This is a genomic window from Pseudomonas sp. P5_B3, assembly GCF_056400405.1.
Map to the genome: position 1 here is coordinate 1 of NZ_JBFULI010000002.1, position 56,242 is coordinate 56,242.

Below are 56,242 nucleotides of genomic sequence, written 5' to 3' on the forward strand. Positions count from 1 at the left end.
GCTTAACATGCTTAACATTCAACATCACTGTTGATTGACAGTCCGCCATCGCGAGCAAGCTCGCTCCCACAGGTATTGCCGTTAATCCGACAACCGGATCAACAGCACTTCGGCCCACCCTTGCCACCGTAACGGGCTTCCTGACGCTCCCGAAAGAACATCTCATAGCTCATCACCGGTTTGTCCGGGTGCTTGGTCTGCATATGCTCGACGTAGTTGTCGTAGTCGGGCATGCCGACCATCAGGCGCGCGGCCTGACCGAGGTATTTGCCGAGGCGACTCAGGTCATTGAACATGGTGCAAATCCTCGATCACACTTCCGGCAGCGCCTGGAATGGCGATTCTTTATCCGTACGCCCCTTGCTGCCCCAGGCGGAAATACCGACCTTGAGCGCATAGAACAGGATGCTGAACACCACGAACAGGAACAGCGCGGTCAGCGTTGCGTTGGTGTAGGCGTTGAAGATCACGTGCTGCATCTGGGTGATGTCCTTGGCCGGGGCGAGGATCTGACCGTTGGCCAGCGCATCGCTGTATTTTTTGGCCAGCGACAGGAAGCCGATCGCCGGGTTGGCGTCGAACAGCTTGATGAAGCCCGCTGTCGTGGTGCAGATCAACAGCCACACCGCCGGCAACATGGTGACCCACACATAACGCTGGCGTTTCATCTTGATCAGCACCACGGTGCCGAGCATCAGCGCGATACCGGCCAGCATCTGGTTGGAGATGCCGAACAGCGGCCACAGGGTGTTGATGCCACCCAGTGGATCGATCACGCCCTGGTACAACAACCAGCCCCACATGGCCACACAACCGGCGGTGGCGATCAGGTTGGCAGTCCAGGATTCGGTGCGACGCAGGGCCGGCACGAACGAACCGAGCAGGTCCTGGAGCATGAAGCGCCCGGCACGGGTACCGGCGTCGACCGCGGTCAGGATGAACAATGCTTCAAACAGGATCGCGAAGTGGTACCAGAACGCCATGGTGTTCTCGCCCGGCAGAACACTGTGCAGGATCTGCGCGATACCGACCGCCAGGGTCGGTGCACCGCCGGCACGTGCCAGGATGGTGGTTTCACCGATATCGTGGGCCACCGCTTGCAGGGCTTCCGGGGTAATCGCAAAGCCCCAGTTGCTGACGGCTGTCGCAACGGCCACCACATCACCGCCGACCACGGCCACCGGGCTGTTCATGGCGAAATACACGCCCGGTTCGATGACCGACGCAGCGACCATGGCCATGATCGCCACGAACGATTCCATCAGCATGCCTCCGTAACCGATATAGCGGGCGTTGGTTTCGTTATCCAGCAGTTTCGGCGTGGTGCCGGAGGCGATCAGCGCATGGAAACCCGAGACCGCGCCACAGGCGATGGTGATGAACAGGAACGGGAACAGCCCGCCCTTCCACACCGGGCCGGTGCCGTCGATGAACTGGGTCAGGGCCGGCATCTTCAGCTCGGGCATGGTGATCAGAATGCCGATGGCCAGGGCGACGATGGTGCCGATTTTCAGGAAGGTCGACAGGTAGTCACGGGGTGCCAGGATCAACCACACCGGCAACACCGCCGCGACAAAACCGTAACCGATCAGCATCCAGGTGATTTGCACACCGGTGAAGCTGAACGCCTTGGCCCACACCGGATCCGCGGCAATCTGCCCGCCGAGCCAGATCGAGCCGAGCAGCAACAGCACGCCGATCACCGAGATCTCGCCGATGCGACCCGGGCGGATGTAGCGCATGTAGATGCCCATGAACATCGCGATCGGGATGGTCGCCATCACCGTGAAAATACCCCACGGGCTCTCGGCCAGGGCTTTCACCACGATCAACGCCAGCACCGCGAGGATGATGATCATGATCAGGAAGCAGCCGAACAACGCGATGGTGCCGGGGATGCGGCCCATTTCCTCGCGGACCATGTCGCCCAGGGAGCGACCGTTGCGGCGGGTGGACATGAACAGGACCATGAAGTCCTGCACGGCACCGGCCAGCACCACGCCGGCGATCAGCCACAGCGTGCCGGGCAGGTAGCCCATTTGCGCCGCCAGTACCGGGCCGACCAAAGGCCCCGCGCCGGCGATGGCGGCGAAGTGGTGACCGAAGAGAATGTGTTTGTTGGTAGGAACGTAGTCCAGACCGTCATTGTTGAGCACGGCAGGCGTGGCCCGTCGCGCATCGAGTTGCATGACATTGTTAGCGATGAACAGACTGTAGTAGCGATAGGCGACCAGATAGATGGCCACGGCAGCGACCACAATCCACAAGGCGTTGATTGCCTCGCCCCGGCGCAATGCCACGACACCCAGGGCGCACGCACCTGTGATTGCCAGCACCAGCCAAGGCAAATGGCGTAGCGGGCTATTGTTATTTTTCATTTTGATATTCCAGCCAGAGTGGACAAGAAAGACAACCACTCCGAGTTTAGCTCTCCTGACGGCAAAGACCATACCCCGACATTGGTCTGGACACCTGCACGCGCTGGCCGCCTTGAAGTATGCAGGTCTATAGTCAGCGTACATCTACGAGGATCGCGCCATGAGCGAGCACCCCGCCGAACGTCGCCGCTTCAAACGTATTGCGTTCGATGCCCGAACCGAGCTGAGTCAGGGTGAGTTCACCTGGCCGGTGACGTTGATTGATCTGTCGCTCAAGGGGTTGCTGATCGAGCGACCCGATCCGTGGCTGGGCAATCCGCAGCAGGATTTTCTGGTCGACATTCATCTGGGCGAAGACGCCGGCATCACCATGGATGTGCAACTGGCCCACGACGACCATGGCCAACTCGGGTTTGTTTGCCGGCACATCAGCCTGGAGTCCATCGAGCGCCTGCGGCGATTGATCGAGCTCAACCTCGCTGATCCAGAAGAGTTGGAACGCGAACTGGGTGCCCTGATCGAAATCTAGCCATTATCGAATTCCCCCTGTAGGAGCGAGCCTGCTCGCGATTTTGGTGTGTCAGCCAGCAGCAATGTGACTGTCAGATTGCAATCGCGAGCAGGCTCGCTCCTACAGGGTTTGTGTTTCGTCTGTCAGTTACTCGAACAGCGCGTCGAGTGCCTGTTCCAGCCGGGTCACAGCAATAATCTGCAATCCAGCCGGCGCCTCTTTCGGCGCATTACCCTTGGGCACGATGGCCCGCTTGAAGCCGTGCTTGGCAGCTTCTTTCAAACGCTCCTGACCGCTCGGCACCGGACGCACTTCACCGGAAAGCCCGACTTCACCGAATACCAGCAGATCGTGGGGCAACGGCCGGTTGCGCAAACTGGACATCACCGCTGCCATCAGCGCGAGGTCGGACGCCGTTTCCAGCACCTTGACCCCGCCGACCACGTTGAGAAACACGTCCTGATCGTGGGTCGGAATGCCACCGTGACGGTGCAGCACAGCCAGCAACATCGCCAGCCGGTTTTGATCCAGCCCCAGCGTGACCCGACGCGGGTTGGCCAGGTGACTGTCGTCCACCAGCGCCTGAACCTCCACCAGCATCGGCCGTGTGCCTTCCCATGTTGCCATCACCACACTGCCCGGGACTTCTTCCTGGGCACGGGTCAGAAAAATCGCCGACGGGTTGGAGACTTCTTTCAGACCTTTGTCGGTCATGCCGAAAACGCCCAGTTCATTGACTGCACCGAAGCGGTTCTTCACCGCCCGCAGCAGACGCAGGCGCCCGTCAGACTCACCTTCGAAATACAGCACGGTGTCGACCATGTGCTCCAGCACCCGAGGGCCAGCCAGCGCGCCTTCCTTGGTGACGTGGCCCACCAGAAAAATCGCCGTGCCGCTCTGTTTGGCATAACGCACCAGCAACGCCGCGCTTTCGCGCACCTGGGATACACCGCCCGGTGCCGATTGCAATTGCTCGGTAAAGATCGTCTGGATCGAGTCGATCACCATCACCCTGGGCTTTTCCTGACGGGCCGTGGCAATGATGGTTTCGATGCAGGTTTCGGTCATGACCCGCAATTGATCCTGAGGCAACCCCAGGCGCCGCGCACGCATGGCCACTTGCTGCTGGGATTCCTCACCGGTGACGTACAGTGCCGACATGCTCTTGGCGAGGTTGCACAAGGTTTGCAACAGAATGGTCGACTTGCCGATGCCAGGGTCGCCACCGATCAGCACCACCGAGCCATCCACCAGACCACCACCCAGAACCCGGTCCAGCTCGCTGGAAGCGGTGGAGAAGCGCGGAATTTCTTCGACACTGACTTCGGCCAGAGTCTTGATCTGCGCCTGCTGGCCGGTCCAGCCGGTACGACCGCTGGGGGCGGCTGCCCCGCCGCTTTCCACCATGGTTTCGGTAAGCGTGTTCCAGGCCCCGCACTCACCGCACTGGCCGGCCCATTTGGGGAAGGTTGAGCCGCACTCGGTGCAGCCGTACATGCGCTTGGCCTTGGCCATCGGAACTCCCGGAAAAAAACGCGATGATAGCTCAGCCAGGGCGCGCGAGTGCGGCCAGATATTTCGCGCCCCTATTGACGACTTCAAATAACCTTATTAAACACAGGTATATTCAGATGCACCCAACCTACAAACCTTGTATAAGTTTTTTACTCAACTCGGCCAATAAATTCTAGGGACATGCCATACCGCACGTTTTGAAAACCTATACAGACTTTGTTCACTTACATACTTTTTGCACAACTTCTAAAACATTCACACAACACGCAGCAGTGATTCAGAGAAACGCGCAACTTGTCAGACGCCCCGAACTAACGGAACAGTTAATATCACTGCAGCTGCATTTAATTTTCAATGCGACCTCTCGGCCACTAACTGCCCGATCATCTTGAACGTCCCGATTCAGGAATGGTCGCTCAACCTTGGCTCGCCCACACAAATGACGCTATTTCGCTGAAAAAAACGTCGCATGCGAACTCCGCAGAAGGCCTGCCCGACCTCAGATGAGATCAATCGGTGAATTTTTCAACGCCACCCGGGTCAATGGCTGGCAAGCACAGCAGGCAGTTGATTCGAGCAGGATGCGATTGGCTGATTTACACTGCGCACATCTACCTCATCTGTAACAAGGAATAACCTATGGGCGTGCTAAACGAGTTCAAGGCCTTCGCGGTCAAAGGCAACGTGGTCGACATGGCCGTCGGCATCATCATCGGTGCGGCCTTCGGCAAGATCGTTACGTCGTTTGTCGGTGACCTGATCATGCCGCCAATCGGGATGCTGATCGGTGGCGTGGACTTCAGTGATCTGGCCATAACGCTCAAGGCAGCAGACGGCGCCATTCCTGCGGTGGTGCTGGCCTATGGCAAGTTCATCCAGACCATCATCGACTTCGTCATCGTCGCCTTTGCGATCTTCATGGGCGTCAAGGCCATCAACCGCCTGAAGCGTGAGGAGTCCGTGGCCCCTAGCCTGCCGCCGGTTCCCACCAAGGAAGAAGAGTTGCTGGGCGAGATCCGCGACTTGCTCAAGGCCCAAAACAACCGGCCTTGACTGCATTGGCATAAAACGGCGCCTTTGAGGCGCCGTTTTGCTTACCAGAAGTTTTCCACCGCCACTTGGCCGGGGCGCCGGCTGAGGCTCAAGTGCATGTCCCGCTGTTTAAGCAACTTGCGCGTATCATCGATCATCTGCGGGTTGCCGCACAGCATGACCCGTGAATGCTCAGGCGTCAGCGCAACTCCCGCGCTGCGCTCCAACTCGCCGCTTTCAATCAGTGTGGTGATCCGTCCGTTCAATGCGCCAGGATGCTGCTCACGAGTGACTGTGGCGATGAATTGCAATTTGTGTGCGTATTCAGCCAGATACTCAAGTTGCGCCAACCCCGCGATCAACTCCTGATAAGCCAGTTCCCGGGCTTCGCGAACGCTGTAGACCAGGATGATCCGCTCGAATCTCTCCCAGACTTCGAAATCCTGGAGTATCGACAGGAACGGCGCGATGCCCGTGCCTGTGGATAACAACCACAGATCGCGGCCATCGACAAAACGGTCCAGCGTCAAGTAGCCGAAGGCCTGGCGGTCGACCAGCAATGTGTCGTCAACGCCCAGGCGGCTCAGCTCACTGGTGAACTCACCGCCCGGTACGACAATGGAAAAGAACTCGAGGAACTCGTCAAAGGGCGAGGACACCATGGAGTAGGCGCGCCATACCGTGCTGCCGTCAGCCTTGGTGACGCCCAACCGGGCAAACTGCCCCGCCCGAAAACGAAACCCTGCATCCCGCGTGGCGCGCAGGGTAAACAGGTTCGGAGTCAACGGATGAACCTCGAGCAAGGTCTGGCGCGTAAATTTTTCTTCACTGACGGACATGGAAGGCTCCAATCAACAGATACCCCAGTGTCCCGCAAAGAAAGCAGCGTAACCACCGACAATTTGTAGTGGCATTAATGCGCACTAGTAGTCGATTACAGAATACGAATACAACCCTACATATAAAATTATATGTGGCATTTCATAACCATTTATTTCCTAAGAACCTTGAGCACACTTTTCCAACAGTCAAAATAACAAAATTGTCGAACCACTTCCGTAGGAAATGTCCTACACTTCGTGGCGTGCCGGATCTTGGATCCAATTCTGCACCCAGAAGACACACTAATGGAGATCACTGTATGGAGATCTGGAAGGAGTCGCAGCTCAAACAATTGGCGCGCACACAAGAGATCAATACTGCCTATCGAATCGCGCTCAGTTTCGCTAGAAACCTTGGATATAAATTTTGTGGCTTTTCAATTACTTCGAACTCATTCGGGGTCGACACCAGTACGGTGAACCTGAACAACTTCCCCCATGAGTGGAATACTCAATATGAAAAAAACAACGCCACGCAAATAGACCCGATAGTGGCGCATTGCAATCATTCAATGTTGCCTGTTCTCTGGAGTGAAGAGCTTTTTTCCAGGACGCCATGGTTATGGCAGTTGCTGCGACAACAAGGCTTGCAGCATGGCTGGTCCCAGGCGATCTTTGATGAGGAAACCGGTCTGCGCAGCATTTTCAGCCTGGCCAGAAGCCATTGCCCGATTTCAGCCTATGAGCTGTACGAGCATCTTGGGTTCTCGGTGTTCATCAGCCGCCATTTGCACGCTCTGGCGATCGCAATGCAACCGAAAAAACCGGCTCCCCCCCAGGCTCCCCCCTTGTCACGGCGGGAACTCGAAGTATTGAAACTGTCGGCCGATGGCAAGACTGCCTATGAAATTGCCAGGATCCTCAATTTGAGTGAACGCACCATCAACTTTCATGTGCACAGGGCTATCGAGAAGTTCGGCGTCAACAACAAGATTGCGGCAGTCATCGCCGCGGCTCGGTCGGGAGCCATCTGAAAGCGCCCGACTACGGGAAAACCTGCGGGTAATCCAGGCAAAAAAAACGTACCATTTGCGGTCCCTCCTGAGTGATGGCGTGTAGACCTTCACGACGCAGTACACTCGGTCGGCTCCGCCCGCTCCAACGCCTTAGGCAGCGGGACATCCGTTGATTACCCAGAGCCCCGCCCCATGCCTTTGCTCGAAACACCCTTCGCCAGCCTCGACCTGATCCGCCAGCCCGAACAGCAGAACGAACCGCTGCAAGCTTTCGATGCAGCCGATGAATACCTGCTCAATCATCTGGCCGAACAGCAGCCGGCGTCGGACACCCGGGTATTGGTGCTCAATGACAGTTTCGGCGCGTTGGCGGCCAGCCTGGCGGGCAAGGTGCAAGTGGTCAGCAGCGGTGATTCGTTCCTGGCCTTGCAGGGGCTGGAAAAGAATCTGGTGCGCAACGGCCTGGTGTTTGATGCGGTGCCGAGCGTACCCGCCAGCGAAACCCTTGCCGGGCCGTTCGACTGCGTGCTGATCCGTGTACCGAAAACCCTGGCGCTGCTGGAAGAACAACTGATTCGCCTGCAAGGCCAACTGGCACCCGGTACCCAAGTGGTTGCCGCAGCCATGATCAAGCATCTGCCCCGGGCAGCGGGCGACTTGCTGGAGCGTTACATCGGCCCCGTGCAAGCCTCGTTGGCGGTGAAGAAGGCGCGGCTATTGATTGCCACGGCTCAGGACAAAACGCCAGCGGTGTCGCCTTACCCTACGCGATACAGACTCGACGAACCGGCCATCGAACTGCTCAACCATGCCAATGTGTTTTGCCGCGAAGGCCTGGACATCGGCACCCGGGCATTTTTGCCACACCTGCCGAAAAACCTCGGTTCGGCGCGGGTCGCCGATCTCGGTTGCGGCAACGGCGTCCTGGCCATCGCCAGCGCCCTGCAAAACCCCGAGGCCCACTACACGCTGGTGGACGAGTCGTTCATGGCGGTGCAATCGGCGTCCGAGAACTGGCGCGCAGCCTTGGGTGAACGGGAGGTGATCGTGCGCGCCGGTGATGGCCTGGCCGGCCAGGAACCGCAATCGCTCGATGTCGTGCTGTGCAATCCACCGTTTCACCAGCAACAGGTGGTGGGCGACTTCCTGGCCTGGCGGATGTTCCAGCAAGCCCGTGAAGCGCTGGTCGTGGGCGGTGCGCTCTACATCGTCGRCAATCGTCACCTGGGCTACCACAGCAAACTGGCGCGATTGTTCCGTGGCGTCGAGCAAGTGGCGGCCAATCCGAAATTCGTGATCCTCAAGGCACGCAAGTAACAGATCGAAAAAAAACCCTCCGGTCGGAGGGTCGTAAATCCGTGCCCTGAGGCCACGGGAGAGATGTCAGTGCGTGGTCAGACCGGCCGCGTTCATGAACAGACGCATCAGGCTGGCGACGATGAACAAGGCGCCCACGCTGCCGACCCAGATCAGGGCCAACCAGCTGAGCCGCTGCCACAGCGGCTTTTTTTCGGCTTCTTCAATTTCGCGCAGGGAATGTTTGCCAGACATGGCTCATTACTCCGTTTAAGGTGGATGGCGTCTGTGAGGACGCCATCGTCGGAGCGCCGCCCGGAACAAGCTCGCTCCTACAAAGGTTCGTGGTGCACAGGGCTAGTGATAGCCGTCTTCATGGGTGACCTTGCCGCGGAACACGTAGTAGCTCCAGAAGGTGTAGCCCAGGATGAACGGAATGATGAACAGCGTGCCCACCAGCATGAAGCCCTGGCTCTGCGGCGGCGCGGCGGCATCCCAGATCGAGACCGATGGCGGGATGATGTTCGGCCACAGGCTGATACCCAACCCGCTGTAACCGAGGAAGATCAGCACCAGGGTCAGCAGGAACGGCGTGTAGTGCGCGTTGCGGGCCACGGCGCGGATCAGGCTGTACATCGTCACCAGCACCAGAATCGGCACCGGCATGAACCAGAACAGATTCGGCATGGTGAACCAGCGTGCGGCGATTTCTGCGTGGGCCAACGGGGTCCAGATGCTGACGATGCCGATCACTGCCAGCAGCACGAAGGCCAATGGCCGGGCCAGGTCATGCATCTGTTCCTGCAACTTGCCTTCGGTCTTCATGATCAGCCAGGTGCAACCGAGCAGCGCATACGCCACCACCAGCGCCGCACCACAGAACATCGTGAACGGTGTCAGCCAGTCCAGTGAACCACCGGCGAACTGCCGATTGACCACCGGCAGCCCATCGATGAACGCGCCAAGCGCAACGCCCTGGAAGAACGTCGCAGTGACCGAGCCACCGATGAACGCCTTGTCCCACAGATGGCGCTTGTCGTCCCTGGCCTTGAAGCGGAACTCGAAGGCCACACCGCGGAAGATCAACCCGACCAACATCAGGATCAGCGGCAGGTACAACGCCGAGAGCACCACGGAATAGGCCAGCGGAAACGCGCCGAACAACGCCGCGCCACCCAATACCAGCCAGGTCTCGTTGCCGTCCCACACTGGGGCGACGGTGTTCATCATCACATCGCGATCGGTCTTGCCCGGAATGAACGGGAAGAGAATGCCGATACCCAGGTCGAAACCGTCCATGACCACGTACATCATGATGCCGAAGATGATGATCACGGCCCAGATCAGCGGAAGATCAATACCCATGATTCAAATCTCCTTGGTCAGGCTGTGGCCGGCATCGGCATGATCGTCGTCGGCTGCGGACAACGGACGGGCCGGTGTGCGTTTCTGGCCGGGGCCACCGTCGTTGGTTTCCCTGCCTTCGTCGGTCTTCGGCCCCTTGCGCACCAGGCGCATCATGTAGCCAAGACCGGCGCCAAACAGCGCGAAATAAACCACGACAAACAGGATCAGGGTGATGCTCATCTGCATGAAGCTGTGGTTGGACGACGCATCCGCCGTGCGCATCAGGCCGTAGACCACCCACGGCTGACGGCCGATTTCGGTGGTGAACCAGCCAGCGAGGATCGCGACCAGGCCGGACGGCCCCATCCACAGCGCCAGGTACAGGAACGGCCGCGAGGTGTAGAGGGTGTCGCGCTTGCGCAGCCACAGGCTCCACAAACCGGTGAAGATCATCAGCATGCCCAGGCCCACCATGATCCGGAACGACCAGAACACGATGGTCGAATTCGGCCGGTCTTCAGGCGGGAACTCCTTGAGTGCCGGGACCTGTTTGTCCAGGGAGTGAGTGAGAATCAGGCTGCCCAGGTACGGGACTTCGACGGCGAACCTGGTTTTCTCCTCCTTCATGTCCGGCCAGCCGAACAGGATCAGCGGGGTCGCCTCGTCGCCCTTGTTTTCCCAGTGGCCTTCGATCGCGGCGATTTTTGCCGGCTGATGCTCAAGCGTATTGAGGCCGTGGAAATCACCGATGACTGCCTGGATCGGCGCGACGATCAATGCCATCCACATGGCCATCGAGAGCATTTTGCGGATCGCCGGATTGTCCCTGCCGCGCAGCAAATGCCAGGCCGCGGAGGAACCGACGAAGAAGGCCGTGGCGACGAACGCCGCCGTGGCCATGTGCATCAGGCGATACGGGAACGACGGGTTGAAGATAACCGCCAGCCAGTCGGTGGGTATGACCTGACCGTTGACGATCTCGAAGCCCTGCGGGGTCTGCATCCAGCTATTGGAAGCGAGAATCCAGAACGTGGAGATCAACGTACCGATGGCCACCATCACGGTGGCGAAGAAGTGCAGGCCACGTCCGACCTTGTTCCAGCCAAACAGCATGACGCCGAGGAACCCGGCCTCGAGGAAGAACGCCGTGAGCACTTCATAGGTCAGCAACGGCCCGGTAACCGAGCCGGCGAAGTCCGAGAAGCGGCTCCAGTTGGTGCCGAACTGATAGGCCATGACCAGGCCGGAAACCACCCCCATGCCGAAGTTGACGGCAAAGATTTTCGACCAGAAATGGTAGAGGTCACGGTAGGTGTCGTTATGGGTTTTCAACCACAGGCCTTCGAGTACCGCCAGGTAACTCGCCAGGCCGATGGTGATGGCCGGAAACAGGATGTGGAACGAGATGGTGAACGCGAACTGAATTCGGGCGAGATCAAGTGCCTCTAAACCGAACATAAGTCTTCCTCTGTCAGGTAGTACGGCTGCTGGCTGGAAGCCTGCACCCACGGCCCCCACGGATATGGAGTGTGGCGAATCTCTGTTTGTTCTTTTTTTGCACGCATCACAACGCAGGAAATCTGGCCTTGCGGCCGCCGGATCAATTCCTTTTGTGGGTTTTGATCTGGATCAATCAACGTTGAAAGAGTAGTCCCAATTTCGGGGATGAACCGCGTGGTCTTTTGCCGCGTGACAAGTTGCCTCACGGCCTTGGTCACGAGCTGAAATACTTTTCCTGTGGGAACCTGGAGAAAATCGATGTCTGGCTAACTAAAGTTTTTGTTATGGCAACTTTCTGTTACAGGTTGGTGATAATCTCGTCGTTCCCCTCTCCCCAGATTTTCCCGCAGATGCCCAGCCAAGAGCCCTTGCTGTTACGTCACCATCGCCCTTTTCTCGCGTTCTGGCTGGCACGGGTCTTCACCGCCAGCGGCTTTCAGATGCTCACCGTGGCCATCGGCTGGAACCTGTATCAATTGACCGGCAACGTGCTCGACCTGGGTCTGGTCGGCCTGGTCGAGTTCGCCCCGCGCGTGCTGTTCATGCTGCACACAGGGCACGTCGCCGACCGCTATGACCGACGCAAGGTCGCGGCGATCTGCCAGTCCTTGCAGGCACTGATTGCCCTGTCGCTGGCCATTGGCAGTGCCACCGATCATGTCACCCGGGAAATGATCTTTATCCTGGCCTTCCTGCTCGGCGCCGCGCGCTCCTTTGAAATGCCGACCACCCAGGCCCTGCTGCCAGGCATCGTGCCCAGCACGCTGTTTCCCCGTGCGGTGGCCGCCGCGCAATCGGCCCAGCAATCAGCCACCATCGTCGCCCCGGCCCTCGGCGGTTTGCTCTACGCCTTCGGCAGCGTCTGGGTGTATGGCCCGACGGTGTTTTTGTATGTCATCGCCTGTTCGCTAATGCTCAACCTGCCAGCCCGGCAAACCCCGCTGAACAAGGGCAAGGCCACCCTGGATTCACTGCTCGCAGGCATTCGCTTTATCCGCAGTCGTCCGGACATTCTCGGGGCGATCTCCCTCGATCTGTTCGCGGTGCTATTGGGTGGTGCGACGGCGTTGCTGCCGGTGTTCGCCAAGGACATTCTGCTGACCGGCCCCTGGGGATTGGGACTGTTGCGTTCGGCACCGGCAGTGGGCGCGCTGCTGATGTCGCTGTTCCTGGCGCGGTTTGCCGTGGAACGCAACGTCGGGCGGGTGATGTTCACCGCCGTGGGCGTCTTCGGCGTGGCAACCATCGCCTTCGGCCTATCGACCTCGTTCTGGTTTTCCCTGGCGGTATTGGTGGTGTTGGGCGCGGCGGACATGATCAGCATGGTGATCCGTGCCTCGTTCGTGCAACTGGAAACCCCGGACGAAATGCGCGGTCGGGTCAGTGCCGTGAACGGCTTGTTCATCGGTGCCTCGAACCAGTTGGGCGAATTCGAATCTGGTCTGACCGCCCACTGGTTCGGCACTGTGCCAGCGGTGGTCATGGGCGGGATCGGCACGCTGGTGGTGACCGGGGTGTGGGTCAAACTGTTCCCGACACTGGCCAGCCGCGATCGCATGCACGTGGCTAAAGATGAAGAGAAGGAAGAGGCGAAAGTCTGATGCTCTCTAAACGAGCAACTCCCCCGCCACTGCCATGCGAGTGGCTTTACCGCAGAGTTGCTCCACCAGCGCCAGGGCAAACGCCAAAGCGCCGCCTGAACCCTGGGCCGTGATGCAATTGCCATCGACCACCACCGGTTGATCGACGAAGTTACAGCCCAACAGTTGATGGCTGGCCGAAGGCAAACAGGTCATACGCCTTTGACGCAATACGCCAAAGGCCTGCAGCGCCACGGCGGGCGCCTCGGCGATGCCGGCGAACAGGCGACCGGCTGCCGCCTGATCCTTGATCAATTGTTGCAGGGGTTGGTGTGCTGCCAAGTGCTGCGAACCCACCGCACCACCCGGCAAGGCGATCAGGTCGAAGGGCTGCGCCAGTAAATCCACCAGCATGGCATCGGACGTCAGGCGCGTGCCGCGGGCGCAGGTGAGCATGCGCCGCCCTTCGATACTGGCCACCACCACTTCTATTTTCGCGCGGCGCAGTACGTCGATCAGGGTCACGGTTTGCAGGTCATCGGTACCCTCGGCGAGGGCAATCAAGGCTCTAAAGGTCATCAGGTATTGTCCGCAGAATGATCTTTTAAGCGTAGTCAGCTTTCCTGCCCCTTGTTCGGGACCTGTGGTTACTTGATGTAAAGCTGCGTCGACATCGTATTGCCGGGCGCGTTGATCGAAGTGTTGCTGAAGGTCAGCGTGCCTTCCTGCTTGCCCGCCAGATCGAGTGCATACAAATAGCCGACGGTTTTTTCCCCGGGGGTGCAACTGGTCAGGTTGCCGTTCTTGAACGCGCAGACCGGGGTGCGGGTGCCATTCACTTCGAAACCGTCCAGGGCGACATGGGCCTCGCGTCCATAACCGACTTCCAGCACGTACACCGTGATGTTCGGGCCATTGTGATCGCAGCGAGTCCGGGTTTGCCCTTCGTCGATGTTTTCAACGCCACAGGACGGCGACGCGACCTTGAGCACCTTCAATTGCGTCAGTGGCGCAGCCGAGGCCGCCACGGCCGTTTGAGCCCCGAGAAACAACGCCATCCATACGCTGAACACGCTAACCAGACGCCTTTTCATGCAGGACCCATCCCCCCCAAAAAACCAGCGCGCAGTATGGCGTACTTGGTGTTGTCGCAAAACATCGACGACGATCACCGCCATAAGCAGCCATATCCCCAAGCTACTGGTATGATGCGCGGCTTTTTCCGGCCCACAGTAATTTCCAGGCGCGTTCTGCTGCCTGTGCTTTGCTGTTGAGGTCGATACATTCACGGCGCCCGACGCGCCACGGGGAGCAGACATGCTGGAAAGGCTGTTTCAACTCAAGGCACACAACACCAACGTGCGGACCGAGATTCTGGCGGGCGTCACGACCTTTTTGGCCATGGCCTACATTCTGTTCGTCAACCCGAGCATCCTCGGTGAGACCGGCATGGACAAGGGCGCGGTGTTCGTCGCCACCTGCCTGGCAGCCGCCATCGGCTCGACGACCATGGGCCTGATCGCCAATTACCCGATCGCCCTCGCACCAGGCATGGGACTGAACGCCTTCTTCACCTACACCGTGGTCCTGCACATGGGCCACACCTGGCAAGTAGCACTGGGCGCGGTGTTCATCTCGGCGGTGTGTTTCTTTCTGCTGTCGATCTTCCGCATCCGTGAATGGATCATCAACAGTATCCCGCTACCGCTGCGCTCGGCGATTGCTGCCGGCATCGGCCTGTTCCTGGCGCTGATCGCCCTGCACAACGCCGGTATCGTGGTCAGCAACCCGGCGACCATGGTCGGCCTCGGTGACCTGAAACAACCGGCTCCGATCCTCGCCACCCTCGGTTTTGCCCTGATCGTCGCCCTCGAAGCCCTTGCCGTGCGCGGTGCGGTGCTGATCGGCATTCTGGTGGTGACCATCGTTTCGATCGTGATGGGCTTCACCCCGTTCGGCGGCGTGATGTCGATGCCGCCGTCCCTGGCCCCGACCTTCTTGCAACTGGACATCAAGGGCGCACTGGACATTGGTCTGGTCAGCGTGATCTTCGCCTTCCTGTTCGTCGACCTGTTCGATAACTCCGGCACTCTGATCGGCGTCGCCAAGCGTGCCGGATTGATGAGCAAGGACGGTCACATGCCGAAAATGGGTCGCGCGCTGATCGCCGACAGCACTGCAGCCATGGCCGGTTCCCTGCTGGGCACCTCGACCACCACCAGCTACATCGAATCCGCCGCTGGCGTGAGTGCCGGTGGCCGCACCGGCCTGACCGCCGTCGTGGTCGCGATCCTGTTCCTGCTGGCGCTGTTCTTCTCGCCACTGGCCGCCAGCGTTCCAGCCTTCGCCACTGCACCGGCCCTGCTGTTCGTCGCCGTGCTGATGACATCCGGCCTGGCCGAAATAGACTGGGATGACATCACTGTCGCCGCGCCGGTGGTGATCACCGCGCTGGCCATGCCGTTCACTTATTCCATCGCCAATGGCATCGCCTTCGGTTTCATTTCCTGGACCGCCATCAAGCTGATGTCCGGTCGTGGCCGTGAGCTGAACCCGGCGCTGGTGATCCTGTCGATTCTGTTCGTGATCAAGCTGGGTTGGTTCAACGCATGACTTTTGATTCCCAGGCCTACGCCGTTCAACTCGAAGAAAAGGTCACTCGTTTGCGTGACCTGCTGGCCCCGTTCGATGCACCGGAGCCAGCCGTTTTCGATTCGCCGCTGAAAAACTTCCGCCTGCGTGCCGAGTTCCGCCTGTGGCGCGAGGCCGGCGAGCGTCACTACGCGATGTTTTCCCAAGAAGACAAACGCACGCCAATCCTGATCGAAGAGTTCCCGATCGCAAGCAGGCGCATCAACCAGTTGATGCCGCTGCTGAAGGCAGCATGGCAAGCGAGTGCGCCCCTGAGCCACAAGCTGTTCCAGGTGGAGTTCCTGACCACCCTGGCCGGCGACGCGATGATCACCCTGTGCTATCACCGCCCGCTGGACGAGCACTGGCATGCGGCGGCGTCGAAACTGGCGGCCGAGCTGAACGTCAGCATCATCGGCCGCTCCAAGGGCAAACGCGAAGTTATCGGTCACGATTACGTGGTCGAGAAGCTGGAAGTCGGCGGCCGCACCTTCAGCTACCGCCAGCCGGAAGGCGCGTTCACCCAGCCCAACGGCACAGTGAACCAGAAGATGCTCAACTGGGCATACGACGCGCTTGACGATCGCACCGACGATTTGCTGGAGCTGTATTGCGGCAACGGCAACTTCACCCTGCCGCTCGCCACCCGCGTGCGCAAAGTGCTGGCCACCGAAATCAGCAAGACTTCGGTCAACGCGGCGCTGAGCAACCTCAGCGAAAACGCTGTGGATAACGTCACCCTGGTGCGTCTATCCGCCGAAGAACTGACCGAAGCCCTGAACGAAGTGCGTCCGTTCCGCCGCCTGCACGGCATCGACCTCAAGAGCTACGAGTTCGGTAGCGTGTTCGTCGACCCGCCCCGTGCCGGCATGGACCCGGACACCTGCGAGCTGACCCGGCGCTTCGACAACATCCTGTACATCTCCTGCAACCCGGAGACCCTGGCGGCCAACATCGCCCAACTGCACGACACCCACCGCGTCACCCGGTGCGCGATGTTCGACCAGTTCCCGTGGACCCATCACATGGAATCCGGGGTGTTGTTGACCCGGCGTTGATGGCGCCTGCCAGGCACAAAAAAGCCGTCTTCACGACGGCTTTTTTGTGGGAGCTTACAAGACAACATCGACCTTGCGCGGGCGCCCGCCTTTCCTGCCGTTGGCCCGCGCAGCTTCAGACTTTGCGGCGCTGCTCTGGCGACCATTGCGCGAAGCGACGACCGAGGCCGCCATGGCCATCAGCGGCTTGCTGGCAGAAATCATCCCGGCGATAGATACATGCAGGTCCTTGCCTTCATGGCACAGGGCAGTACCCGCGTAGCCGACAGTCAGACTGGCGTAGTCCTCGACCTCGAAATCATCGAACTCCGGATAGTTGGCCACGGGCAACAATACGCCGCTGCCATCTTCGAAGCCGACGGCCAGACAGGGGGCCAGATAGGTAACCGCTGTCGCTTGCAGGCTATTTTTTCTACGTAACTCGCCACGTTCGATGGCTTTGTCCAGGCGACTTTCCGTTACGGGATTATCAGCCTGAACCTTGGCTTTTATCGTTTTCATAACTCGATCTCCACACTTTCCTGTGCGCCTATCAGGGACAGCAACGTCTTGTTCGATTCAGGTTCGTACCAAGCCGATCCAATCATATTGGTAGTACTGACAACCCTTTTCACCACAACGACTTCGTTGCTTTGCCAGTCCCACAATTGATTATCAAGACAGGCCGTTTGCAATTTTCGCCACCAGATGCCCCGGGCGCGCCGCAAATGGGCAGGTTGCTGGAGCGATTGGCGCAATCCCTCAAGCACCGCCAACGGTGGCCGACGCGAAAGCGGAACTACATCCCAGAGCTCGACACCGTTGTGCCAAAAGCTGAACCTGAATCTCGCACTCCACGTACCCGCCTCCACATGCGCATGAGGCGGACAATGCTCGTCTCGCAACATGATCACTACCGACAGTCCTTTGTAATTGCATACCTTCATGCTAACCCATCCGTTAGGTTAATGGATCCGAGAATCCGATACTCCCTGGAAAATTCTGACCATCGGTATTGACCGGTGAAATCATTTCTTCCGCCCTCAGGCTAGCGTCCTGGCGATTCCCGAACCTGCGCAACACCACGCGAATTGGTAAGAAATCCTTTCTTTAAGGCACTGGCACCTGATAAATACTGGTCCAGCTTCTTCATTTGATCCTTGGTGTAATCAATCATGCAGCGACAATTCGACGATCTTCAGTTGGGCAGCATCGAGCTGTTTTGCCTGGCCGCCGAGGCCGGCAGTTTTACTGCCGCGGCGCTGGTGGCAGGCGTCACGCCCGCTGCCGTGAGCCGTTCGGTGTCGCGTATGGAAGAGCGCCTGGGTGTGCGCCTGTTTGCGCGCACCACCCGCAGCGTGAAGCTGACCGACAGTGGTCGCCGCTATTACGAGGAATGCCGCCAGGCCCTGGCGCAACTGGTCGAGGCCCAGCGTGAGGTGATGGGCCAGCAGCAAGTGCCGTCCGGTACTTTGCGCATCAGTATTCCGACCACCTACGCGCATCATCGAATCCTGCCGCTGTTGCCCGAATTTCGGGCGCGTTATCCGGCGGTGAAGGTCGAGTCGCACATCAGTAATCGCAACATCGATTTCGTCGGCGAAGGCTACGACATGGCGATTCGTGTGCGAGCCATCCCGGACTCCGGCCTGATCGCCCGACAGCTGGAAGACGCCGCCCTGGTGTTGATCGCCAGCCCTGATTACCTGAAACGGGCCGGCACCCCGCAAACCCTCGACGACCTCGAAAACCACGAATGCATTCAGTACGAATTGCCCAGCAGCGGCCGACGCATTGCCTGGTTGTTCAACGATGAAGGCGTGCCCCGGGAGATTCTGGCCGAGGGCAACCTCAGTTGTTCCGACGATGTACTGGGCGGTGTGACCCTGGCCAAACACGGGGCGGGGTTGTTTCAGACCTACCGTTTTATCGTGGAAAAGGAACTGGCCGACGGCTCGCTGGTGGAAGTACTCAAGCCCTATGGCGGGCGCTCGCGGCCATTCACGCTGCTTTACCCGCAAAGTCGTCATGTGCCGCTGCGCCTGAGGGCGTTCATTGATTTTCTGGTGGAGCATTTGCCGCGCTGAACACCGAAAGTGTCCGATCACCGCCCACAACCAGCCAGCGTGCCTTCACTTCAATTGACCAAATTAACTAGTTAGTACAATTTATCTCCACAGGCCGAAAACCTCGGCCGATTCCAAAAATAATAAGTGGAGAGATTCCGATGTCCCCTATCGTTCTGGTGCTCAACGGCCCGAACCTGAACCTGCTCGGCACCCGTGAACCGGCGACCTACGGCCACGAAACCCTGGCGGACATTTCGGCCCTGTGCGCACGCGCCGCTGAAGAGTTCGGTCTGGCAGTGGAGTTTCGCCAGACCAACCATGAAGGCGAATTGCTCGACTGGATTCACGCCGCCCGTGGTCGCTGCGCCGGGATCGTCATCAATCCTGCCGCGTGGACCCACACCTCGGTCGCCATCCGCGACGCCCTCGTCGCCAGCGAACTGCCGGTGATCGAAGTCCACCTGTCCAACGTCCACGCCCGCGAGCCGTTTCGCCACCACTCGTTCGTATCCGCCATTGCCACCGCCGTGCTGGCCGGTTTTGGCGGCCACGGCTATCGCCTGGCGCTGGAACACTTCAGCCATCGTTTGAAGGGGTGATCGCCGTGACTCAGAACAACGTGATACTGGCCGGGCTGATCGGCGCCGGCATCCAGGCTTCCCGCACACCAGCCTTACACGAGCATGAAGGCGATTCCCAGGGAATGCGTTACCTCTATCGCTTGATTGACCTCGATTCGTTGAAACTCGACAGCAACGCTCTACCCGACCTGCTGATGGCTGCCGAGCGCATGAACTTCACCGGATTGAACATCACCTTTCCCTGCAAGCAGGCAATCATCCCGTTGCTCGACGAACTTTCGCCGGAAGCCCGCGGTATCGGTGCGGTCAACACGGTGGTGTTCAAGGATGGCAAACGCATCGGCCACAACACCGACTGCCTGGGCTTTGCCGAGGGTTTTCGCCGGGGATTGAAGGGCGTTGCCGTTGAACGTGTCGTACAGATGGGCGCTGGCGGCGCAGGTGCTGCGGTGGCCCACGCGTTATTGAATGAAGGCGTACAACAGCTGAGCATTTTCGATGTGGACATCCGTCGCGCCCAGGATCTGGCTGACAACCTCAATCAGCATTTCGGCGTCGGGCGGGCGGTGGCTGGGTATGACCTGCCGAGCGCCATGACCCGGGCTGACGGCCTGGTGAACACCACGCCGATGGGCATGAAAAAACTGCCGGGCATGCCGGTGTCGGTCGCGTTGCTGCGGGCCGAATTGTGGGTGGCGGAGATCGTTTACTTCCCGCTGGAAACCGAACTGCTGCGCAACGCCCGCGCCATCGGTTGCCGGACGCTGGACGGCGGCAACATGGCGGTGTTTCAGGCGGTGAAGGCGTTCGAGTTGTTCAGCGGCGTGGTGCCTGATGCCCAGCGGATGCTTGAGCATTTCCAGAGCATGAATGGCTGAATGAGTGAAGTGAGGGGGCAATCCCCTCACCCCGCATCAGGCTTGCAGGTAGCGCAACACCGACTCGCAAATCATCTCCCGATGACGCTGCTTGACGCGTTCGTCCGGCAAGTCGATCTGGAAAATCTCACCCACGGTATGGCGGTTCGAAACGCGATAGAAGCAGAACGAACTGATCAGCAGATGCACGTCCAGCGGGACGAGTCCGGCGCGGAAGACACCCTCTTCAACGCCACGACGCAGAATCACATCGAGGGAATCGAGTACGGTGTTGTTCATCGCCCTGATCGCCTCGGAACGCTTCACATACTCGGCGTTGTGGATGTTTTCGATACTGACGATGCGCACGAAATCGACGTTGCGATCATGGTGATCGAAGGTGAATTCAACCATCCGCCGAATCGCTTCCACCGGAGCCAGTTCGGTCAGGTGCAGGCGGCTTTCGGTGTTGCGGATATCGCCGTAAAGCTTCTCCAGCACTTCGACGTAGAGCTGTTCCTTACTGCCGAAGTAGTAATAGATCATGCGCTTTGAGGTGTGGATGCGCTCGGCGATCGCATCGACGCGAGCACCGGAAAGCCCCTGCTGGACGAATTCGACAATCGCCTCCTGCAGGATGTTTTCGCGGGTCTTTTCCGGGTTGTTCTTGCGACTCTTGCGCGGCTCTGCACCCGGCTCTACGGAGGCTGCGGGGAGTTCTGAGGTCATTGTCATTGCGGGCTCACGGCCATCACTGCACAGGCTGGCGATTATGGGCCGCGCAACACAGTGAAGGAAGCCGCGCGGCCCACGTTTAATCCCGCGTTTACGAATTTCCTACAACTTCGCCTGGCGCAATGCGCCGCTACGGGATTTGGCCATGGCCGCCAGCCGCACCGCGACGTTGGCCGCGCCGTAGCCGGCATAACCGTTTTTACGCTGGATGATCTCAAAGAAGAATCGCCCCTCGAACGGCTCGGTGTACACATGAAACAGTTCACCGCCCTGGGCATCGCGGTCGTACAACACGTTGTAGTAGGCCAGTTCGCTGAGGAACTCGTCGTCGAAATCGAATCGCGCCGCCAGGTCATCGTAGTAGTTGAGCGGGATATCCAGCAGCGGCACACCCGCCTCTTTTGCACGGCTGACCTGGGCAAAGATGTCATCACAATCAAACGCGATGTGATGCACACCGGAGCCGCGATAACTCGACAGCGCGTGTGAGATCGCGGTGTTGCGGTTTTCGGAAATGTTCAGTGGCAGGCGGATCGAACTGTCGCGGCTGCGCAGGGCACGGCTCTTCACCAGACCATAAGGATCGGGCAACACGACTTCATCGTCCGCCTCGAAATCCAGCAGGCTCTTATAGAACAGTACCCAGCTGTCGAGGCTGTCTGCCGGCAGCGCCATGGCCATGTGGTCGATGCGTTTGAGGCCACCGCTGACCAGCGCTTGCGGGTACAGATTGAAGTCGGTGCCATAAACATCGGCGTGCTGATCCACCAGATAGATCAGGCTACCATCCGGCGCACGCACGGCCGCTAGTTCCAATTCGTTGGGGCCGACCAACCCGCGATAGGGCTGGCCCTTGTAGGCCACGGCTCGGGCCAATGCGCTGGCGCTGTCCTTGACCCGCACGGCGGTGGCACACAATGACGGGCCGTGGGCTTCGAAAAAGCTGTGGCCGAAGGAGTAAGGCTCCGAGTTCAGGATCAGGTTGATATCGCCCTGGCGCAGCAGGCTGACGCTCTTGGAACGATGCTGACCGGCCTTGACGAAACCTAGTCGCTCCAGCCAAAGGGAAAGCTTGGCGCCGAGGCTTTCGTCCACGGCAAACTCCAGAAACTCGATGCCGTTGTACTCGCTGGCCTTGGGCGTTTCGAACAGAATCCCGGGGTTGGCCGCAGGCTTGGCTTCCTGCGCCAGACGCGCGCGTGTTTTCTCTTCCAGGTACAACAACGAGCGCAAGCCGTCGGCGGCATTGGCCCGTGGCGGCGCGGCGCGGAAACCATCGTTGAAGATTTCCAGCGACAATGGCCCGGTGTACCCGCTCTTGATGATCGGTGCGAGGAACCCCGGCAGGTCGAATTCACCCTGGCCCGGGAAGCAGCGAAAATGCCGGCTCCACTCCAGCACGTCCATGGCCAGGATCGGCGCGTCAGCCATTTGCACGAAGAAGATCTTGTCGCCGGGAATCTCGGCGATAGCACTTGGATCGCCCTTGAGCGACAAGGTGTGAAAGCTGTCCAGCAACACGCCAAGGCTGGGGTGATCGGCCTGCCGCACGATGTTCCACACCTGTTGATATGTGTTCACATGCCGGCCCCAGGCCAGCGCTTCATAACCGATGCGCAGGCCGCGTGCCCCGGCGTGTTCAGCCAGCAGCCGCAAATCGTCGACCAGAATTTGTTCATCACCGATGGACTCGGCCGAGGCGTTGCTGCACACCAGCACCAGATCAGTGCCCAGTTCCTGCATCAGGTCGAACTTGCGCTCGGCGCGTTCCAGATTGCGCGACAATCGATCACGCCGACAGCCTTCGAAATCACGGAACGGTTGAAACAGGGTGATGGCGATCCCGAGATCGGCGCACATCTGTTTAATTTCCCGTGGGCTACCGTCGTAGTAGAGAAGATCGTTCTCGAAAATCTCGACGCCGTCGAACCCGGCGGCGGCAACGGCTTCGAGTTTTTCCGGCAGGGTACCGCTCAAGGATACGGTGGCAATGGAACGCTGCATATTTCGGCTCCCGGTGGAGGCTTCGGCTACAGGGAATTTGCGCCGCTTTTAAAAGAGTGAGCGGATTATTGAGCCGGGTTGTCCATTGGGCAATTTAAAGTGTACTACCCAGTTAGTTTTGTGTTCGATTATCGAACACAATGGTGGTTGGCGAATTGACGATTTTTTGTCCACTGCCCAACATCGCCCTCACATTAAGTCCGGACACGCAGCACCGGCCGCGATGTCCAAAACACCAAATAACAAATTCAAAAAACGGGTGGCACACATGATTCCTTCCCAAAGCTCTCGCATGGCTGCGGCCATGAACACCACTGCCGGTGGCATCGGCGACAAAATCCGCGGCGCCATGGCGGTCGGCAAAACCCGTTGGGGCATGCTGGCGCTGGTGTTTTTCGCCACCACCCTGAACTACATCGACCGCGCCGCCCTGGGCGTGATGCAGCCCATCCTGGCCAAGGAAATGAGCTGGACGGCGATGGATTACGCCAACATCAACTTCTGGTTCCAGGTGGGTTACGCCATCGGGTTCGTTCTGCAGGGCCGGTTGATCGACCGGGTCGGTGTCAAGCGCGTGTTCTTCTGCGCCGTTCTGCTCTGGAGCCTGGCGACCGGCGCCCACGGTCTGGCCACTTCGGCGGTCGGCTTCATGGTTTGTCGCTTCATCCTCGGCCTGACTGAAGCTGCGAACTACCCGGCTTGCGTGAAAACCACGCGCCTGTGGTTCCCGGCCGGCGAGCGCGCCGTGGCCACCGGTATCTTTAACGCTGGCACCAACGTCGGCGCGATGTTCACGCCGATGCTGCTGCCACTGATCCTGCACGTCTGGGGCTGGCAAGCCGCGTTCCTGTGCATGTCGGCACTGGGCGGGATCTGGCTGCTGTTCTGGGGCCTGAAGTACTTCAACCCGGAAGATCACCCGAGCGTCAAACAGTCGGAGCTGGACTACATCCAGAACGAAGTCGAGCCGGAACAAACCCGCGTACCCTTCTCGAAAATCCTGCGCATGCGTGGCACCTGGGCCTTCGCCCTCGCCTATTCGATGACCGCGCCGGTGTTCTGGTTCTACCTGTACTGGCTGCCGCCGTTCCTCAATCAGCAATACAACCTGGGCATCAACGTCACCCAGATGGGCATTCCGCTGATCATCATCTACCTCACTGCCGACTTCGGTAGCGTTGGCGGCGGCATCCTCTCCTCATTCCTGATCGGTCGCGGAGTCAACCCGATCAAGGCGCGACTGATGTCCATGTTCCTGTTCGCCTGCTGCATCATCGGCGTGATCATGGCGGCCGGCTCCAGCAACCTGTGGGTCGCGGTGTTCGCCATCTCCCTGGCCATCGGCGCACACCAGGCCTGGACTGCAAACATCTGGAGCCTGGTGATGGACTACACGCCCAAGCACATGATGAGTACGGTGTTCGGCTTCGGCGGCATGTGTGCGGCGATTGGCGGGATGTTCATGACCCAGTTGGTCGGCCATATCCTGACCGTCACCAACAACAACTACACCGTGCTGTTCACCATGATTCCGGCGATGTACTTCATTGCGCTGACCTGGATGTACTTCATGGCACCGCGCAAGATTCCGACCGTTACCGACTAACGTTCGGCGCCATGCCCCTGTGGGAGCGAGCCTGCTCGCTCCCACAGTTTTTTTAGCGGCGGCTTTGCTGCCACGCTGCTGCCAACCCGCTGCAGCAGATAACGGCAATGCCGAGCACGGTGGTCAGTGTCGGCGTATGGGAAAACAGCAGCCAGCCCAGCAGGCCGGCGAAGATGATCTGGCAATAGCTGAACGGTGCCAGCAGTGCCGGTGCCGCGAGGCGGAAAGCCTGGGTCAGGAACAGGTGTGCCGTCATCCCGCAGGCCCCCAGCGCCAGCATCATCGCGCCATGCATCAGGTTCGGCGTCTGCCAGAAGAACGGCACCAGCGCACTCATCACCAGCGTGTTGCACAAGCCTGCAAAGAAGTTGCTGGTGGTCGGGCTGTCGATCTCGCTGAGCTTGCGTGTCAGCAATTGATAGAAGCAGAAAAACAGTGCCGAGCAGAACGGCAGCAACACCGCCGGGGTAAACAGATCACCGCCGGGGTGAACGATGATCAGCACCCCGCTAAAACCGAATATCACCGCCAGCCATTGCCCTCGTGTCACTCGTTCCTTAAGCAGCGGCACCGACAACGCGGTGACCAGCACCGGAGCGAGGAAGTTGACCGATGTAGCCTCGGCCAGCGGGATGTACATCAAGCCTGTGGTGAACAACAGACTGGTACCCAGCAGGCACAGCGCCCGGATCAGCTGAAGCAATGGCCGTTTGGTACGCAGCACTCGCAGCCCGGATTGCGGCAGGAAAATCCCGGCCATCAGCAAGGTGTGAACCACGTAACGCGCCCAGACCACCATGACAATGGGATAAAAACCCGAGAGATATTTGGAGAAGGCGTCGTGGCTGGAAAACAGGAAGGTCGCGACAACGATCAGCAGGATCCCTTTGAAGGGCTGATTGACGCCGGAAAGCGGGGTGCTACTGGGCGACGTCAAGACGAAGTCCTTTTATGAGTGGAGGCGAGACCGGAATAATTTAGAACCTGGTTCCACTTTACGACATCAATGACTCAAGAAAGTGTGCGAATACCGCACGCTCTATTCAAGCAGACATCACGCTCAATAGAACAACTCTGACGCCTGGCTCGCCAGCGAAAGCTCTTCGGCATACTTCAACAAGGTCGACGCCAACTCATGCAAGCGCGCACCGGGCATTCGCGCGCTTGGCCCGGCAATACTGAGCACGCCGATAACCCGCCCATCCAGTGGATGACGGACCACGGCGGCAATCGCCGAGGTGCCCACCGCCGAACTTTCCTCGACCCAGGCGTAGCCTTGCTCCCGCGCCAGACGCAAGCGCTCCAGCAGTTCAATATTCGAACGCGGTGCATTAGGCCCGATGTCCCGAGGCAATTCGGCCMCTTGCCGCTCGACCAGCGACAGCGCCTCGGCATCGCTCATGCACGCCAGCCACGCATGCCCGGAAGCCGTGTAGAACAAAGGTGCATCGCGGCCCATGTCCGGGTCGTAGCGCAGACCCGAGCGGGCGCCTTGGGACTTGGCGATCCAGACGGGTCGCTCACCCTGGATCACCCCCAGACGCACCAATTCACCGGTTTCCCCGGCCAGTCGATCGAGCACCGGCTGAACGATATCCGCACCGCTGCCGGACAGGTATCGAAAGCCCATGGCCACCAGTTTGGTCGACAGGTGATAGCGCAAGTTGTCCGGATTCTGCCGCACGTAACCCAGGCGAATCAGTTCGGCGAGCAACCGATGAGTCGCGCTTTTAGGGATTTCCAGTTGCTCGGCCAACGTCTGCATCGGCAAACCCTGCGGTTCACCGGTCAGGCTTTCCAGCACGCTGAAGACACGTTCGATCTGACTGCCAGCCATGGTAGGCCCCAAACAAAATTTGGCTGATTCTAGAAGAGAAGCCCCACGAAGCAAAATTCGGAACCAGTCGCCCAACCGGCAGTCAGACAACCGGACTGGCGCTGCTCCCACTTGGCAGCAACACTCATCGCACGGAGCTTTACCCGGAACAGAAGAGGATTCCCACATGCTATGGAAAAAAGGCCGACGCAGCGACAACGTAGTCGACGCCCGTGACGATGATGTTGCCAGCGGTGGCAGTAGCGTGCGTTTTGGCGGTGGCAAAGGCCTGAGCCTGACGGCGATCCTCCTGATCGTCGGCATTGGCTGGATTACCGGCCAGGACCCGCTGCAAATCCTCGGCCAACTGACCGGGCAAATGGAGCAGCAATCGGCGCCCGCCACCCACCAGACTCGCAAGGCGCCACCGGCCAATGATGAAGGCGCGGAATTTGTGCGTTCAATCCTCGGCGACACCGAGGACACCTGGGGTGCGATATTCCAGCAGGCCGGCCGCCAATATAAGGACCCGACCCTGGTGCTGTTCAGCAACCGCGTGAATTCGGCCTGCGGCCTGGCCACCTCGGCGACCGGCCCGTTCTATTGCCCGGCCGACCAGAAAGTCTACCTGGACATGGCGTTCTTCCAGGAAATGTCCCAACGCTTTTCCGCCGCGGGCGACTTCGCCCAGGCCTACGTGATCGCTCACGAAGTCGGACACCATGTGCAAACATTGCTCGGGGTTTCCGCGAAAATTCAGGCCGCACGCCAACAAGGCCGGCAGATGGAAGGCGACGGCGGGTTGCTGGTTCGTCAGGAACTGCAAGCCGACTGCCTGGCCGGCGTCTGGGCCAACAATGCGCAGAAGCGCCTGAACTGGCTGGAGCCGGGCGACATTGAAGAAGCATTGAACGCAGCGAATGCCATCGGCGACGATCGTTTGCAGCAACAGGGTCAGGGCCGCGTGGTCCCGGACTCGTTCACCCACGGTACGTCGGCGCAACGGGTGCGCTGGTTCAAAACCGGTTTCGCCCAAGGCCAGGTAAGCCAGTGCGATACCTTTGCGACGAAAAATCTGTAAATGAAGAATTGGTTGCTGGCTGTACTGATCGTTAGCGCAAGTGCCCAGGCTGCGGAACATGGCGTCAAGGAACTCAGCCCCGGGCGCCTGCTGTTGAAATCAGGTGAAATAGCGGTGGGCATCAGCCCCGCCCCGGCAAAGATCGAACGGGTGCTGATCCTCATCCACGGGCGCTCGCGCAATGCGCAAACCTATCTGCAAAGCGGCGAACACGCCGCCGAACTCGCCGGACAGAGCGCGATGACACTGGTGATCGCCCCGCAGTTTCTCAATGAAACCGACGTTGCGGTCCATCCGGTGGCCGACACGGTTTTGCGTTGGCAAGACAATGAGTGGATGGCCGGCGGAGAGTCCACGGCGCCGTTTCGGCTGAGTTCCTACGCCGCGCTCGACGAAATCATCGCCCGCCTGGGTGACCGCCAGCAGTTTCCGGAGGTGAAGCAAATCGTCATCGCCGGGCACTCCGGCGGCGCGCAGGTGGTTCAGCGCTATGCATTGCTCGGTCACGCGCAGTCCGGCCTCGATGCGGCTGGCGTGCAGGTGCGCTACGTGATCGCCAATCCGTCCTCCTACGCTTATTTCGATGAGCGCCGGCCCGTGGCGTTCAGCCACGCGGGGTGCCCGCAGTTCAATCGCTGGAAATATGGGTTGACGGATTTGCCCGCTTACGCCGAAGGACAAACTCCCGCACAACTGCAGGAAAAGTACCTCAAGCGTGACATCGTTTATCTACTGGGCCAGCAGGACACCGACCCGAATCATCCGGCGCTGGACAAGAGCTGTGAGGCCAGGGCGCAAGGGCCGTATCGATTGGCGCGCGGGCGTTTTTACTTTGATTATCTGAAGCGGCTGCAACCGCAAGGGTTGAAGCAGCAACTGGTTGAAGTGCCAGGAGTCGGGCATGACGGGGATGGGATGTTTATCTCGCCGCAGGGGCAGAAGGCTTTGTTTGGTCAGTAGGTTATGTACTGCCTGATCTGACGCCATCGCGAGCAAGCTCGCTCCCACAAGGATTTTGCGGTGAACACATCATTTGTGAACACCAGAGATCACATGTGGGAGCGAGCTTGCTCGCGATGGCGATTTAGCAGGCGACAAACTCTTCAAGCCAACAGCATCTGCCGCAACTCCACACAATCCGCCGCATGCCAGTCGGTCAATTCCGGCCATGGATTATCCGGCAGATTCACCAGCACCGTGCGTGCACCCGCCGCTCGCCCGCAATCGAGATCGAAGCGGTAATCACCGACCATCACCATCTCGCTCGCCGGCACCTTCCACGCATCGGCCAGTTTCAGCAGCCCGCCCGGATGCGGTTTGGGCGGAGCATCATCGCGGCCCAACACATCCTCCAGTGCAAAGCAGTCGGCCAGGCCAATGGCCTCCAGCGTGACATGCGCCAACTCCCGGGCATTGCGCGTGAGAATGCCCAGGCGATAACCGCGCCCGGCCAGCTCGCGCACCAACTCCACTGCGCCCGGTGCCGGTTGCGAACCGAGGGCCAGGTCCCGCTCATGCTCCAGCAGCCACGCATGTTTGGCTGCGGCTTCATCGGCCGGCAGCGCGGCGAGGTGGGTCAGGATGTCGTGTTCGGCAGGGATCGCCAACGCCACGCGAATGGCCGCGAAGTCGTGCACGGCGACCGTCAGGGTGCCGTCCATGTCGAACACCCAGTGACGCAAGTCGGCCAGGCTCATGCCCAGTCCTTGCGATGACGGATCAAGCCTTCCTGAGTGACCGAGGCCACCAGTTGCCCGGCGCGGTTGTATACGCTGCCACGGGAGAACCCACGCGAGTTGCCGGCCCACGGGCTGTCCATCGCGTAGAGCAACCAGTCATCGGCACGCAGATCCTGATGGAACCATAGTGCGTGATCGAGGCTGGCGACCTGCATGTCCTTGTGCCACACCGACTTGCCGTGGGGCTGCATCGAGGTGGTCAACAAGCCAAAGTCCGATGCGTAGGCGAGCAAATACTTATGCAGCGCCGGCGAATCGGCCAAAGCCCCGTCGGCGCGAAACCAGACGTACTTGACCGGGTCGGACGGCAGCGGGTTATAGGGATCTTTCTCGGTCACCGGGCGGAATTCGATCGGCTTGGGGCACAACAGCTTTTCGCGCATTTTCTCGGGGATCAGATGCGCGCGTTGCTGGGTGATCTCCAGCTCCGATGGCAGATTTTCCGGACCGACCACGACCGGCATTTCGCTCTGGTGCTGAAAGCCTTCCTCGTCGTACTGGAACGACGCACTGCACGTGAAGATCGGGTGGCCTTTCTGGATCGCCGTCACCCGGCGCGTGCTGAAACTGCCACCGTCACGCACCCGGTCAACCTGATACACCACCGGCAGCCCGGCATCGCCCGGACGCAGGAAATAGCCGTGCATCGAATGCACATGGCGCGCCTCTTCAACCGTCTGACTGGCCGCCGACAGCGACTGGCCGAGCACCTGACCACCGAACAACTGACGAAAACCCAGGTCCTGGCTGCGGCCGCGGAACAGGTTTTCTTCGATCGGTTCCAGGGTCAGCAGGTCGACCAGATCATCCAACACTTGGCTCATTCAGATGCTCCTCACGCAAAACATTGCCGCGCAGCCTTGGCTGCAACGGTCGGTTCAGTTTCTGGACCGGGCCCATGAGGGCCATTGTAAACGTCCGTGTCAGGTTATCCATGCAAGGTTTGCAGCCATTGTTCGCGGCTGATGCGATACAGCACATGCCGACGCAACGGATGATCGGCCTCGAGTCGCGGGTGATCGAAGTCATACGCCGGATCATGGTGCATGCCGATGGCCTGCATGACTTTCTCTGACGGCAGATTGGTTTGCGTCGTGAAGGCCACAACCTCTTTCAGCGGCAAGCGGTCGAACCCGCAGCGCAGAGCGGTCCAGGCCGCTTCACTGGCATAACCGAGGCCCCAGTGCTCGCGGGCCAGGCGCCAACCGATTTCCGTGGCGGGGGTGAAAGGCGCGTCGAATCCGACCACGCTCAGCCCGGTAAACCCGATGAACTGGCCAGAGTCCTTTCGCTGCAAGGCCCAAAGACCATAACCGTGCTCGGCGAAATGACCACGGATTCGCCCGATCAATGATGCGCTTTCCAGCCGGCTCAAGGTTGCCGGGAAATAGCGCATCACCTGCGGATCGGCACACATCGCCGCAAAGTCCGCTAAATCTTCATCGCGCCACTGGCGCAACAGCAGTCGAGCGCTTTCAAGCTCCAGTATTGGCTCCATCGTGCCCCGCCCCCCCATTTCAATGTCGCAAGTCTACAACGCTGGTAGGATCCGTCTCTCATTCCTGAATGAAATCATCATGCCGCTCCCGCTGATTTATCACGAAGACTACAGCCCCGAGTTTCCGGCGGATCACCGCTTTCCCATGGACAAGTTCCGCCTGTTGCGCGATCACCTGGTGGACAGCGGCCTGACAAGTGACGCTGATTTGCTGCGCCCGGATCTGTGCCCCGCAGAGATTCTCGCCCTCGCCCATGACCCTTCGTATATCGAACGCTACATGAGTGGCGAGTTGTCCCGCGAAGACCAGCGCCGCCTCGGCCTGCCCTGGAGCGAAGCCCTGGCCCGGCGCACGGTGCGGGCGGTTGGTGGCTCGTTGCTGGCGGCCGAGCAGGCGCTGGAGCATGGCCTGGCCTGTCACCTGGCCGGCGGCACCCACCATGCGCACTACGACTACCCGGCTGGATTCTGCATCTTCAATGACCTGGCGGTGATCAGCCATTACCTGCTGGAAAGTGGCCGGGTGAATCGGGTGCTGATCTTCGATTGCGACGTGCATCAGGGCGACGGGACTGCACGGATCCTGCACAACACCCCGGAAGCGGTGACCGTTTCCCTGCACTGCGAAAAGAATTTTCCTGCGCGCAAGGCTGAAAGTGATTGGGACATTGCGCTGCCCAAGGGCATGGGCGATGCCGATTACCTGAAGGTCGTGGACGATGCACTCAACTACCTGCTGCCGCTCTACCAGCCGGATCTGGTGCTGTATGACGCCGGAGTCGATGTGCATAAGGACGACGCCCTGGGTTATCTGAAGCTGACAGACGAAGGCGTCGGCGCCCGCGATGAAAGCGTGATGCGCCATTGCCTGGGCCGCGACATTCCGCTGGTCGGGGTAATCGGCGGCGGCTACAGCAAGGACCGCCAGGCCCTGGCCCGCCGTCACGGCATCCTCCATCACAGCGCGCAGCGCGTCTGGCAGTCATCAGGTTGTCACTGAGTTGTGGATGCTTTACCCACAATGCCTGTGGAGCTGCCTGTGGATAACCTGAGTGAAAGGGACTACAGGCCACACGGCTTATAGGCTACAGAGAGATGGTCGTTTTTTAACCACCCTTTCAAAGACACCTCTAAACCCTGTAGGAGTGAGCCTGCTCGCGATAGCGGCCTGTCAGGCCCACAGATGCTGAATGTACCGCCGCCATCGCGAGCAAGCTCGCTCCCACAGGGGACGGGGCTGGTAGAATGCCCGGCTTATCCCGCCAGACCGCAGCGCACCCCATGACCCAATCCTCGCCAGCCCTCCCCCCTCACGTCGCCATCATCGGCGGTGGCCCCGCCGGTCTGATGGCGGCCGAAGTGTTGAGCCAGGCCGGGATCAAGGTCGACCTGTACGACGGCATGCCTTCGGTGGGACGAAAATTCCTCCTGGCCGGCGTCGGCGGCATGAACATCACCCACTCCGAAGCCTACCCGGCGTTTCTCTCGCGCTACGCCGAACGCGCCCCGCAGATCGCCCCGCTGCTGCGCGGCTTCGGTGCCGATGCGCTGTGTCAGTGGATTCATGACCTGGGCATCGAAACTTTCGTCGGCAGTTCCGGCCGGGTATTTCCCACCGACATGAAGGCCGCGCCGCTGCTGCGCGCCTGGCTCAAGCGCCTGCGCGACAGCGGCGTAGTTATCCACACCCGCCACCGCTGGCTCGGCTGGGACGAGCGTGGCGGATTGCGCATCGACAGCCCGGAAGGCGAAAAAACCGTGCAAGCCGATGCCACCCTGCTCGCCCTCGGTGGCGGCAGTTGGTCGCGGCTGGGCTCGGACGGCGCGTGGATGCTGCCACTGGAGCAACAGGGCGTAGGACTGGCGCCGTTGCAGCCAAGTAATTGCGGCTTCGAGGTGCAGGCCTGGAGCGACTTGATGGTCAGCAAATTCGCCGGCGCGCCGCTGAAAAACATCGCCATCGGCCTTAACGACGACGTGCCACGGCTCGGCGAATGTGTGATTACCGCCACCGGGATCGAGGGCAGTTTGATCTACGCCCTGTCGGCACCGATCCGCGAGGCGATCAACCAGCACGGCTCGGCAACCCTTCATCTGGACCTGTTGCCGGGCCGGCCTGTGGATAAAGTTGCGGCGGCGTTGAGCAAACCCCGGGGATCGCGCTCCATGGCCAAGCACCTGCACAGTCAGTTGGGTATCGATGGGGTAAAAGCGGCGCTATTGCGTGAACTGACCAGCGCCGACTGCTTTGCCGACATGGCCTTGCTGGCCAACGCGATCAAGGCATTGCCATTGACCCTGGTGAAAACCCGTCCACTGGACGAGGCCATCAGCAGCGCGGGCGGTGTGGTGTTCGAGGCGATGGATGAGCGATTGATGCTCAAGCAAATGCCGGGTGTGTTTTGCGCCGGGGAAATGCTCGATTGGGAGGCGCCGACGGGCGGCTATCTGCTGACCGCGTGTTTCGCCAGTGGGCGAGCGGCCGGACTTGGAATGGTTGAGTGGTTGCAACGCAAGGGCTGAAGACCGAGGCGCCTCCATCGCGAGCAGGCTCGCTCCYACAGGGGTCTGCGTTGTTCACAAATCCCCCTGTRGGAGCGAGCTTGCTCGCGATGGCGGCCTAACAGACGCAGAGTGTAATCAAGGCTTGCGCTTACGCGGCCCGGTATTGAACACCGGCACCTTGCGCACAGGTTTGATCGAAGGCTCTGCCGGCGCAACCTCTCCGCTATCAACCCACCGACCCAGATTGCGTTTACCACCGCCACCACCGGACGCCTTGGGCTTCTTCGGTTTTTTCGGCTTCTTGATCACCTGACCACTGGCATCGGTATCCGGCACGCGGTGTTCAGGTTCGAAGTCCGGCTCGTTCTGCCGCTTCAAGGTCTGGCGAGTCAACATCTCAATGGCCGACAGCAGATTCACTTCATCGGCACACACCAGGGAAATCGCCTCGCCGGTCGAACCCGCGCGGCCGGTACGACCGATGCGGTGGATGTAGTCTTCGGCGACGATCGGCAAGTCGAAATTCACTACCAACGGCAAGTCTTCGATATCCAGACCACGGGCGGCTACGTCGGTGGCGACCAGAATCTGCACTTCACTCGCCTTGAACCGGTCCAGTGCGCGCTGACGGGTCGCCTGGGGTTTGTCGCCGTGGATGCCGTCGGCATTGATGCCCAGGCCCTGAAGTTTCTCCACCAGCGCGTCCACGCCGTTGCGGGTCTTGGCGAACACCAGCACCTGCTTCCACTTGCCCTTGCGCATCAGGTGCACCAACAGCTCCGGCTTGCGCTTCTTGTCCACCGTCACGATCCATTGCTTGACCGTATTGGCCGCAACGTTGCGCGGGCTGACCTCGATGCTCAGCGGGTCGTTGAGCATTTGCCCGGCGAGCAGGCGGATGTCATCGGAGAAGGTCGCGGAGAACAGCAGCGTCTGACGTTTCTTCGGCAGCGCGCGGTAAATGTTCGCCAGCTCTTCGGAAAAGCCCAGGTCGAGCATGCGATCGGCTTCGTCCAGCACCAGGGTTTGCAGCTGGTTGAACTTCAGCGCGTTCTGGCGGAACAGGTCGAGCAAGCGGCCCGGGGTCGCCACCAACAGGTCGACGCCGCTGCGCAGCTTCATCATTTGCGGGTTGATGCTGACGCCGCCGTACACCGCGTAAGTACGCAGCGGCAGGTTTTCGGCGTACTGGCGCACGGCTTCGTGAACCTGTTCAGCCAGCTCGCGGGTCGGTACCAGGATCAGCGCGCGCACCGAGTTGGCGGTGACTTTCGGCCCTTCCATGGCCAGCAGTTGCAACAGCGGCAAGGCGAAACCGGCGGTCTTGCCGGTGCCGGTCTGGGCCGCGGCCATCAGGTCGCGACCGGCCAGCACCGCCGGAATGGCTTGCGCCTGAACCGGCGTCGGAGTCTGGTAGCCGAGCTTCTCGAGGGAGCGCAGCAAGGGTTCGATCAGGCCAAGGGTGGCGAAAGTCATGGGAGTACCGTAGGAAAATTCAGCGCGGGTTGTTCAAAACAAGTGTGCAAAACAAGATGCAATGGCGCGCAGTTTACCCTAATTCACACGGGATTCTGTCGGTACTGCCGTCGCCACCACTGGCCGCGCTGGCGTGCGACGCCACTGCGGCAGGCCAATCAATACTACGGCGCTGATGATTACCGCCATCGCCAGGGCTTCTTCGATACCGATGGTTTCGCCGACAAACACGATCCCCAGCAACACCGCCACCGCCGGGTTGACGTAGGCATAACTGGTGGCCGCAGCCGGACGCACGTGCTTCAACAGGTACATGTAGGCGTTGAAAGCGATGATCGAACCGAACACGGTCAGGTAGGCCAGCGCGGCCCAGCCTTCGATCGGCGGCACCTTTTCCAGGTGTTCACCACTGACTGCGCTGGCAATCAGCAGCACCACGCCGCCCACCAGCATTTCCACGGCACTGGCCATTGCGCCCTGAGGCAGCGGCAAGTGCTTGCTCCACACCGAGCCGAAGGCCCAGGTCGCCGCCGCGAAAATCAGCAGGGCCGCGCCCAGCGGGCTCGACTGCAGGTTGGAACCGAGGTTGAGCATGGCGATGCCGATCAAGCCGAGGACAATCCCGGCCCATTCGAGACGGGTATTACGTGCGCCCCAGAAATATCCACACAGCAAGGTAAACAGCGGCACCGTCGCCACTGCCAAAGCCGCCACCCCGGAAGCCACGCCCGTATGCTCGGCCACACTGACCGCACCGTTACCGCACGCCAGCAGCAAGACGCCGATCATCCCGGCGGCTTTCCATTGCACCCAAGTCGGCGCCGGTGCCCCGCGCCAGCGCAGGAAGGCGTACATCAAGGTCCCGGCAATGACAAAGCGGATCCCGGCGAGCAGCAGCGGCGGCCAATACTCCACGCCGATGCGGATCACCAGGTAGGTCGAGCCCCAAATCACGTACAACGCGAAAAAGGCAGCGATCAACGGTAAGGGAAAACGACGGAGGCCAGGCATGGGGAGCAGCTCGCAGGCAAGACAAGTGAACGGCTATTCTAGAAAGGCCAACGACGGAAAATAAGTTACAAAACCTGTTTATCGCACCGGTACACTTTTCAAAACACGGAGTTTTTTGCGATAAACCATGTTTTCGAAAGTCAGTCATTTTCAGGAGCCGCTCCATGGACAAATACGACCGCATGCTGCTCAGCGCCCTGCTGGAAAACGGTCGCGCGTCCTACGCGGAGCTGGCGCGCAAGGTCAACCTGTCCGCCCCGGCCGTGGCCGAGCGCGTGGCCAAGCTTGAAGCCAGCGGCGTGATCACCGGTTATCAGGCGAAGGTCGACATGGCCAAGCTCGGCCTGCCGATCCAGTGCGTGATCGAACTGCGCCTGAACCAGCACGGCAACCAGAAAGCCTACGACGACCTGATCAAAATCCCGCAACTGACTGAATGCCATCGGGTGACCGGCGACCCGTGCGTGATCATGCAAGCAGCGGTGGGCTCGATGCCGGAACTGGAAGAACTGATCAACCGGATTGCCACGTTCGGGTTCAGCAAGACCTCGATTGTGTTGTCCAGCGCCATCGAGAAGCGGGTGCCGTTGGGGCATATCGAAGGGAATGGCAAGTAACCCAAGGACACAGCAGCCCCCCTGTAGGAGCGAGCCTGCWCGCGATTGCGGTTTAGAGTTCACAGCCATGTTGACTGACACTCCGCCATCGCGTGCAGGCTCGCTCCTACAGGGATTTGCGGTGTATTCAGAATCCGCGATAGCGCTTGAGGTGTTCGTTCACCTTCGCCGCCGGGACCTTCTGCAACTTGCACAGCAAGTCATGGGACAGCTCGCGCAAGCCATGCTTCTGCCGCAGTTCGTCAGCCAGATGCGCCGTCAGGTTGGCCGCCATCTCGGCATCGGCCATGGCACGGTGGGCCTTGCCAGTGTGGGGCAGGTTAGCGAACGCGGTGAGGGTGCCAAGCTTGTGGTTCGGCGCGGCGGGCATCAGCCGGCGGGCCAGTAGCAGCGAGCAGGCAAAGTTCTGCAAGCGGGTGCGTTTGATCCGCCCCAGCTCGAAGTCCCAGAACTTCTGGTCAAACGCGGCGTTGTGCGCTAGCAGTGGCGTGGTACCGACGAATTCATTCACTTCGTTCATCACCTGCTCCGCCGACGGCGCGGTGCGCAGCATGGCGTTGCTGATGCCGGTGAGTTGCTCGATGAAGGCCGGGACGCGCACGCCGGCGTTCATCAGGCTTTGGTAACGCTCGACGATGCGCCCCTGTTCAAGGATCACCACGGCGATTTCCGTGGCCCGGCAGCTGCTGCTCGGGGAGATCCCGGTGGTTTCAAAGTCGATGACTGCGATGCGTTCCAAACCTGGTTCAACTCCGTAAAAATCAATTCTTGAGCAGCAACGCGCCTTCGATCGGCACGTAACGGCTGGCGGCGCGGATCAGCGAGTTCGCCGTCAGGCCCGGCACGCCGTAGGCCACCGCCTGTACCCCGTGTTTGCTGATGATGCGCTCCAGCAGCATGTCAAAATCACCATCGCCGGAGGCCAGGACGATTTCGTCGACATGGTCGGCGGCATCCATGATGTCGAGGGTGATGCCCACGTCCCAGTCGCCCTTGGCCGAACCATCGCTACGCTGGATGTACGGCTTGAGCTTTACGGTGAAGCCGAGGTTGCGCAGGATCTGCTGGAACTGCTGCTGTTTGCTGTCGCCACGGTCGATAGCGTAGGCGTAGGCTTCGACGATCTCGCCCTGTTTGCTGATGTCAGCCCACAGTGCGGCATAGTTGAAGTGGCAACCATAAGCCTGACGCACGGTGTAGTAGAGGTTCTGGACATCGGCGAACACTGCGATTTTTTTCACCGGCTTTCCTCAAGGCTGAATCAGGCACCAGGCCCGAAAAGTCGCCCAGTATGCCAGCCCAAAGGATTGTTCCGCGAATAATCGGCTATGTGGCAAGGGAGCAAGCTCCCTTGCCACTGATGTGTCAGACGAAGGAATCGTCGTCGCCGCCGAAGAACGATGAGTTGTCATCGCTGTAGTCGGCGTCGCTGAGCCCGCCCTGATCGTTGCTCCAGGAATCGTTACCGGCCATGCGCTGGTCATCGCCCCAGCCATTGTTGCCCTGGTCGTTGACCTGGGCCGGCTCTTCCTTGATGACTTCGACGACTTCCGGTTGCTGATTGTGATGGAACAGGCTGCTGATGCCTTGTGCCAGCATCACGCCACCCGCCACGCCGGCCGCGGTTTTCAGCGCTCCACCGAGGAAACCGCTGCCGGCCGCTGCCGGTGCCTGCTGTTGCGGCGCATAGCCTTGCTGTGGAAAGTTTTGCGGCGGCGCGCCGAAGTTCTGCTGTGGCGATTGCGAACCGAACGACGAGCGTCCCGGCTCACGCCAGCCACCGCTCGACGGCGGTGCACTCTGGGTTGGCGCGGGCTGAGGATCACGAGAGCTGCCGCCAAAGATACTCGACAAAAAGCCACCGCTATTCGGTGCCGGAGCCGGGGTTGCCTGAGCCTTGGCCTGTTGCAGTTCGGCCTGCAACTGCTGGACTTGCCGGGTCAGTTGCTGGTTCTGCTCGTCGAGGCTCTTGATCGCCGCCTCTTGCACCAGAATCGCCTGGGTCATGAAATAACCTGCCGCCGGCTGGCGCGTCAGGTGTTCCTTGATCCGCGCCTCGGCCTGGGCGTCGCGCGGGGCTGAGTCCGTTTCGGCCTGTTGCAGCCGGGAAAACAGTCCATCGATCAGGGTTTGTTCTTCGCTGTTCATGGCGACCTCGTAGATTGCCGGGGGAAATCGTTGCCCTTTTCCACTGAGGATAAGGTGCTCGACCTTAATGGAGGCTGAAACAAGATGTTTCAATAACCTTTACCGAACGTTTACRTTTGCGTCCCCGAGCACTTCATCGGTTAAAGTGAGCCACTGCTTCCAACCTGCGATACCCACTGATGAATCCGTTAGATGTCCTGCGTGACTCGCTGTATTTCTTCAAGCGCAATCTGGGCCAGATCGTGCAGCTGTGCCTGCCGCTGGTGATGCTTGAGGCGCTGCTGCAACAAGTGGTCGACCACTCCACGGAGCCGGACAGTTTCCCCGGCATCAGCGTGATCGTCGGCCTGCTGGTGTACCCGCTGTACACCGCCGCGCTGATTCTGTTTCTCGACGCCCGCAGCCGGGGCGAGTCGCCGCGCAACCGCGACCTGCTGGCGATGGCGGCAAGCCTGTGGCCACGCTTCGCCCTGCTGACGGCGCTCAATACAGTACTGATTCTGCTGGGCCTGTCGCTGTATTTCCTGCCGGGCATCTACCTGATGGTGACCCTGGCGTTTGGCGAATACCTGCTGGTGTTGCGCGGCCTGGCACCGCTGGCGGCCATGAAGGAAAGCCTGCGCCTGACCAGCGGTCACTTCCTGCGCATCCTGCTGTGCATTCTGTGTGTGATGGGGCCGTTGTGGCTGCTCAAGGGGGCCACCCTGGCGGCGTATCCAGAACCGCAAAACCCGGTGATCTCGCTGTTGATCGACAGCGCCCAAAGTTTCCTGCAGCTGTTTACCAGCGTGGTGCTGTTCCGGTTGTTCATGCTGATCAACCCGCTACCTGAGAGAAATGACAGCTCGCTCTGACCTTGGGCGCGACCATCGCTCTCGGGTATGCTCGGGAACATTCCTGTAACGCTAATAAGCCGAGCCATGACCCGTCTACTGCGCTACACCCTGCCGGGCCTGCTGATCGTGATCGGTCTGATCGCCGTGATGATCTACAGCCTGACCTGGCGCCCCGACGCCAAAGAAGTGTTGCCCGTCAGTTGCAGTGCCCAGGTTCCCACCCTGGTCCCCGGGCAGGCGTTGAAGGTGATGACCTGGAACGTCCAGTACCTGGCCGGCAAGCGCTACGTATTCTGGAATGACCTGGCCGCCGGTACCGACGAACGCCCCACAGCGGAAGACATGGCTTTCAGCCTCGACGAAGTGGCGCGGGTGATTCGCGACGAACAGCCGGACATCGTGCTGTTGCAGGAGCTGGACGACGGCGCCAAGGCCAGCGATTACCAGCACCAGTTCAAACTGCTGCAGGAGCGGCTCGCCGACTTGTATCCCTGTGGCACCAGCGCCTTCGACTGGAAAGCCGACTTCGTGCCGAACCCGCACATCTTCGGCAGTGTCGGCCGGCAACTGGCAACCCTGAGCCGTTACCAGATCGAACATGCCGAACGGCTGCAACTGCCCATCACCTCGGGCAATCCGGTCAGCCGCCAATTCAAACCAAGGAACGCCTTGCTGGTGAGCTACTTGCCGTTGAGCGATGGCGGGCAAATAGCGGTGCTCAATACCCATCTGGACCGTACGACCCAAGCCGACAATACCTTGCAAAACCAGGTGACCGCCGTGGCCAGGACTCTCGATAAATTCGAAAGCCGTGGCACGCCGTGGCTGATCGGCGGGGATTTCAACCTGTTGCCGCTAGGCCAGTATCGACGCCTGTCCGATGCGCAACGCACGCCCTACTCCGCCGACAGCCCGTTGCACATCCTGTGGGACAAGTATCCGATGATCCCGACCAACAACGAAGCCAGTGGTATCGACCGCGAGCGCTGGTTGACCCATTACCCGAACGACCCCGGGCTAAACGGCCCGGACCGGACCGTCGACTACCTGTTCTACAGCCCGCGGATCAAACGGGTCGAGGCCATGGTGCGGCAGGACGATACGTTGCGCATCTCCGATCACCTGCCGGTGATTGCGCGGTTCCTGTTGCCGGCTGCGCCCTGACACCTCACTCCAGCCAGACACATAACCTGTGGGAGCGAGCTTGCTCGCGATAGCGGTCCATCAGACACAGATGTGTTGAATGTGCCGCCGCCATCGCGAGCAAGCTCGCTCCCACAAGGTCTGTGTATGCCCGACTTAATGCACCTCCTCCAGATCATCATGCAGCAGCCCGAAGATCTCGCGTTTCATCTCGATGAACGAGCGCTCCATGACCATGTCCAGGTTGCGTGGACGCTCGATCGGCACATCCAATATCTGCTTGATCCGGCCAGGTCTGGCGCCCATGACGTAGACCCGGTCACCCAGCAGAATCGCCTCGTCGATATCGTGGGTCACGAACAACACGGTCTTCTTGCTGTTGCCCCACACCCGCAGCAACAACTGCTGCATTTGCAGGCGCGTCTGGCTGTCGAGGGCGCCGAAGGGTTCGTCCATCAGCAGGATCTGTGGATCGTTGGCCAACGCCCGGGCAATCGCCACGCGTTGCATCATCCCACCCGACAACTGCTTGGCGTAGTTGTCGGCAAAGCCGCTCAGGCCCACCTCATTGACGTAGTAATCGACGATGTCCTTGCGTTGCGCCGCTGGCATGCCGCGCCGCTTGAGGCCGAACTCGACGTTCTGGCGCACGGTCAGCCACGGGAACAGCGTGTAGCTCTGGAACACCATGCCGCGATCCGCACCGGGGCCTTCCACCTGTTGGCCGCCGACGTAAATTTCGCCCGAGGTCGGTTCGGCCAGGCCGGCGGTGAGGTACAGCAGACTCGACTTGCCGCAGCCCGAAGGCCCCACCAGTACAGCGAATTGCTGGTCCGGCACCTCGAACGACACTTCCTCCAACGCGGTAAAGGTACCGCCATCGGGTTTCTTGTAACGCAGGCTGACCTTGTCCACTTGCAGCCGAGGCGCGTTCACCTGGGCAGCCTGAGGGGCGACAAAACGATGAGTGGCGGCGGTTACTGAGCCCATGCGGTAATCCTCAGGCGTAGGAAACGGAACAGTTGATCGGTGACCAGGCCCAGCAGGCCGATGATCGCGATGGCGAGGAAAATCACATCCACCTGGAAGCCACGCATGGCCTTGAGGCTCAGGTAACCCAGGCCACTGGAAGCGGCGACCAGTTCAGCCACCACCAGGTAAGTCCAGGCCCAGCCCATGGTCACGCGCAGGGTGTCGAGCACACCCGGCAGTGACGCCGGGGCGATCACATGCAGCACCGCGTCACGACGGTTCGAACCGAGGGTATAGGAGGCGTTGATCAGGTCCTTGGAGATGCCTTTGGACACGTCCGCGATCATCACCAGTTGCTGGAAGAACACGCCGAAAATGATCACCGACACCCGCTGCTCCAGACCGATGCCGATCCACAGGATGAACAGCGGCACGAACGAGGTCACCGGCAGGTAACGAATGAAATTCACCAGCGGCTCAAGAAAGGCCTGGACGATGCGGAAGCTGCCCATCAGCAAACCCAGCGGCACTGCCACCAGGGACGACACGATGAAGCCGACCATCACCACTTCGACGCTGGCCCACACATGCTGGCCGAGTGTGCCGTCGCGACCGAGGCGCACAGCGGCCTCGACCACCGCACCCGGCGTCGGCAGGAACATGCCCGGCACCACGCCACCGTAGGACAAGCCGGCCCACAGGCCGACCAACAGCACCCAGGCAAGACCGCTCGCGCTCCAGATCACCGAGACCGGCAGACCGGTCTTGGGCGTGATGCAGCGGCTCAGCCATGAATTGCGCTTGAACATGCAGCCTCCTAGAGCGGGGTGACGAAGCGGTTGTCGATGAGGTCGTCATTGCTGACGTTGTAGGGCTTGCCTTGCAGCTCGCTGGCGGTCTCGTTGGCCAGTTTGATCAGCGGTGCGCTGTCACCCGGTTTGCCCGGCGAGCCCAGGAGTTTTTCGCTCATGGCCTGATCGTAGAAACGCACGCCCTGGGCGGCGGCTTCCAGCTCCTTCGGATCGGCCAGGTAACCGCCAACGCCCTTGGCCATGATTTTGTAGGCTTCCTGTGGATGATCCTTGGTGTACTGCAYGGCTTTGTACAAACCGGCCACCAGAGCCTTGACGTCTTCCGGCTGCTTTTCGATCACGGTGCAGTTCAGTGCGACCACGTCGACGATCACCCCCGGTGTGCTGCTGCTGTCGATCAGCACCTTGCCCTGCTGCTTGTCGCGAACCATCGACAGGTGCGGCTCCCAGGTCACGGCAGCCGGTACGCGACCGGCGATGAACGCGGTGGCGGCGTCGTCGGCCGTCATGTTCTGCACGGTGATGTCGCTCATGCTCATGCCGTGTTTTTTCAGCAGATACGAGAGCCAGAACTGCGAGGTCGAACCTTCGTTGACCGCAACGGCCTTGCCCTTGAGCTCCTGCAGGCTCTTGACGTCCTTGCCTACCAGCACGCCGTCGCCACCATGGCTGTCATCCAGCGCGGCCACGGCCTTGAAGCAGAATTGCGGACGGTACTTGAGCACCTCGTCGATGGTCGACGCCGAGCCGGACAACTCACCAGAAGCTTGCGCGGCCATGTACATCGCCGCTTCCTCGACCACCGGCAACTCGACGGTCAAACCGTTTTCCTTGAAGTAGCCAAGGTCCTGGGCCAGGTACAGGGTGCCGTAGCCGACCCAGGTGGTATGACCGATGGACAGGGTGCCGGCCTGGGCGCTAGTGGCGACCGTCGCGGCGATGGCGGTGACCGCCAGTGGATGGGCAACGCGGGTAAGCAAGGACTTGATCATGGAGCACTCCCAAAGCTGTTGATTTAGTTTTGTCATGGGCAGTACGGCCAGTGGCCCTGAAGCAGCTGCGGCCTGTGGTCTCTGATGGACCCTTTGGTGTGCAGCATTGGGCTGGCTGGGGAGATCGATGTTGGCCCAAGGGCGGGATTAGGAAAATGAGGAAATATGTGGATGCGAACGATGAAAAAACTCGTTAGCGCGCACTGCTAAAGGGCGCTGTGGGCGGGGATGCCCGAGGTGGGTGCAAGACTTGAGAAGTATGTTGATTCGACAAAAGCAATCGCGAGCAGGCTCGCTCCTACAGGGGTCTATGTCGCCCTCATTACCGATGATCGACACAAATCCAATGTAGGAGCGAGCCTGCTCGCGATAAGGTCCGCAGGACCTTCCAGCAAGATCAGAGCCGGCCGTATTCCTGCGCCGTTCGATCCACCGCTTTCAAGGTCTTGCCGATCAGTTCATCAATCTCTTCACGGCTGGCAATCAAGGCCGGCGCCATGATCATCCGGCCCAGTGTGGAGCGAATGATCACGCCCTCCTCAAAACCAATCGTACGGCAGCGCCAGGCGATGTCGTTCTCGTTGGCGAAACGCTTGCGGCTGTTTTTGTCTTCGGCCAGTTGCAGCGCCGCGACCATGCCGGTGCCCTGGATATCGCCCACCAGCGGGTGCTTGCCGAACACTTCGCGCAGGCACTGTTGCAGGTACGGACCAATGTCATCCTTGACCCGCGTCACCACGCCTTCATCACGTAGCGCCTTGAGGTTGGCAATCGCCACCGCCGCCGCCACCGGATGCCCGGAATAGGTCAGGCCGTGGGCAAACACGCCGCCCTGTTCCACCAGCACCGAGGCCATTTTTTTCGACAGGATCAAGCCGCCCATGGGAATGTAGCCCGAGGTCAGCCCCTTGGCGATGGACAGGGTGTCCGGCTCGAAACCGAAGTACTCGTGGGCGAACCATTCGCCGGTACGACCGAAGCCGCCGATCACTTCATCGGCGCACAGCAGCACGTCGTACTTGCGGCAGATGCGCTGGATTTCCGGCCAGTAGCTTTCGGGCGGGAAGATCATCCCGCCCGCGCCCTGGAACGGTTCGGCGATGAAGCCTGCGACCTTGTCGGCACCCAGTTCGAGAATCTTCGCTTCCAATTGCCGGGCCGCACGCAGACCGAATTCGGCCGGCGTCAGGTTGCCTTCGTGGGCGAAGAAGTACGGCTCGTCGATGTGCTCGATGTCTGGAATCATGCCGCCCATTTCGTGCATGAATTTCATGCCGCCCAGCGCCGTCGCGGCCAGGGTCGAACCGTGGTATCCGTTCCAGCGGCCGATCATGATTTTCTTCTCGGGCTTGCCGAGCACCTGCCAATAGCGACGCACCGTGCGGATCAACACCTCGTTGGCTTCGGAGCCGGAGTTGGTGTAGATCGCGTGGCTGTAGTGACCCGGCAGCAGGCTGAACAGCAGCTCGGACAGCTCGATCACCTGCGGGTGGGTGGTGTGGAAAAACATGTTGTAGTACGGCAGCTGTTCCAGCTGCCGGCTCGCCGCGGCGGCCAGGTCCTTGCGCCCATAACCGAGGTTGGTGCACCACAGCCCGGACATGCCGTCGAGGTAACGCCGGCCATCGTTGTCCCACAGGTGCAGGCGCTCGCCACGGACCATCACCCGTGGCCCCTCGTCGTTGAGGGCTTTCTGATCGACGAACGCATGAATGTGGTGCGCAGCGTCGGCGGCCTGGTAGTCGCGGGTGTCACGTGGTGTGGTCATCGCCAGTTCTCCGTTTTGTTATCAGCGCAATTGAAACCAGGTGGTCTTCAACTGGGTGTATTTATCGAATGAATGCAGGGACAAGTCGCGGCCGAAACCCGACTGCTTGCCACCGCCAAAAGGCACGGTCACGTCCAGTGCGTCGACGCTATTGACCGACACCGTTCCGGCCCGCAATTGTCGCGCCACACGGTGGGCGCGATTGAGGTCGTCGGTCCACAGCGAGGCCGCCAAGCCGTAGACGCTGTCGTTGGCCAAGTGCAAGGCGTGGGCCTCATCGTCGAATGGCGTAATCGCCAGCACCGGGCCAAACACTTCATCGCGAAACAGCGGCATATCCGGGGTCACACCGGTGAAAATCGTCGGCTGGATGAAGTTGTCCGAGCCGTTGAAAATCGACTGCCGACCGCCACAGATCCTGGTCGCGCCTTGCTGTTCGGCCTGCTGGATAAACTTCATGATGCGCGCGGTCTGACGGCTGTCGACGATGGCTCCGGCGGCGCTCGACGGGTCCAGCGGATCCCCCGGCAACCAGCGCTCGGCCTGGGCCTTGAGGCAGTCGACGAACTCGTCATGAATCGAGCGTTGCACCAGCAATCGCGAGTTGGCCGAGCAGACTTCGCCCTGATTGAAGAAGATGCCGAATGCGGCTTTCTCGGCCGCCAGATCCAGGTCCTGGCAATCGGCGAACACCAGGTTGGCGCTCTTGCCGCCGCACTCCAGCCACACCTGCTTGAGGTTCGACTGGGCCGAGTACTGCATGAAATATTTGCCGACTTCGGTGGAGCCGGTGAACACCAGGCAATCGACGTCCGGGTGCAGGCCCAGAGCCTTGCCGGTCTGCTCGCCGAGGCCCGGCAGCACGTTGAGTACACCTGGAGGAAGACCCGCCTCCAGCGCCAGCTCAGCCAGACGCAGGGCGGAAAACGGCGACTGCTCGGCCGGTTTGAGGATCACCGAGTTGCCGGCGGCCAGGGCCGGCGCGAGTTTCCACGCCGCCATGTCCAGGGGGAAATTCCACGGCACCACGGCCGCCACCACGCCGAGGGCTTCGCGGGTGATGGTCGCCAGCACGTTCTGCGCGCTCGGCGCGACCTGATCGTAGAGTTTGTCGAGGCTTTCGGCGTACCAGCGCAACACCCCAGCGGCACCCGGCACGTCGATGTTGTAGGCATCGGCGACTGGTTTACCCATGTTCAGTGAATCGAGCAGTGCCAGCTCTTCACGGTTTTCGAGGATCAAGTCGGCCAGGCGCAACAGCACTTGCTTGCGTTCGGTCGGTGAGCGCGCCGCCCAGGTGCCCGCCTCGAAGACCTGCCGCGCATTACGCACCGCCGCATTCACGTCTTCTTCGCCGCAAGCGGCAACGTTGGCCAGGCATTGCCCGGTAGCGGGGTTGATCGCGGCGAAAGTCTGCCCCGACTGCGCCGCACGGCGCTGGCCGTTGATCACAGCCTGGTCGGGAAACCGCAGGGAAGCGGCCTTGCGTTGCCAATACTCAAGCTCGAACACGTTCAGATGCTCCAGAGGACATTCTTGTGTATTGGATAGTCGCTCAGGCCCAAGCAGTGGAAAACCAGTAAAAATGTGTTCGCAGGCCAAGAAAAAACTACGTAGCCAATCTCCCTTCTGGTGCAGCATGTGGTTATTGTTCAACCACAACAAATCGCTGCCCGAGCGGATAGGGGTGGCGCGCAAATTGCCCGGATGCCTGATCCGTTCTCCCCCGAGGTTTGCTGTGGCTGCCTACAATCTGCGTCAACTGAAATATTTCATCACCACTGTCGAATGCGGCAGCGTCGCCGAGGCCTCGCGCAAGCTGTACATCGCCCAGCCTTCGATCTCCACGGCCATCAAAGGGCTGGAAGACAGCTTCGGTGTGCAACTGCTGATCCGCCATCACGCCCAGGGCGTGTCGTTGACCCCCAGCGGTGCGCGCTTCTATCGCAAGGCCCAGGAACTGTTGCGCATGGCCAGGGAGTTCGAACAAAACGCCCTGGCCGATAACGACGTGGTCTCCGGGCAGATTGATATTGGCTGCTTCGAAACCGTCGCGCCGCTGTACCTGCCGCAATTGATCGCCGGGTTTTCGGCGTTGTACCCGGGGGTGGAAATCCGCATCCGCGACGGCGAGCAGCAAGAGCTGGTGCAGGGCCTGACTTCTGGTGCCTTCGATCTGGCGATCCTTTACGAGCACGATCTGGACGGCACCATCGAAACCGAACCGCTGATGCCGGCGCAACGACCTTACGCATTACTACCGGCGGATCACCGCTTTGCCCAACAGGCACAAGTGTCGCTGCGGGATCTGTGCCTGGAGCCGATGATTCTTCTGGACGTGCAGCCGAGCCGGACCTACTTCGTCAGTCTGTTCGATGAGCTCGGACTGACCCCACGCATCGCCTTCAGCTCGCCATCCATCGAGATGGTGCGCGGCATGGTTGGCCAGGGCTTTGGTTTTTCGATTCTGGTGACCAAGCCGCACTCGGAGTGCACCTACGACGGGCAGAAAGTGGTGTGCGTGGACATCGCCGAAGACGTCACCGGTTCGGGGCTGGTGGCGGCATGGCTCAAGCGTGGGCAACTGACCAAGCCGGCGCAGTTGTTCGCGGACTATTGCCGCGAACAACTCACGGCGAAATCCGAAAGATCAACCCAGACCTCATAGGAGCTGCGATTACTTGCGCGGTTTGATCCGCGCAGTCGCCTCCGCCACCAGCGGATCATCCGGCCAGTAATGCTTCGGATAACGCCCCTTCAGATCCTTCTTCACCTCGGCGTAGGTGCTGCGCCAGAAATTGGCCAGGTCCTGGGTCACCTGCACCGGCCGCCGCGCCGGTGACAGCAGATGCAGCTTGACCACCTGCCGGCCCCCGGCGATGCGCGGGGTTTCCGCCAGGCCGAACAACTCCTGCAAACGCACCGCCAGAATCGGCGGCTGTTCGCTGTAGTCCAGACGAATCGACGAGCCCGACGGCACACTCAAATGATGCGGCGCCAGTTCGTCAAGCCGTTGCGGCAGCGGCCACGGCAGCAGGTTGTGGACGATGCTCGACAGGTCCAGATTGGCGAAGTGGCTGAGTCGCGAAACCTTGCCCAGATACGGCATCAGCCAGTGCTCCAGACTCTTGAGCAACGCCGCGTCGCTGACGTCCGGCCATTCGCTCTCGCCTTTACCGGCGAGGTCCAGTTGCCGCAACAAGGCGACCCGCGCCTGCCACTGACGCAGCTCCGGGGTCCACGGCAACAGCTCCAGGCCTTTGCGCCGCACCAGGTTCACCAGCGCCTGGCTGCGGGCGGCTTCGTCGAGGCCTGTCAGTGGCTCGCGGCTGAGGATCAGCTCGCCAACCTTGCGCTGACGCTCTGCCCGCAGCACCCCTTCACGTTCATCCCAATCCAGTTGATCGACGCAGCGCACCTGCTCGGCCAGCACTGAATCGAACAGCGCCGGATCGAAGTCCGTCGCCAGATAAATCCGCTCCTCACGCTGGCCCTGGCGACTGCCCAGATCGGCGATTACCAGCCACGGTTGCTTCATCAGGCTGTCGGCCTCGGCGAACAGTGCGGCACGTCCGTTGGCCAAACGATATTCCGCACCACCGGCGCGCCGTTGTTGGGCGACGCGGTCGGGATAGGCCAGCGCCAGCAACGCGCCGAGCCAGCGCGGGTGATCCGGATCGCTGACCGGCTCCGTCGCTTTGCCCCGCAGATAACCACGATACTGCCGCGCCAGTTGCCGTGCGCGCTGCACGCCCCCCTGAGCACCGCGTGCAGCGCGCTCTTCACCCGACAACAGCACCAGTCGGCTGTGCAGGTCCGCCCCGGAGCCGCGCAAGATATCGCGCTCACCGAGCAGCGCGGCGACGTCGCAGGCCATGTCCGCCAGACCCAGCGCCTGGCCGCGCAACAGCAAATGCGCAATGCGTGGATGCGCCGGCAGTTCGGCCATGGCCTGGCCGTGACGGGTCAGCGCTTCACCCTCCAGCGCCCCCAGGCGTTCGAGCAGGTCCTGGGCCTGTGCATAAGCGGCGGCTGGCGGCACGTCGAGCCACACCAGTTGCCCCGGTGTCACGCCCCAGCGTCCCAGTTGCAAGGCCAACCCGGCGAGGTCCGCCGAAAGGATTTCCGCACTGCCGTAGGCCGCCAGTTGCTCGTGCTGGTCCTGGGACCACAAGCGATAACACACGCCCGGCTCCAGTCGCCCGGCCCGGCCCGCACGCTGGGTCGCACTGGCCTTGGAAATCCGTTGCGTGTCGAGACGGGTCATGCCGCTGCCGGGGTCGAAACGCGGCACCCGCGCCAGCCCGGCATCGATCACCACGCGCACGCCGTTGATGGTCAAACTGGTTTCGGCGATATTGGTGGCCAGCACCACTTTGCGCTTGCCCGCCGGTGCCGGATCAATCGCTGCACGTTGCGCGGCCAGGTCCAGTTCACCGTGCAACGGGCACAACAGAACCTGTGGATTATCGCCCAACGCATCCGCCAGTTGCTGATGCACACGCCGGATTTCCGCCTGCCCCGGCAGGAACACCAGCACGCTGCCGGTCTCGTCGTTCAAGGCTTCAAGGATGGTCTGCACCAGACGCGGCTCGATGAATTCACCGGCCTGGAACGGCCGCCCCCAACGCATCGCCACCGGGAACATGCGCCCTTCGCTGCGCAGGATCGGCGCGTCGTCGAGCAACCCGGACAAACGTTCGCCTTCGAGCGTGGCCGACATCAAGAGGATTTTCAGCGGCTGATCGTCCCGGAACAGCTCCCTGCCATTAAGGCTCAGGGCCAAGGCCAGATCAGCGTCGAGGCTGCGTTCGTGAAATTCATCGAAGATCAGCAGGCCCACGCCTTCCAGCGCCGGATCATCCTGCAAACGCCGGGTGAGGATGCCTTCGGTGACCACTTCGATGCGGGTGTTGGGGCCGACCTTGCTGTCGAGACGAATGCGATAACCCACGGTCTCGCCGACCTTCTCCCCCAGCTCACTGGCCAGCCGCTCCGCCGCTGCACGCGCGGCCAACCGACGGGGTTCGAGCATCAGGATAGTCTGCCCGGCCAGCCACGGCTCGTTGAGCAAGGCCAAAGGCACACGGGTGGTCTTACCGGCACCGGGCGGCGCTTCGAGCACGGCTTCGTGGCGTGTAGCGAGGGCTTCACGCAGGGCGGGTAAAACTTCATCGATCGGCAAAGAAATCATGCTGGCTCCCCAGGGCGTGCCCACAGTAAATTGCGAGTCGCGTTGAAGCTGTGGGCGTGCCAGGCAAGGCGCGGGACGCAGGTAAGGGTCGTTTCCTTACCAAGTTCCGCAACGCAGCATGGCGCGTCCACAGCTTCAGCCCGGAGGGCCGAACCCCGATTACAAGTGTCAGCCGTTACGCGTTGTTGAACTGAAAAAAACAACGTCCATCCTCAACTATCTCTGTAGGGGTGAGACGCGGCCGCAATTTACTGTGGGCACGCCCTGCCAGCGCGAGTATAACGGCGAACTGCGTGGCGTTAATCACGGTCCTAATTCATACCGACGACGTTTCGTTTCGAGATTACCCAGGAGATTTCATATGCGTGCTCCCTTTCGCCTGATTGGCGGTGTTCTGGTCGCAACCTTGCTGACTCAAGTGACCGCCTGCGGATCGATCTTCTACCCCGATCGCCGTGGCCAGATCGAAGGCAAGATCGACCCGGCCATCGCCGCGCTCGACGCCGTTGGCCTGCTGTTCTACATCATCCCCGGCCTGATCGCGTTTGCCGTGGACTTCGCCACCGGCGCGATTTACTTCGAACCGGGCAAGACCGCCCAGGTCGACCCGCAAAAACTCAAGGACGCCATCGGCCCCGACGGCAAAGTCGATAACCGCAAGTTACAGACTATTCTGGAAAGCGAACTGGGCCGCAGCTTCCCGCTGGACGATCCACGCCTGATCCAGAGCAAAGGCAGCACTCAGCAACTGGCGATGTTCGGCCTGCAACCCGCCGCATAATCCCTGCGCGCAAAAGGACTCTTCAAGTAACGATGGCCACTATGACCTCCAGCTCCGAACACGCCCGCCTGCTGCGGCTGGCGACCCGTGCCTCGGTGGCGGTGGCGTGCACCCTGATCGTCGCCAAAGCCATTGCCTGGTGGCTGAGCGGCTCGGTGAGCATGCTCGCCGGGCTCACCGACTCGGCACTCGACGGCGTCACCTCATTGCTCAACCTGCTGGCGGTGCATTACGCCCTGCGTCCGGCCGACGACGATCATCGCTACGGCCACGGCAAGGCCGAGTCGTTGTCGGGCATGGCCCAGGCGTTGTTCATTGGCGGCAGTGCGGTACTGATTGCAATGCAGGCCTTTGATCGGCTGAAACATCCCGAACCGGTCGGCGCGCCGTGGATCAGCATCGGTGTGATTGTGTTCTCGCTCGCCCTGACCCTGGCCTTGCTGATGTTGCAACATCGGGTGGTCAAGGCTACCGGCTCCAACGCGGTGCGTGCCGACTCGCTGCATTACCGTTCGGACATGTTGCTCAACGGCAGCATTCTGCTGGCGCTGGTACTGGCCGGGTTTGGCTGGGATCAGGTCGACGCCTGGTTTGGCCTGGGCATCGCCGCTTATATCTTTTGGAGCGCAGTGCGGATCGCCCGGGAGAGTTTTGCGGTGTTGATGGATGAAGAACTGCCGCCGGATGTCAGCCAGCACATGCTGGAATTGGCGTGCAGCGTACCCGGTGTGTTGGGTGCCCATGACTTGCGTACGCGGATCTCCGGCAACCAGTGGTTTGTGCAGTTGCATCTGGAGTTGCCGGGGGAACTGACGCTGTCAGTCGCCCACGGCATCAGCGATCAGGCTGCCGCGGCCATTCACAACGCCTACCCACGCGCCGAAGTGCTGGTGCACGCCGACCCGCGGGAAGTGGTGAAAGCCGCCCGGGCTCAGTAATTCACCTGATAACCGCGACTGCTCAGGCAGTTGCCCTGGGCCTGTCGGTAGGCTTGCACCACCGACGGGTCTGGCTGGTAGGTAGCGGTTCGTGGATCGAAACCACTCTGCTGCACCGCGTATTGATAACACTCGTAGCCATCCCGACCGACCTGCTCCGTCGACTGACCGTTGGCCGGATACGCCTCCACGTCATAACCATTGCTGCCGGCCGGTGGTTCGCCAACCTGCGGCTCGACCACGACGTAGTCCTGAGTGCTTTCCTCATAGGCGTAATACGAACCGGCCGCAAGGAACAGCAGTGCCCCGCCGATGAACACTTGCTGGGCGTAATCGGGCAGGTATCTGACGCGAATCCCGCGCGGTGGCTTCACCACTTCATAGCGCGGGCCGAGCGGGCGATACCAGTAACCGCCGGAATAGTAGTAATCCATGCCACGGTAAGGCACGCGCAAGTGGCGTTCGGGGAAGCGGTCGATCATCTGGCCGGGGCGATACCTGGGACCTGGCCCCCAGCCGTTACCGTATCCACTCGAGCGCCCCTGCATGTGATTGTCATAGGACGGTGCGACTGTGTAGCCATTCCAGCGCTGGTTGTAGTTATTGCGACGCGGCTGGTCCTGGTAGTAACCACGCTGCGGCTGCTGGGTCTGGCGCACGGTGTCGGGACGGGGCTGGATCGGCATGTCAGTGGCCGGCAACTGCGGCGGTGGTGGTGGCGAGCGAACCCGGCTGTTGAAATCCGGCACTGGACGGTTCTGCCACTGGCCGTTGTTCTGATGCTGATTCTGGCCGTTGTGCTCGTCGTGGCGGTTGTCGTTGTTCTGCGCACGGGGCTCGTTCTGCGGCTGGCTGATTTGCGGGCGCGGCTGGTTGTTGCCCCCATGGCCCTGATTGTCACCCTGATGCCCGCCCTGGCCGTGTTGCCCGCCATCACGGTCATGGTTTTGTGGCTCATCGGCCATCGTTTGCGCGGTGACACTGACACACAGCAAACCAACGCCGGCCAAACGCCAGATGCGCGACTTCATGCTTTTCCTCATTGCGTGCTAGGGCCTGTACATAAGACTGGGAAAGCAGTGGCCGGTTCTGCTACAGGTTATCTGTCACGCAACTTATTTATTGAGGGCCGCGCTTTAATTCACGGCAGCAAATTCCACGCAAGAAAAAGGGGAGACCCGTCGGCCTCCCCTTAGAGAACTTCGTCCTGGCTCGACGCTTGTGGCGCCGGCTCACCTCACGCCGTCTTCTGGACAGTGTGTAGCTCGGGGGCCGGCACATCCCCGGTGGGGGTGGCGACCGCGGCGGGCCTGATTGGGCGAGCCGCACTGGACTGTTTGTCCGAGCAGTGATTCTGGTGATAAGAATAGGCCGGGAGCGCCGGCAGAGGATTGCGAAGATTGCTGAATTAAACATCACTTGCGCAATTTTTAACCACGGATACATAATCCTCCGCAATAGTTACGACAAAGGACCGTTTGATGAGCAAGCTCGACCGTTACGACCTGAGTATTTTGGCGGAATTGCAGCGCGACGCACGCATCTCCAACCAGGAGCTGGCCGAACGCATCGGCCTGTCGCCTTCGCCATGCTCGCGGCGGGTCAAGCAACTGGAAGACGACGGCTACATTTCCCGCCAGGTTGCCCTGCTCGACCGTAAAATGCTCGGCCTGAGCCTGACGGCCTACGTACTGATCGGCATGGACCGTCACACGCCGGAGCGTTTCGAAAACTTCGAAGCGGCCATCCGCACCCTGCCCCAAGTGCTCGAATGCAGCCTGGTGACCGGAATGGATGCCGACTATCAACTCAAGGTCGTGGTGCCGGACATGGATCACTACCAGAAACTGCTGCTGGGACATCTGACGCGGATTGAAGGGGTGACCAGCGTGCGTTCGAGTTTTGTGTTGAACCAGGTGTTGAACAGCACCGAACTACCTTTGACTCATCTGCGTAGCTGAGGGACCCATCGCGGGCAAGCCACGCTCCCACAGGTTTTGTGTTGACCGCACTATCGCGATCCATACAAAACCTGTGGGAGCGAGCTTGCTCGCGATAGGGCCGGCACAGGCGACGAATGACTGCGACACACCGACGCAGGTCAATACAGCGCGAACCCGCGCAGGCGTATACTGCCCCGCGCCCTTTTAGCCACGCCCGCGCTGGAGATGTTCGATGGATCCTGCCGTTTTCGAAGAGTGGATGATGACCGGTCTGGTCAGCATCCTGATCATTTTCATGGGTTTCATCGTCTGGGATCTGGCGAAGAAGTCCAAGGCCGGGCGCTTCGGCTCGTTCATTCTGTTTTTCGTGTTGGGCCTGGGCGTAGCGGCGTTCATCATCAAGAGCGTGGTGATCGGCCTGATCGAATCCGGCGCCTTATAAGCGCGCCGGTACTTCTTTCCACTGGCCCTGATCGAGCCCTTCGATCGTCCAGTCACCGATTCTGACCCGTACCAGGCGCAACGTCGGCAAACCCACCGCAGCGGTCATGCGCCGCACCTGGCGGTTGCGCCCTTCGCGAATCACCAACTCCAGCCAACTGGTCGGCACGCTTTTACGAAAGCGCACCGGCGGATTGCGCGGCCACAACTCGGGTTCGTCCAGTTGCCGCGCCTCGGCGGGCAAGGTCATGCCGTCATTCAACTCGACGCCGTCACGCAAGCGCTGCAACTGTTCGGCGCTCGGTTCACCCTCGACCTGTACCCAATAGGTCTTGGCCAGCTTATGTTTCGGGTCGGCGATCCGCGCCTGAAGCTGACCGTCGTTGGTCAGCAGCAACAAGCCTTCGCTGTCGCGATCCAGCCGTCCCGCCGGATAGATGCCCGGTACTTCGATGTAATCCTTGAGGGTCGCGCGCCCTTCGCCGTCGCTGAATTGCGTCAGCACATCGAAGGGTTTGTTGAACAGGATCAGTTTCGGCTCGGTCGGCGGTGCCTTGGCGACACGGCGCGGGGCTGAAGCAGAGGGTTTCACGCCAGGGCGGCGGGAAACGGGGCGTTGAGGACGGGACATGGCAAAGAGAGCATCTAACGGTCAGGGCTCACTATGCTAGTGGCCTGACCGTCAAATGACCATGATAACGATCAGCGGAACGGCGGCTCGTCAAAGCTGCGCAGTTTGCGCGAGTGCAGCGAGTTGAGCTCTGTGCGCAACAGATCTACAGCCTCGATACCAATCTTCAAGTGCTGGCTGACCGCGCGCTCATAGAAGGCGTTGGCCGAGCCCGGCAGCTTGATTTCGCTGTGCAGCGGTTTGTCCGAGACACACAGCAACGTGCCGTACGGCACCCGCAAACGATAACCCTGGGCAGCGATGGTGCCGCTTTCCATGTCCACCGCCACGGCACGGGACAGGTTGATCAGCGGCCGTTCCTGGGCCCAGCGCAGTTCCCAGTTACGGTCGTCGTAGGTCAGCACGGTGCCGGTACGCAKGCGCTTCTTCAGTTCGTCGCCCTTCTCGCCGGTGATGTTCGCCGCCGCCTGCTGAAGCGCGAGCTGCACTTCGGCCAATGCCGGAATCGGAATGTTCGGCGGCACCACCCGGTCGAGAATCCCGTCGCGCCGCATGTAGGCGTGGGCCAGCACGTAATCGCCAATGGTCTGCGACTGACGCAGGCCGCCGCAGTGGCCGATCATCAGCCAGCAATGCGGGCGCAGCACGGCCAGGTGGTCGGTGATGTTCTTGGCGTTGGACGGGCCGACACCGATGTTGACCAGGGTCACACCGTGGCCGTCACTGGCGATCAGGTGATAGGCCGGCATCTGGTAGCGGTGCCAGACCACACCGGCAGCAATTGCCGCGGCTTCGTCGTGGTCCATGCTTTTTTCGATGATCACGTTGCCCGGCAGGACCATGCGCACAAAACGCGGGTCTGTGCGCAGTTGCTCCAGGCCATGAACGATGAATTGGTCGACGTAGCGGTGATAGTTGGTCAGCAGAATCCACGGCTGCACATGCCGCCAGTCGCTGCCGGTGTAATGCACCAGCCGGCGCAGGGAAAAATCCACCCGGGCGGCATCGAACAGGGCCAGTGGCAGCGGATCGGTGTTTTCCCAATCGTACAAACCGTCTGCAATGCCGTCGGTCGCCGCCGACAGGTCAGTGCTCGGGAACACCCGCGCCAGCACGGCGGCAGTGACGCCGGAGCCAGCCAGTTCATCGCCCTGCTCGACCACATACGGATACGGGATGTTCTGCTGGCTGACACCGACCTCCACTGTCACGGTGAAGTCGTGCATCAGCGGAACGAGCTGTTCCAGCAGGTATTTACGGAAAGCCGACGGATGAGTGACGGTGACGCTGTAAGTGCCCGGCAACTGAACCTTGGCGTAAGCGCGAGTGGTCTGCGGGACTTCGCCCTGGCATAGGTAGGTCAAGCGCAATTCGGGATAGCGGA

The 56,242-nt window shown here is 60.6% G+C and carries 55 protein-coding genes (1 of these 55 cut by a window edge); 23 read left to right on the plus strand and 32 right to left on the minus strand.

Going from position 1 to position 56,242, the window contains the following annotated elements; all coding sequences use genetic code 11:
* Positions 1-98 precede the first annotated feature (98 nt).
* Together AC1DRN_RS01220 and AC1DRN_RS01225 are read right to left on the minus strand one after the other, a co-directional pair.
* Entirely contained in the window at positions 99-296 is a 198-nt protein-coding gene (locus AC1DRN_RS01220) for a YbdD/YjiX family protein (RefSeq protein WP_007895266.1), read from the minus strand.
* A 15-nt stretch (positions 297-311) separates the two neighbouring features.
* Entirely contained in the window at positions 312-2,378 is a 2,067-nt protein-coding gene (locus tag AC1DRN_RS01225; protein WP_223461048.1) for a carbon starvation CstA family protein, read from the minus strand.
* A 160-nt stretch (positions 2,379-2,538) separates the two neighbouring features.
* Here AC1DRN_RS01225 and AC1DRN_RS01230 point away from each other — a divergent pair, with 160 nt between their 5' ends.
* Positions 2,539-2,907 (plus strand): PilZ domain-containing protein, encoded by a 369-nt coding sequence (locus tag AC1DRN_RS01230; RefSeq protein WP_223461045.1) that lies wholly within the window; start codon positions 2,539-2,541, stop codon positions 2,905-2,907.
* Positions 2,908-3,036: 129 nt separating this feature from the next.
* On the opposite strand, the gene radA is transcribed toward AC1DRN_RS01230, so the two are convergent.
* A complete protein-coding gene (gene radA, locus AC1DRN_RS01235) occupies positions 3,037-4,404 on the minus strand; it encodes a DNA repair protein RadA (protein ID WP_223461043.1) in 1,368 nt (455 codons plus the stop codon).
* 639 nt (positions 4,405-5,043) lie between these two features.
* Between radA and mscL the strand changes: the two genes are divergently transcribed.
* Positions 5,044-5,457: a large-conductance mechanosensitive channel protein MscL gene (gene mscL / locus AC1DRN_RS01240; RefSeq protein ID WP_108216400.1), complete on the plus strand. Its 414-nt coding sequence runs from the start codon at positions 5,044-5,046 to the stop codon at positions 5,455-5,457.
* A 41-nt stretch (positions 5,458-5,498) separates the two neighbouring features.
* Here the strand turns inward: mscL and AC1DRN_RS01245 are convergent, their stop codons facing one another.
* On the minus strand, positions 5,499-6,275 hold the full coding sequence (locus tag AC1DRN_RS01245; protein WP_108216399.1) for a ferredoxin--NADP reductase: 777 nt from the start codon (positions 6,273-6,275) through the stop codon (positions 5,499-5,501).
* A 302-nt stretch (positions 6,276-6,577) separates the two neighbouring features.
* On the opposite strand from AC1DRN_RS01245, the gene AC1DRN_RS01250 reads away from it, so the two are divergent.
* Both AC1DRN_RS01250 and AC1DRN_RS01255 read left to right on the plus strand, forming a co-directional pair.
* The gene (locus tag AC1DRN_RS01250; protein WP_223461041.1) at positions 6,578-7,291 is read left to right on the plus strand and encodes an autoinducer binding domain-containing protein; all 714 of its coding nucleotides are present in this window, start codon (positions 6,578-6,580) and stop codon (positions 7,289-7,291) included.
* A gap of 174 nt (positions 7,292-7,465) precedes the next feature.
* Positions 7,466-8,590 carry a methyltransferase gene (locus AC1DRN_RS01255; RefSeq protein ID WP_477786607.1) on the plus strand — a complete coding sequence of 375 codons (1,125 nt, stop codon included), beginning with the start codon at positions 7,466-7,468 and terminating at the stop codon, positions 8,588-8,590.
* A 66-nt stretch (positions 8,591-8,656) separates the two neighbouring features.
* Here AC1DRN_RS01255 and AC1DRN_RS01260 read toward each other — a convergent pair whose 3' ends face one another.
* From AC1DRN_RS01260 to AC1DRN_RS01270, 3 genes are all read right to left on the minus strand, one after another.
* Positions 8,657-8,824, minus strand: a complete 168-nt coding sequence (locus AC1DRN_RS01260) for a DUF2474 domain-containing protein (RefSeq protein ID WP_223461037.1) — start codon at positions 8,822-8,824, stop codon at positions 8,657-8,659.
* Positions 8,825-8,926: 102 nt separating this feature from the next.
* The gene (gene cydB / locus AC1DRN_RS01265) at positions 8,927-9,934 is read right to left on the minus strand and encodes a cytochrome d ubiquinol oxidase subunit II (protein WP_223461035.1); all 1,008 of its coding nucleotides are present in this window, start codon (positions 9,932-9,934) and stop codon (positions 8,927-8,929) included.
* Between the two features lie 3 nt (positions 9,935-9,937).
* A complete protein-coding gene (locus AC1DRN_RS01270) occupies positions 9,938-11,374 on the minus strand; it encodes a cytochrome ubiquinol oxidase subunit I (protein ID WP_223461033.1) in 1,437 nt (478 codons plus the stop codon).
* A gap of 392 nt (positions 11,375-11,766) precedes the next feature.
* Here AC1DRN_RS01270 and AC1DRN_RS01275 point away from each other — a divergent pair, with 392 nt between their 5' ends.
* Positions 11,767-13,017, plus strand: coding sequence for an MFS transporter (locus AC1DRN_RS01275; protein ID WP_223461031.1), 1,251 nt, complete (start codon positions 11,767-11,769; stop codon positions 13,015-13,017).
* A gap of 6 nt (positions 13,018-13,023) precedes the next feature.
* On the opposite strand, the gene AC1DRN_RS01280 is transcribed toward AC1DRN_RS01275, so the two are convergent.
* Positions 13,024-13,575 (minus strand): DJ-1 family glyoxalase III, encoded by a 552-nt coding sequence (locus AC1DRN_RS01280; RefSeq protein ID WP_223461029.1) that lies wholly within the window; start codon positions 13,573-13,575, stop codon positions 13,024-13,026.
* Positions 13,576-13,643: 68 nt separating this feature from the next.
* Complete coding sequence (locus AC1DRN_RS01285; RefSeq protein WP_223461027.1) at positions 13,644-14,090, minus strand: DUF4879 domain-containing protein; 447 nt, start codon at positions 14,088-14,090, stop codon at positions 13,644-13,646.
* 223 nt (positions 14,091-14,313) lie between these two features.
* Between AC1DRN_RS01285 and AC1DRN_RS01290 the strand changes: the two genes are divergently transcribed.
* Complete coding sequence (locus AC1DRN_RS01290; protein ID WP_223461025.1) at positions 14,314-15,609, plus strand: NCS2 family permease; 1,296 nt, start codon at positions 14,314-14,316, stop codon at positions 15,607-15,609.
* Positions 15,606-16,685, plus strand: coding sequence for a tRNA (uridine(54)-C5)-methyltransferase TrmA (gene trmA / locus AC1DRN_RS01295; protein ID WP_223461023.1), 1,080 nt, complete (start codon positions 15,606-15,608; stop codon positions 16,683-16,685). The genes AC1DRN_RS01290 and trmA overlap by 4 nt, the downstream gene beginning before the upstream one ends.
* A gap of 54 nt (positions 16,686-16,739) precedes the next feature.
* Here trmA and AC1DRN_RS01300 read toward each other — a convergent pair whose 3' ends face one another.
* Together AC1DRN_RS01300 and AC1DRN_RS01305 are read right to left on the minus strand one after the other, a co-directional pair.
* Positions 16,740-17,186 carry a DUF2442 domain-containing protein gene (locus AC1DRN_RS01300; RefSeq protein WP_223461021.1) on the minus strand — a complete coding sequence of 149 codons (447 nt, stop codon included), beginning with the start codon at positions 17,184-17,186 and terminating at the stop codon, positions 16,740-16,742.
* Positions 17,183-17,611, minus strand: coding sequence for a DUF4160 domain-containing protein (locus tag AC1DRN_RS01305; protein WP_223461019.1), 429 nt, complete (start codon positions 17,609-17,611; stop codon positions 17,183-17,185). The genes AC1DRN_RS01300 and AC1DRN_RS01305 overlap by 4 nt, the downstream gene beginning before the upstream one ends.
* 228 nt (positions 17,612-17,839) lie before the next feature.
* On the opposite strand from AC1DRN_RS01305, the gene AC1DRN_RS01310 reads away from it, so the two are divergent.
* From AC1DRN_RS01310 to AC1DRN_RS01320, 3 genes are all read left to right on the plus strand, one after another.
* Positions 17,840-18,751, plus strand: a complete 912-nt coding sequence (locus AC1DRN_RS01310; protein ID WP_223461017.1) for a LysR family transcriptional regulator — start codon at positions 17,840-17,842, stop codon at positions 18,749-18,751.
* Between the two features lie 140 nt (positions 18,752-18,891).
* Complete coding sequence (gene aroQ / locus AC1DRN_RS01315) at positions 18,892-19,332, plus strand: type II 3-dehydroquinate dehydratase (protein ID WP_223461015.1); 441 nt, start codon at positions 18,892-18,894, stop codon at positions 19,330-19,332.
* 5 nt (positions 19,333-19,337) lie between these two features.
* Entirely contained in the window at positions 19,338-20,192 is an 855-nt protein-coding gene (locus AC1DRN_RS01320) for a shikimate dehydrogenase (protein ID WP_223461013.1), read from the plus strand.
* A gap of 36 nt (positions 20,193-20,228) precedes the next feature.
* Here AC1DRN_RS01320 and AC1DRN_RS01325 read toward each other — a convergent pair whose 3' ends face one another.
* Positions 20,229-20,906 (minus strand): TetR/AcrR family transcriptional regulator, encoded by a 678-nt coding sequence (locus AC1DRN_RS01325; RefSeq protein WP_223461011.1) that lies wholly within the window; start codon positions 20,904-20,906, stop codon positions 20,229-20,231.
* A 102-nt stretch (positions 20,907-21,008) separates the two neighbouring features.
* Positions 21,009-22,910 carry a 3-dehydroshikimate dehydratase QuiC gene (gene quiC, locus AC1DRN_RS01330; protein WP_223461008.1) on the minus strand — a complete coding sequence of 634 codons (1,902 nt, stop codon included), beginning with the start codon at positions 22,908-22,910 and terminating at the stop codon, positions 21,009-21,011.
* A 268-nt stretch (positions 22,911-23,178) separates the two neighbouring features.
* Between quiC and AC1DRN_RS01335 the strand changes: the two genes are divergently transcribed.
* The gene (locus AC1DRN_RS01335) at positions 23,179-24,516 is read left to right on the plus strand and encodes an MFS transporter (protein ID WP_223461006.1); all 1,338 of its coding nucleotides are present in this window, start codon (positions 23,179-23,181) and stop codon (positions 24,514-24,516) included.
* Positions 24,517-24,568: 52 nt separating this feature from the next.
* Here the strand turns inward: AC1DRN_RS01335 and AC1DRN_RS01340 are convergent, their stop codons facing one another.
* Together AC1DRN_RS01340 and AC1DRN_RS01345 are read right to left on the minus strand one after the other, a co-directional pair.
* Positions 24,569-25,453 carry a DMT family transporter gene (locus AC1DRN_RS01340; RefSeq protein ID WP_223461004.1) on the minus strand — a complete coding sequence of 295 codons (885 nt, stop codon included), beginning with the start codon at positions 25,451-25,453 and terminating at the stop codon, positions 24,569-24,571.
* 123 nt (positions 25,454-25,576) lie between these two features.
* A complete protein-coding gene (locus tag AC1DRN_RS01345) occupies positions 25,577-26,353 on the minus strand; it encodes an IclR family transcriptional regulator (RefSeq protein ID WP_477786608.1) in 777 nt (258 codons plus the stop codon).
* Positions 26,354-26,519: 166 nt separating this feature from the next.
* Here AC1DRN_RS01345 and ypfJ point away from each other — a divergent pair, with 166 nt between their 5' ends.
* Positions 26,520-27,413 (plus strand): KPN_02809 family neutral zinc metallopeptidase, encoded by an 894-nt coding sequence (ypfJ, locus tag AC1DRN_RS01350; RefSeq protein WP_223461000.1) that lies wholly within the window; start codon positions 26,520-26,522, stop codon positions 27,411-27,413.
* Entirely contained in the window at positions 27,414-28,373 is a 960-nt protein-coding gene (locus AC1DRN_RS01355) for an alpha/beta fold hydrolase (RefSeq protein WP_223460998.1), read from the plus strand.
* Positions 28,374-28,516: 143 nt separating this feature from the next.
* Here the strand turns inward: AC1DRN_RS01355 and AC1DRN_RS01360 are convergent, their stop codons facing one another.
* The 3 genes from AC1DRN_RS01360 to AC1DRN_RS01370 all read right to left on the minus strand — a co-directional run bounded on the left by AC1DRN_RS01360 (position 28,517) and on the right by AC1DRN_RS01370 (position 30,650).
* Entirely contained in the window at positions 28,517-29,110 is a 594-nt protein-coding gene (locus AC1DRN_RS01360) for an HAD family hydrolase (RefSeq protein ID WP_223460996.1), read from the minus strand.
* The gene (gene tesB / locus AC1DRN_RS01365) at positions 29,107-29,976 is read right to left on the minus strand and encodes an acyl-CoA thioesterase II (protein WP_223460994.1); all 870 of its coding nucleotides are present in this window, start codon (positions 29,974-29,976) and stop codon (positions 29,107-29,109) included. Before tesB ends, AC1DRN_RS01360 begins: the two co-directional genes overlap by 4 nt.
* Before the next feature lie 104 nt (positions 29,977-30,080).
* Positions 30,081-30,650, minus strand: a complete 570-nt coding sequence (locus tag AC1DRN_RS01370; RefSeq protein ID WP_223460992.1) for a GNAT family N-acetyltransferase — start codon at positions 30,648-30,650, stop codon at positions 30,081-30,083.
* 79 nt (positions 30,651-30,729) lie between these two features.
* Between AC1DRN_RS01370 and AC1DRN_RS01375 the strand changes: the two genes are divergently transcribed.
* A complete protein-coding gene (locus tag AC1DRN_RS01375) occupies positions 30,730-31,650 on the plus strand; it encodes a histone deacetylase family protein (RefSeq protein WP_223460990.1) in 921 nt (306 codons plus the stop codon).
* 281 nt (positions 31,651-31,931) lie between these two features.
* Positions 31,932-33,173, plus strand: a complete 1,242-nt coding sequence (locus AC1DRN_RS01380) for a TIGR03862 family flavoprotein (RefSeq protein ID WP_223460988.1) — start codon at positions 31,932-31,934, stop codon at positions 33,171-33,173.
* A 117-nt stretch (positions 33,174-33,290) separates the two neighbouring features.
* On the opposite strand, the gene AC1DRN_RS01385 is transcribed toward AC1DRN_RS01380, so the two are convergent.
* Together AC1DRN_RS01385 and yedA are read right to left on the minus strand one after the other, a co-directional pair.
* Positions 33,291-34,631, minus strand: coding sequence for a DEAD/DEAH box helicase (locus AC1DRN_RS01385; RefSeq protein ID WP_477786609.1), 1,341 nt, complete (start codon positions 34,629-34,631; stop codon positions 33,291-33,293).
* A gap of 78 nt (positions 34,632-34,709) precedes the next feature.
* Positions 34,710-35,642 carry a drug/metabolite exporter YedA gene (gene yedA / locus AC1DRN_RS01390; RefSeq protein WP_223460984.1) on the minus strand — a complete coding sequence of 311 codons (933 nt, stop codon included), beginning with the start codon at positions 35,640-35,642 and terminating at the stop codon, positions 34,710-34,712.
* Positions 35,643-35,806: 164 nt separating this feature from the next.
* Here yedA and AC1DRN_RS01395 point away from each other — a divergent pair, with 164 nt between their 5' ends.
* On the plus strand, positions 35,807-36,259 hold the full coding sequence (locus AC1DRN_RS01395) for an Lrp/AsnC family transcriptional regulator (RefSeq protein ID WP_223460983.1): 453 nt from the start codon (positions 35,807-35,809) through the stop codon (positions 36,257-36,259).
* A 127-nt stretch (positions 36,260-36,386) separates the two neighbouring features.
* On the opposite strand, the gene AC1DRN_RS01400 is transcribed toward AC1DRN_RS01395, so the two are convergent.
* The 3 genes from AC1DRN_RS01400 to AC1DRN_RS01410 all read right to left on the minus strand — a co-directional run bounded on the left by AC1DRN_RS01400 (position 36,387) and on the right by AC1DRN_RS01410 (position 38,407).
* Entirely contained in the window at positions 36,387-36,998 is a 612-nt protein-coding gene (locus tag AC1DRN_RS01400) for a 3'-5' exonuclease (RefSeq protein ID WP_223460980.1), read from the minus strand.
* A gap of 22 nt (positions 36,999-37,020) precedes the next feature.
* Positions 37,021-37,500, minus strand: coding sequence for a LabA-like NYN domain-containing protein (locus AC1DRN_RS01405; protein WP_007990686.1), 480 nt, complete (start codon positions 37,498-37,500; stop codon positions 37,021-37,023).
* 124 nt (positions 37,501-37,624) lie between these two features.
* Positions 37,625-38,407: a DUF2076 domain-containing protein gene (locus AC1DRN_RS01410; protein ID WP_223460977.1), complete on the minus strand. Its 783-nt coding sequence runs from the start codon at positions 38,405-38,407 to the stop codon at positions 37,625-37,627.
* Between the two features lie 179 nt (positions 38,408-38,586).
* Here AC1DRN_RS01410 and AC1DRN_RS01415 point away from each other — a divergent pair, with 179 nt between their 5' ends.
* Complete coding sequence (locus tag AC1DRN_RS01415; RefSeq protein WP_223460975.1) at positions 38,587-39,261, plus strand: YciC family protein; 675 nt, start codon at positions 38,587-38,589, stop codon at positions 39,259-39,261.
* A gap of 66 nt (positions 39,262-39,327) precedes the next feature.
* Complete coding sequence (locus AC1DRN_RS01420; RefSeq protein ID WP_223460972.1) at positions 39,328-40,407, plus strand: endonuclease/exonuclease/phosphatase family protein; 1,080 nt, start codon at positions 39,328-39,330, stop codon at positions 40,405-40,407.
* A 135-nt stretch (positions 40,408-40,542) separates the two neighbouring features.
* Here AC1DRN_RS01420 and AC1DRN_RS01425 read toward each other — a convergent pair whose 3' ends face one another.
* The 5 genes from AC1DRN_RS01425 to AC1DRN_RS01445 form a co-directional block, all read right to left on the minus strand.
* Positions 40,543-41,376, minus strand: a complete 834-nt coding sequence (locus tag AC1DRN_RS01425) for an ABC transporter ATP-binding protein (RefSeq protein WP_223460970.1) — start codon at positions 41,374-41,376, stop codon at positions 40,543-40,545.
* Positions 41,364-42,167 (minus strand): ABC transporter permease, encoded by an 804-nt coding sequence (locus AC1DRN_RS01430; RefSeq protein ID WP_007990681.1) that lies wholly within the window; start codon positions 42,165-42,167, stop codon positions 41,364-41,366. The genes AC1DRN_RS01425 and AC1DRN_RS01430 overlap by 13 nt, the downstream gene beginning before the upstream one ends.
* Positions 42,168-42,175: 8 nt before the next feature.
* Positions 42,176-43,162, minus strand: coding sequence for an ABC transporter substrate-binding protein (locus tag AC1DRN_RS01435; RefSeq protein WP_477786610.1), 987 nt, complete (start codon positions 43,160-43,162; stop codon positions 42,176-42,178).
* A gap of 397 nt (positions 43,163-43,559) precedes the next feature.
* Positions 43,560-44,930: an aspartate aminotransferase family protein gene (locus AC1DRN_RS01440; RefSeq protein WP_223460965.1), complete on the minus strand. Its 1,371-nt coding sequence runs from the start codon at positions 44,928-44,930 to the stop codon at positions 43,560-43,562.
* Between the two features lie 21 nt (positions 44,931-44,951).
* Entirely contained in the window at positions 44,952-46,442 is a 1,491-nt protein-coding gene (locus AC1DRN_RS01445; RefSeq protein WP_223460963.1) for an aldehyde dehydrogenase, read from the minus strand.
* Positions 46,443-46,668: 226 nt separating this feature from the next.
* Between AC1DRN_RS01445 and AC1DRN_RS01450 the strand changes: the two genes are divergently transcribed.
* Positions 46,669-47,598, plus strand: a complete 930-nt coding sequence (locus tag AC1DRN_RS01450) for a LysR family transcriptional regulator (protein WP_223460961.1) — start codon at positions 46,669-46,671, stop codon at positions 47,596-47,598.
* 9 nt (positions 47,599-47,607) lie between these two features.
* Here the strand turns inward: AC1DRN_RS01450 and hrpB are convergent, their stop codons facing one another.
* A complete protein-coding gene (gene hrpB / locus AC1DRN_RS01455) occupies positions 47,608-50,124 on the minus strand; it encodes an ATP-dependent helicase HrpB (RefSeq protein WP_223460959.1) in 2,517 nt (838 codons plus the stop codon).
* 361 nt (positions 50,125-50,485) lie between these two features.
* Here hrpB and AC1DRN_RS01460 point away from each other — a divergent pair, with 361 nt between their 5' ends.
* On the plus strand, positions 50,486-50,905 hold the full coding sequence (locus AC1DRN_RS01460) for a hypothetical protein (protein ID WP_007990667.1): 420 nt from the start codon (positions 50,486-50,488) through the stop codon (positions 50,903-50,905).
* A gap of 41 nt (positions 50,906-50,946) precedes the next feature.
* Positions 50,947-51,843: a cation diffusion facilitator family transporter gene (locus tag AC1DRN_RS01465; protein ID WP_223460957.1), complete on the plus strand. Its 897-nt coding sequence runs from the start codon at positions 50,947-50,949 to the stop codon at positions 51,841-51,843.
* Here the strand turns inward: AC1DRN_RS01465 and AC1DRN_RS01470 are convergent.
* Entirely contained in the window at positions 51,837-52,874 is a 1,038-nt protein-coding gene (locus AC1DRN_RS01470; protein ID WP_223460954.1) for a DUF6515 family protein, read from the minus strand. The two genes, AC1DRN_RS01465 and AC1DRN_RS01470, sit on opposite strands and share 7 nt — an antisense overlap.
* Positions 52,875-53,324: 450 nt before the next feature.
* Between AC1DRN_RS01470 and AC1DRN_RS01475 the strand changes: the two genes are divergently transcribed.
* The gene (locus tag AC1DRN_RS01475; protein WP_007937367.1) at positions 53,325-53,804 is read left to right on the plus strand and encodes an Lrp/AsnC family transcriptional regulator; all 480 of its coding nucleotides are present in this window, start codon (positions 53,325-53,327) and stop codon (positions 53,802-53,804) included.
* A 214-nt stretch (positions 53,805-54,018) separates the two neighbouring features.
* Positions 54,019-54,228: a DUF2788 domain-containing protein gene (locus AC1DRN_RS01480; protein ID WP_003228500.1), complete on the plus strand. Its 210-nt coding sequence runs from the start codon at positions 54,019-54,021 to the stop codon at positions 54,226-54,228.
* Here the strand turns inward: AC1DRN_RS01480 and AC1DRN_RS01485 are convergent.
* Both AC1DRN_RS01485 and amn read right to left on the minus strand, forming a co-directional pair.
* Positions 54,223-54,858 carry a pseudouridine synthase gene (locus tag AC1DRN_RS01485; RefSeq protein ID WP_223460952.1) on the minus strand — a complete coding sequence of 212 codons (636 nt, stop codon included), beginning with the start codon at positions 54,856-54,858 and terminating at the stop codon, positions 54,223-54,225. The two genes, AC1DRN_RS01480 and AC1DRN_RS01485, sit on opposite strands and share 6 nt — an antisense overlap.
* Positions 54,859-54,929: 71 nt before the next feature.
* Positions 54,930-56,242, minus strand: the 3' portion of a protein-coding gene (gene amn / locus AC1DRN_RS01490; protein WP_477786611.1) for an AMP nucleosidase. The gene runs 187 nt beyond the window's last position; the window shows 1,313 of its 1,500 coding nt (coding positions 188-1,500); its start codon lies off the right edge, out of view; it ends in the stop codon at positions 54,930-54,932.

Excerpts from the sequence above, each read along its gene's own strand:
- AC1DRN_RS01220 (WP_007895266.1), bottom strand. The coding sequence starts at position 296 with ATGTTCAATGACCTGAGTCGCCTCGGCAAATACCTCGGTCAGGCCGCG.
- AC1DRN_RS01225 (WP_223461048.1), bottom strand. The coding sequence starts at position 2,378 with ATGAAAAATAACAATAGCCCGCTACGCCATTTGCCTTGGCTGGTGCTG.
- AC1DRN_RS01230 (WP_223461045.1), top strand. The coding sequence starts at position 2,539 with ATGAGCGAGCACCCCGCCGAACGTCGCCGCTTCAAACGTATTGCGTTC.
- radA (WP_223461043.1), bottom strand. The coding sequence starts at position 4,404 with ATGGCCAAGGCCAAGCGCATGTACGGCTGCACCGAGTGCGGCTCAACC.
- mscL (WP_108216400.1), top strand. The coding sequence starts at position 5,044 with ATGGGCGTGCTAAACGAGTTCAAGGCCTTCGCGGTCAAAGGCAACGTG.
- AC1DRN_RS01245 (WP_108216399.1), bottom strand. The coding sequence starts at position 6,275 with ATGTCCGTCAGTGAAGAAAAATTTACGCGCCAGACCTTGCTCGAGGTT.
- AC1DRN_RS01250 (WP_223461041.1), top strand. The coding sequence starts at position 6,578 with ATGGAGATCTGGAAGGAGTCGCAGCTCAAACAATTGGCGCGCACACAA.
- AC1DRN_RS01260 (WP_223461037.1), bottom strand. The coding sequence starts at position 8,824 with ATGTCTGGCAAACATTCCCTGCGCGAAATTGAAGAAGCCGAAAAAAAG.
- cydB (WP_223461035.1), bottom strand. The coding sequence starts at position 9,934 with ATGGGTATTGATCTTCCGCTGATCTGGGCCGTGATCATCATCTTCGGC.
- AC1DRN_RS01270 (WP_223461033.1), bottom strand. The coding sequence starts at position 11,374 with ATGTTCGGTTTAGAGGCACTTGATCTCGCCCGAATTCAGTTCGCGTTC.
- AC1DRN_RS01275 (WP_223461031.1), top strand. The coding sequence starts at position 11,767 with ATGCCCAGCCAAGAGCCCTTGCTGTTACGTCACCATCGCCCTTTTCTC.
- AC1DRN_RS01280 (WP_223461029.1), bottom strand. The coding sequence starts at position 13,575 with ATGACCTTTAGAGCCTTGATTGCCCTCGCCGAGGGTACCGATGACCTG.
- AC1DRN_RS01285 (WP_223461027.1), bottom strand. The coding sequence starts at position 14,090 with ATGAAAAGGCGTCTGGTTAGCGTGTTCAGCGTATGGATGGCGTTGTTT.
- AC1DRN_RS01290 (WP_223461025.1), top strand. The coding sequence starts at position 14,314 with ATGCTGGAAAGGCTGTTTCAACTCAAGGCACACAACACCAACGTGCGG.
- trmA (WP_223461023.1), top strand. The coding sequence starts at position 15,606 with ATGACTTTTGATTCCCAGGCCTACGCCGTTCAACTCGAAGAAAAGGTC.
- AC1DRN_RS01300 (WP_223461021.1), bottom strand. The coding sequence starts at position 17,186 with ATGAAAACGATAAAAGCCAAGGTTCAGGCTGATAATCCCGTAACGGAA.
- AC1DRN_RS01305 (WP_223461019.1), bottom strand. The coding sequence starts at position 17,611 with ATGAAGGTATGCAATTACAAAGGACTGTCGGTAGTGATCATGTTGCGA.
- AC1DRN_RS01310 (WP_223461017.1), top strand. The coding sequence starts at position 17,840 with ATGCAGCGACAATTCGACGATCTTCAGTTGGGCAGCATCGAGCTGTTT.
- aroQ (WP_223461015.1), top strand. The coding sequence starts at position 18,892 with ATGTCCCCTATCGTTCTGGTGCTCAACGGCCCGAACCTGAACCTGCTC.
- AC1DRN_RS01325 (WP_223461011.1), bottom strand. The coding sequence starts at position 20,906 with ATGACAATGACCTCAGAACTCCCCGCAGCCTCCGTAGAGCCGGGTGCA.
- quiC (WP_223461008.1), bottom strand. The coding sequence starts at position 22,910 with ATGCAGCGTTCCATTGCCACCGTATCCTTGAGCGGTACCCTGCCGGAA.
- AC1DRN_RS01335 (WP_223461006.1), top strand. The coding sequence starts at position 23,179 with ATGATTCCTTCCCAAAGCTCTCGCATGGCTGCGGCCATGAACACCACT.
- ypfJ (WP_223461000.1), top strand. The coding sequence starts at position 26,520 with ATGCTATGGAAAAAAGGCCGACGCAGCGACAACGTAGTCGACGCCCGT.
- AC1DRN_RS01355 (WP_223460998.1), top strand. The coding sequence starts at position 27,414 with ATGAAGAATTGGTTGCTGGCTGTACTGATCGTTAGCGCAAGTGCCCAG.
- AC1DRN_RS01360 (WP_223460996.1), bottom strand. The coding sequence starts at position 29,110 with ATGAGCCTGGCCGACTTGCGTCACTGGGTGTTCGACATGGACGGCACC.
- tesB (WP_223460994.1), bottom strand. The coding sequence starts at position 29,976 with ATGAGCCAAGTGTTGGATGATCTGGTCGACCTGCTGACCCTGGAACCG.
- AC1DRN_RS01370 (WP_223460992.1), bottom strand. The coding sequence starts at position 30,650 with ATGGAGCCAATACTGGAGCTTGAAAGCGCTCGACTGCTGTTGCGCCAG.
- AC1DRN_RS01375 (WP_223460990.1), top strand. The coding sequence starts at position 30,730 with ATGCCGCTCCCGCTGATTTATCACGAAGACTACAGCCCCGAGTTTCCG.
- AC1DRN_RS01380 (WP_223460988.1), top strand. The coding sequence starts at position 31,932 with ATGACCCAATCCTCGCCAGCCCTCCCCCCTCACGTCGCCATCATCGGC.
- AC1DRN_RS01385 (WP_477786609.1), bottom strand. The coding sequence starts at position 34,631 with ATGACTTTCGCCACCCTTGGCCTGATCGAACCCTTGCTGCGCTCCCTC.
- yedA (WP_223460984.1), bottom strand. The coding sequence starts at position 35,642 with ATGCCTGGCCTCCGTCGTTTTCCCTTACCGTTGATCGCTGCCTTTTTC.
- AC1DRN_RS01395 (WP_223460983.1), top strand. The coding sequence starts at position 35,807 with ATGGACAAATACGACCGCATGCTGCTCAGCGCCCTGCTGGAAAACGGT.
- AC1DRN_RS01410 (WP_223460977.1), bottom strand. The coding sequence starts at position 38,407 with ATGAACAGCGAAGAACAAACCCTGATCGATGGACTGTTTTCCCGGCTG.
- AC1DRN_RS01415 (WP_223460975.1), top strand. The coding sequence starts at position 38,587 with ATGAATCCGTTAGATGTCCTGCGTGACTCGCTGTATTTCTTCAAGCGC.
- AC1DRN_RS01420 (WP_223460972.1), top strand. The coding sequence starts at position 39,328 with ATGACCCGTCTACTGCGCTACACCCTGCCGGGCCTGCTGATCGTGATC.
- AC1DRN_RS01425 (WP_223460970.1), bottom strand. The coding sequence starts at position 41,376 with ATGGGCTCAGTAACCGCCGCCACTCATCGTTTTGTCGCCCCTCAGGCT.
- AC1DRN_RS01430 (WP_007990681.1), bottom strand. The coding sequence starts at position 42,167 with ATGTTCAAGCGCAATTCATGGCTGAGCCGCTGCATCACGCCCAAGACC.
- AC1DRN_RS01440 (WP_223460965.1), bottom strand. The coding sequence starts at position 44,930 with ATGACCACACCACGTGACACCCGCGACTACCAGGCCGCCGACGCTGCG.
- hrpB (WP_223460959.1), bottom strand. The coding sequence starts at position 50,124 with ATGATTTCTTTGCCGATCGATGAAGTTTTACCCGCCCTGCGTGAAGCC.
- AC1DRN_RS01460 (WP_007990667.1), top strand. The coding sequence starts at position 50,486 with ATGCGTGCTCCCTTTCGCCTGATTGGCGGTGTTCTGGTCGCAACCTTG.
- AC1DRN_RS01465 (WP_223460957.1), top strand. The coding sequence starts at position 50,947 with ATGACCTCCAGCTCCGAACACGCCCGCCTGCTGCGGCTGGCGACCCGT.
- AC1DRN_RS01470 (WP_223460954.1), bottom strand. The coding sequence starts at position 52,874 with ATGAAGTCGCGCATCTGGCGTTTGGCCGGCGTTGGTTTGCTGTGTGTC.
- AC1DRN_RS01475 (WP_007937367.1), top strand. The coding sequence starts at position 53,325 with ATGAGCAAGCTCGACCGTTACGACCTGAGTATTTTGGCGGAATTGCAG.
- AC1DRN_RS01480 (WP_003228500.1), top strand. The coding sequence starts at position 54,019 with ATGGATCCTGCCGTTTTCGAAGAGTGGATGATGACCGGTCTGGTCAGC.
- AC1DRN_RS01485 (WP_223460952.1), bottom strand. The coding sequence starts at position 54,858 with ATGTCCCGTCCTCAACGCCCCGTTTCCCGCCGCCCTGGCGTGAAACCC.